The organism is Streptomyces albus subsp. albus (assembly GCF_000719865.1).
GTDB classification, from domain to species: domain Bacteria; phylum Actinomycetota; class Actinomycetes; order Streptomycetales; family Streptomycetaceae; genus Streptomyces; species Streptomyces albus_E.
The window spans coordinates 1-56437 of record NZ_JOID01000017.1 but is presented as its reverse complement, the minus strand read 5'-3'; the positions used below and the strand labels follow the sequence as shown (position 1 = coordinate 56437).

The window sequence follows — 56437 nt, the reverse complement described above, 5'->3', positions numbered from 1 at the left end:
GCTCTCCGAGCTGGACCCGGCCCGCGCCGCCCGCTACGCCGACGCGGCCGAGCGCGCCTTCCCCCTCGAACCGGGCGAACTCGACGCCGTGCGGCGCGAACTCGCCCCGTCGGCGGACGCCCTGGCCCGGGTGCCGGCCGCGCTGCGCGAGCCCTCGCCGGTCCGGCTGGACGGGGACGCGCCCGACTGGCCCGCCGTGCGCAAGTCGATGGCCGAGGCGATCCTGCTCAGCGCCACCCCCGAGCGCCGGGACCGGCTCTTCCCCGGCGACGTGCGCCAGTTCCACACCAACGGCCTCAACATCGCCTACGGAGCCGCGGGCGTCCTCTGGGCCCTGCACACCACGGGCGGCGGCCGCTGGTCCGAGTACGAGGACTGGCTCGCGGAGGCAGCCCGCCGGGACGACTCCCTGGGCCCCGGCTTCTACGACGGCGCGCACGGCATCGCCCACGTCCTCGACACCCTGGGGCGGACCGAGGACGCGCTGCGGCTGCTGGACCGGAGCCGGGAGGCGCCCGGCGCCGTCCGCGAGGTGAGCCTCTACCGGGGCCTGTCGGGCATCGGTCTCAACCTGCTGCACTTCGCCGCCCGCACGGGCACCGCCGCCCACCGCGACGGGGCCCTGGCCGTGGCCGCCCGGCTCGCCGGGGCCGTCGACGCCGGCACGGCCCCCGGCATCAGCGCCGGACCGGGCCGGGGCAGCCGGGCGGGGCTGCTGCACGGCTGGTCCGGGCCCGCCCTCTTCTTCCTCCGCCTCCACCAGGACACCGGCGACCCGGCCTGGCTCGGCCTCGCCGTGCGGGCCGTGCACCGGGACCTGGCACTGTGCCGCGCATCCGAGGACGGCTCCCTCCAGGTGGACGGCGGCTTCCGTCTGCTGCCGTACCTGGACGTCGGCAGCGCGGGCATCGCCCTGGTCGCGGCCGAGATCCTCGAACACCGCGCCGACGCGGAGCTGGAGGAGGCCCTGCCGGCCCTCGTCCGGGCGGCGGAGCCGGAGTTCACCATCGAGCCGCACCTCTTCAGCGGCCGCGCCGGGCTCCTCGCCACCCTCGCGGCGCTCCGCGCCCGGCGGGCGGGCGGCGGGAGCGGCGCGAGCGGCGACAGCGGCGCCGACGCGACCGGCCGCGCCGTGGAGCGCCATCTGGCCCGGCTCCACTGGCACGCCCTGTCCTACCGCGGGCAGATCGCCTTCCCCGGTGAGCAGCTGCGCCGGCTGTCGATGGACCTGGCCACCGGTAACGCCGGTGTGCTGCTCGCGCTCGGCGCGGCGCTGGACGGCCGCCCGGACTTCCTGCCCTTCCTGGCGGGACCGGCGGCGGCCGACGGCGCACCGCGCCCCACAGACCCCGGACGGACCTGAGCCGTCCGGTGCCCGTAACCCCCGAGCCGTGGAGAGGAGGAATCACCATGTCGATCGTTCTCGACCTGCAGGGCCTTGAGGTCCCCGCCGAGGAGGCTGCCGTTCCGGGCAGCACCATCAGCAACAACTGCTGAATCCGGCGGAGCTTCCGGCCGCCGCCCGGCCCCTGGTGACGGGTCGATGCCCCTGAACCGCCGGGCCCCGGGCCACCGCCGGCGCCCCCGTGTCCGCGCGCGAGTTTTCCGGAGAGGAGGAATCACCATGTCGATCGTTCTCGACCTGCAGGGCCTTGAGGTCCCCGCCGAGGAGGCTGCCCTTCCGGGCAGCACCATCAGCAACAACTGCTGAGGCTCCTTCAGGCCCGGCCGGCACCGGGGGTTCCCGGTCCCGGGGCGATGCCCCGGACCACCGCACCCCGGAGCCGGCCGGCGCCCGTGCGGCATCCGTGCCGCAGCCGCCCGTGCCGTGTTCCGAGGAGGAACCGTGCCGATCGTTCTCGATCTGCAGGGCCTTGAGGTCCCGGCCGAGGAGGCCGCCCTTGTGGGCAGCACCATCAGCGCCTACTGCTGAGGCTCCCGAGGCCGGCCGGCGCCGGGTCCCGGACCCGGTGCCGGGTCCGCATCACCGTCCAGTCCGTGTCATGTTCCGAGGAGGAACCGTGTCGATCGTTCTCGACCTGCAGGCCCTTGAGGTCCCGGCCGAAGAGGCCGCCCTGCCCAGCAGCACCATCAGCAACAGCTGCTGAACCACCGGCGTCCGCCGGTCCCGTTCCGGCTCCGGTCACCGGGTGCCCACACCCCCCCGGTGGCCGGAGGGCGCGCCCGCGGCGCGCCGGCCGGTGCGCCGGCTCCGCCGGGTGCGGGCCCGCTCCTCCGGGCCCGCACCCGGCGGTTCGCGCTCGTCCGGCCGGAACCACCGGCCCGTACACCGAGACAGGGCCCGCACACCGCAACAGGGAGGAAGGAGCCGGGATGAGCGGTCTGCTCCACGGCAAGAACCTGGTCGTCACCGGGGTCATCACCGAGAGTTCCATCGCCTGGGCCGTCGCCCGGCTGGCGCAGGAGCAGGGGGCCCGCGTCGTCCTGACCGCCTACGGCCGGCCCACCCTCGTCGCCCGGCTCGCCCGGCGGCTGCCGGACCCGCCGCCCGTGGTGGAGCTCGACGTCACCGACGAAGAGCAACTGGCCGGATTGGCAAATCAGTTGAGCGGCCACCTGGACCGTGTCGACGGCATCCTGCACTCCGTCGCCCACGCGCCCGCGAGCTGCCTCGACGGCGGCTTCCTGGACGCCCCGTGGCCCGATGTGGCCTCGGCCCTCCACACCTCCGCCTACTCCCTGAAGGCGCTGACCGTCGCCTGCCGGCCGCTGCTGGCCCCCGGCTCGTCCGTCGTCGGCCTCGACTTCGACGCCTCGCGGGTCTGGCCCGGCTACGACTGGATGGGCGTCGCCAAGGCCGGGCTGGAGTCCTGCGCCCGCTACCTCGCCCGCGATCTGGGCCCGGAGGGGGTGCGGGTGAACCTGGTCGCCGCGGGCCCGCTGAACACCCTGGCGGCGCGCGGCATCGGGGGCGACGGCGAGGGCTTCGCGAAGGAGTGGGGCCGGCGGGCGCCCCTGGGCTGGGACGCGGGGGACGCGGAGCCGGTGGCGCGGGCCTGTCTCGCGCTGCTGTCCGACTGGTTCCCGGCGACCACCGGGGAGATCGTCCATGTGGACGGCGGTACGCACATGCTGGGCGCCTGACCGTCCGACCGCCCGGCCATCGGCCGTTCCGGGCCCCCTCCGCCGGCCGCTCCGGCCCATGGCAGGGGGGCGCCCCGGCCCGGTGCCCCGGCGCGAGGTCCGCCCCGGAAAGTTCAACTGCCCATTCCCAGCCCGCCGTCCACGGGGATCACCGCGCCGGTGACGTAGCCCGCCGTCTCGTCCGCCAGCCAGGTCACGGCCGAGGCCACATCGGCCGGGGTGCCGATACGCGGCACCGGGTTGCGGGCGACGACCTCCTCCCGGTGGCGCTCCGGCAGTCCGCTGGTCATCTCGGTGTCGATGAAACCGGGGGCGACGGTGTTGACGGTGATCCCGCGGCGCCCCGTCTCGCGGGCGAGCGAACGCGCGAGACCGACCAGACCGGCCTTCGAGGCCGCGTAGTTGGCCTGGCCCGCGTTCCCGGAGAGGCCCACCTCCGAGCCGATGAAGACGATCCGGCCCCAGCGGGCCCGCAGCATCGCCGGCACGGCCCGGCGCGCGCAGCGGTAGGCACCGACCAGATTGGTGTCGATGACGCGGCCGAACCGCTCCTCCGTCATCAGGGCGAAGGGGGTGTCCCAGGTGATCCCGGCGTTGGCGACGAGGATGCCCACCGGCCCGAGGTCGCGCTCGACGGCCGTGAACGCCTCCTCCACCTCCCCGGGCGAGGTGACGTCGCAGCGGACCCCGTACAACCCCTCCGGGGCGCGGCCCCGGTGGGTGACCGCGACCCGGTGGCCGGCCGCGGCCAGGGACTCCGCTATCGCCAGGCCGATGCCCCGGTTGCCGCCGGTCACGAGGGCGGTACGCGGCTGACTCATGGCAATCCCATCTCCCGGACATCGGCACCTTCGTGACTCCACTATAACTAATATTGACTCAGGTTGACTTGGCTCGTTCACGCACACCCCTGGAGGAACACATGGCCGGACCGGAAGCCCGGGGGCCCCGCCTCGCCGGCGCGGAGGGCGTACTGGAGGGACCGGCGCTCGACCGGCGGATACTCGCCGCGGCACGGGCGCTGGAGGAGCACGGCGTCCGGCCCGGCGACCGGGTGCTGATCCAGGGCGACAACTCCCTCGCCTACGTGGTGGCGCTGCTCGCCCTGACCCACCTCGGCACGAGCGTGGTGCCGGTGGACCACGGGCAGTCCGCGGCCGGCACCCGCGCCGCCGCCGGACAGGCCCGCGCCCGGTGGCTGCTGTGCCGCGCCCTGCCCGCCGACCCGCCCCCCGGCACCCGCGCCCTGCGCTACCCGGGCCTCGGCGAGGGCCTGGAGCCCTTGCCCGGACGGCCGGACCCCGGCGCCTGGTTCGCCCGGCCGGACGCCGTCGTGCTGTGGTCCTCCGGCACCACCGGCCGGCCCAAGGGCATCGTCAAGTCCGGCGTCGCCGTGCGCGACAACACCGAACGCACCATCGCCGGCATGGGCTACCGCTCCGGCGACGTCCTCGCCCCGCTGCTGCCCTTCTCCCACCAGTACGGGCTCTCCGTGATCCTGCTGTGGTGGCTCACCGGCAGCACCCTGGTCGTCACCCCGTACCAGCGGCTGGACCGGGCCGTCGCCCTGGCCGCGGCGCACGGGGTGACCGCCGTGGACGCGGCCCCGTCCACCTACCACGCCCTGCTCGGCCTGCTGCGCCGCCGCCCCGCGGCCCGCTCCGGCCTGGACGGCGTACGGATCTGGGGGGTGGGTGGCGCCCCGCTGGACAAGCCGCTCGCCGAGTCCTTCCGCGCGGCCCTCGGGCGGCCGCTCCTCGACGGCTACGGCCTCTCCGAGCTCGGCAACGTCGCCCTGGCCACCCCGGGCCGCCCGGTCGGCTGCGGGCGTCCGCTGCCCGGCGTCCGGGTGCGCGTCACGGTGCCCGGCGGCCGCCTGGCCGCCCCCGGAGAGCCGGGCGAGATCGAGGTGCTCTCGCCCGGCCTGATGGCCGGATACCTCACCGCCGACGGCGAGTTGACCCCGGTGGACCGGACGGCCTGGTACCGCACCGGCGACCTGGGCCGCCTCGACGAGGACGGCCATCTGCACGTCACGGGCCGTCACCAGGCCGTGCACCGGCTCGGCCACACCCTCTTCCCGGAGAGCCTGGAACGGAAGGCGGAGAGCTGCGGCCGGCAGGTCAAGGTGGTCGCCGTACGCGACCCCCGGCGCGGACACGCCCTGCACTTCTTCGTCGCCGACCCGGAGGCCGGCGCCTCGCTGGACTGGCGCCGGCGGATGGCCCCGCACCTCGCCGAGTTCGAACAGCCCAACGCCGTCCACGTCGTGGAGCGGTTCCCGGTCAACCCCAACGGCAAGGTGGACACCGCCGCCCTGCGCGAGCTGATCGGCACCGGCTGAACGGCCGGTACACGCGGTGCGACCCCGGGTGCCCGAGCACCCGGGGCCGCGTCATGAGCCGCGTCACGGGGCCGCGTCGTGCGCCCGGTCCGTCAGGTACGGCGCAGGACCAGCGAGGCGTTGTTGCCGCCGAAGCCGAAGCTGTTGACGACCGCCGCCGCCATCCCCGGCACGGGCAGCGCGCTTTGGGGCAGGACCACCCGGCGCGTCTCCTCCGGCGCGGCCAGGCCCGGGGTCGGCGGCACCACCCCGGTGCGCAGCGCCATCGCGGCGGCGGCCACCGCGGGCACCCCCGAGATGTGCAGCAGATGCCCGACCGCCCCCTTGTGCGAGCTGACCGGCACGGCTTCCGCGCCCGTCCGGCCGCTGACCTCCTCGATCGCCCGCAGCTCCGCCGCGTCGCCCTGCGGGGTGCCGGTGGCGTGCGCGTGCACGTAGTCGGCCCGCTCCACCCCCGCGTCGTCCAGCGCGTCGCGCAGGCAGCCGGCGACCACGTCCGCGTCCGAGGCGACGGCCTTGCCCGCCGAGACCCGGCACGCGGCCCCGGCCACCACGGTGTCCGGCTCCAGGCCCCGGGCGCGGGCCGTGCTGCCGTGCTCCAGGACGATGGCACCGCCACCCTCGCCCAGGGAGATCCCCGCCCGCCCGGTGTCGAACGGCCGTGCCGCCGTCCGGTCGATGGCCCGGACGACGGCCATGCTGGCGTATTCGTAGCGGTTGAGCGCCGTCCCGCCCGCCACCACGACGGTCGTCGCCGCCCCGGACCGCAGCGCGTCCCGGCCCAGACTGATCGCGAAGACCGTCGAGGCGCAGGCCTGGGTGAGGTGGACGGAGTGCTCCCCGGCCAGCACCCCGGCCGGCGCGGGGCCCATGAACTCGGCCAGCTCCTCGCGGAGCCCGCCGTCCCCGCGCAGCGGCGACTGTCCGACCATAACCACCAGCGAGCGCGCGGGCAGCGCGTCCAGCCCCGCGGCCCGCAGGGCGTCCTCGGCGGCGGCCAGCGTGTACGCCTGCTTGCGCGCGGGCCCGTCGACCGGGAAGCCGGAGATCTCACCGACGGCCTCGCCGTGGTAGCAGTCCGCCGCGAAGCGCCGCGCGGGCGCCAGCGCGGACCGGCCCTCGACGAGCCCGCGCCAGAACGCGCCGGTGCCCCGGCCGAAGGCCGTGAGCAGCCCGATCCCGCTGATGACGATGTCGTCAGACATGGGCCCACTGCCTTTCGGTGGAGGACAGGGCGGTCAGCAGCGCCGAGGAGGTGGGGAGGGTGTCCGGGGGCAGGGCGGGCGGTGAGCCGGCGCCCCAGACGGCGGCGACCGCGAGGCAGCCGGGCGCCAGCGGATCGGCACCGGGCAGCACGGCCGGCTCGCAGATCACGGCCGCCGGATGGTCGGCCGTGGCGGCCAGCCGCAGCACGGACTGGGCCGGTACCCCCGCCAGCAGGTAGCAGTTGCCCCGGTGCCCGGCGGCCGTCAGATACGGCCGTACCAGCTCCGAGGTCTCCGGCCGCACGGAGTCCGAGGGGCGCAGCCGCCGCTCCCGGTCGTGGCAGCGCTCGACGAGCCGGCGCGCCGCGAAGACGCTGTAGTCGTCACAGAGCACATACAGCGGCGCGGTGGAGCGCAGCGGTTCCGGCAGTGCGGAGAAGGCCGCCTCCAGCACGGCCGACACCGCCTCGCCGGCGGTCCGCCGCAGCCCGGGCGCCCCGGCGAGCAGGGATTCCCCCGTCGCCCTCGACGCGGTGGCCAGCGCTTCCTGGTCAGTGGAAGCCAGCGCCACCAGTGCCGGTATGTCTCCCGTTCGATGTATCCGGGCCGCCATCAAGTCCCCCTTGCTCGCCCAAGATAGTCATACTGTTTCACGCCATCTTGAGTGCAGAGTCATGCGGTGTCAAAGGTTCCGGTCAGCGGCCGGGAAATCCACCGCGGACCGGTCCCCCGGGGCTGGCGGGGGCGGCGCCGGGGCGCGGGCCGGCGGGGGGAAGCCGTGAGCGCACGCGGGGGTTCGTGCGCTCACGGCCGTCAAGGGGCGGGGACGAGGCCGAGCCGGTGGGCGGCGATCGCGGCGGTCACCCGGTTGCGCGCGCCGAGCTTCCGGCGCAGCGCGCTCACATGGTCCTTGACCGTGCCGGTGCCGAGGTCGAGGCAGGCGGCGATCTCGGCGTTGGACAGCCCCGTGGCCACCAGCGCCAGCACCTCCCGCTCACGGCACGTCAGTTGTCCGGCCGCCGCCGGCAGGCCCGGCGCCGCGCCGGGAGCCGCCGCGCCCGATCCCAGGTACGCGTCGATGACGGCGCCGCGGACCGCCGGGGCCAGCACCGTGCCGCCCGCCGCCAGCACGCGCACCGCGTCGATGAGCGTGGCCGGGGCGATGTTGCGGAACAGCAGGCCCGCCGCGCCCTCCCGCAGCGCGTGGACCATCCGCTCGCCCGCGTCGGGCGGCGTGAGCAGGGCGACGGCCGGCGGATCGGGCAGGGCGCGCACCGCACGCAGCACGGCCGTTCCGTCACCCCCGGCCCCGCCCGTGCCCAGCAGCAGGACATCGGGCGCGGTACCGGCCACGGTGGCGGCCGCCCGCCGGCCGTCGTCCTCGCCCACCACCCGTATGCCGTCGGTGGACTGCAGGACCCGCCGCAGCGCCGTTCTGACCAAGGACTCGCCGTCGACCACCACGACGCGTATCACGTTCCGCCCTTCGTGACGCCCGGCCCGCCCGGGGCGCGGGGTGCGGGACCCGGGGGGCCCGGTCGTTCTCGGGGGCCGCGGCGGACCGCGGCGGGTCTCAGTGGTCCTTGACCGCGCGGGAGCCGGTGACGGACTGGTAGAGGCCGAGGAGCAGCAGCCCTCCGCCCACGAACATCAGCACCACACCCACCTTGGTGAGGGTGAACACCGGGATCTCCACGTCCCCGGTGAACAGCCACAGGGCCAGACCCACCACGAACGTGATGGCGCCCTCGATCAGGTTCTTCATGGATGAAGCCATCGTTGACCGCTCTCCTCCGGTTTGACTGTCTGTGACATCCGGCGTCTGTCTCCAGACTAGGAGCGGTGAAGGCGGGGATCGTCCGCCCGCCGGAGGAGTCCGGCTACATCGTTCGATGCAGCGGGCGGCCGGCCCGGCGACGGCCGGGGGTCCGGCTGCTCAGCGCTCCCCGCCCGGCACCCACAGCACGTCGCCGACCTCCTTGTTGGCCACCCGGGCCAGGATGAACAGCAGGTCGGACAGGCGGTTGAGGTAGGTCGCCGTCAGCGCGTTCATGATCTGCCCGTGCACCTCGAGCGCCGCCCACGTGGAGCGCTCGGCCCGCCGCACCACCGTGGTCGCCTGGTGCAGCAGCGCCGCCCCGGGCGTACCGCCGGGCAGGATGAAGCTGCGCAGCTTCTCCAGCTGCTCCAGGAAGCGGTCGCAGTCCGCCTCCAGTTTGTCGATGTAGCTCTGCTCCACCCGCAGCGGCGGGTACTTCGGGTTCTCGGCCACCGGGGTCGCGAGGTCCGCGCCCACGTCGAAGAGGTCGTTCTGGACCCGGACCAGGACCTTGACGACCTCCTCCGGCAGCGAGCCCAGGGCGATGGCCGTGCCGATCACGGCGTTGGCCTCATTGGTGTCGGCGTAGGCGGAGATCCGCAGATCGGTCTTCGCGGTGCGGCTCATGTCGCCGAGGGCGGTGGTGCCGTCGTCGCCGGTACGGGTGTAGATACGGGTGAGGTTGACCATGGCCCGAGCCTAGCCACGCCCTCCGGCGGCACCGGTGTGCCGGGCGGGTGCGGCCGGTCACACCCCGGCCGGTCCGGTCCGGGAGCGGAGGTGTGAAGTCCGTCATGTGAGACGTGATGCGCGTCTCTTGGTCTTTCGACGGGGACCCGGCGGCCGCTAGGGTCCGGCGTGGGAGATGTCGCGGCTCCCGCCGGCGACCGTGCCGGCACGGACCGGCACAGTGCGAGGAGGCGGGCAAGTGACAGGGAACTCCACCGTCACCACGGTCCTGCCGCTCGGCACGCCGGGCCGGGGACCGTCCGGCCGCCGGCCGGCCACCGCCGGAGCCCCGGGGGCGGGCGTCCCGCATCCCGCGGCCGCCGCACGGCGAGCGAGGTCACACCGCGGCGAGGGCGTACAGGGGCACCGGTACGGGAAACCGGTGCGGGAGACCCGTTCCGCCGCGCCCGCACCGCGGGACCGGCGCCGGTGACCCCGGCGGCGGAAACAGCCGGGCGCTACTACATCTCCCGCGGCGGAAGCGCACCTCCGGATCCCCCACTCGGGTGAATTCCGTATCGGTTCGCTTACAGATGGCAACTATGCTGCCTGAGAGGTAGTCAGTTCTGTAGATCTTGACCGGGCCATTCCCACCAGGCCACCGCAGCACTTTCCGGGAGCGCATATGCATATCAGGGGCGACCATGCCGAGCTGGTCGTCGGCGGCCGCCTCGATGTGCGCAGCGCCGCGGACGCCCGCGCGGCCCTGCATACGGCGGTGGACTCCGGCCACGGCGATCTGCTGCTCGACCTCAGCGAACTCACCTCCTGGGACGCCACCGGACTCGGCGTGATCATGGGAGTCCACCGGCGGGCCGGCCGCGCCGGACGGCGGCTCGTGCTGCGCCGGGTGCCGCCGCAGTTGCAGCGAGTTCTCGTCGCCACCCGGCTGCACCGCATCCTCGCCATCGAGGGCGGCCTCGCCGCCGAGGCCCTGCCCCGGGTCTGAACGCCCGCCCCGCCGGAGCGGCGCGGTCCGCCCACCGCCCCCGGCCCGCGCGGCCGCACCGCCGCCCCCTTCCTTCCGTTCCTTCCGCCGCCCCGCACCCGCGCGCCGGATTCCCGTTCCGTGAACGGATGTGCCGGACCGTGCCGTAAGTGGTGCCGTGCGCAGTGCCGTGACCAGTGCGACTGCCCGTTTACCTCACAAACGCATGACGTTCGCGTTCGCAGGCCCTTCCGCTGTTTCCCGGACCCTGTACGACCGTCTAAAGTGCGGGACGCGCGGCATCCCACACTCCGCGACGCCCCCCGGACCACGCCACGGCTGGGGGCACCTCCCGGCCGCCGCCGGGGGAGTGACCGGCCGGGAGAACATCGGCACGCGACGTATCTGGGGGCTTCACCATGGACCCGAACCACCGTGGGCCGGACGAGCACGGCCACGACGACCGTCCGGGCGCACGGCACGACGCCGGCGGCACGCCCGCACTCCCCGAGCTCCGGGGGCGGGACGCCGCGCTGCCCGTTCCGGCGAAGGGCGCCCGCTCCGAGCTGGTCGCCGGCACCCCCGCGCCCGCGCCCGTCCGCACCACCACCCTCGTCGCCGGCGAGTATCTGCTGACGGTCAACCCGCTCGACGGCAGCGAGGTCGAGGCCTGCCCGCCGGCCGAACGGCCCGCCGCCCCCGCCTTCCGCACCCCGGCGGAACGCGCCCGCCGCAGCCGCGTCACCCCGCCGCCCGTCCCCGCGGACCCGGCCGTGCCCGCCGTGTCCACCGCTCCGCTGCTGGAGCGCGCCGAGGAGCGGATACGGCTCCGCGGCCTGCTGTCCCGGGGCCGCTCCGTCCGCGTCACCGGCCCCTCCGGCTCCGGCCGCACCGCCCTGCTGGACGCCGTGGCCGAGGAGTGCACCGACCTCGCGCCGCACGGCGTCGTCCGGCTCTCCGGCCACGGCCGCACCACCTGTGACCTGCTGTACGACCTCTTCGGCGCGGTCTACGACGCCCCCGGGCACCGGCCCGGCCGCGAAGAACTGCTCGGTCACGTCCGCCGCATCGGCGCCGTCATCGTGCTGGACGACCTCGAGTTCGGCGGCTCCGCGCTCGGCGAGCTCCTCGACGCCACCCCCGAGTGCGCCTTCCTCTTCTCCGCCACTCCCGACGTGGCCGCCCCGCCCGCCGACACCCACGTGGAAGAGGTGCACCTCTCCGGCCTCAGCCGCGGCGCCTGCACCGAACTGCTCCGGCACGTCGTGGACCGCCCGCTGGCGGACGACGAGGAGGCCTGGGCCGGAGACCTCTGGTTCGAGTCCGAGGGCCTGCCGCTCCGCTTCATCCAGGCCGGCGCCCTGCTGAGGCAGCGGGACGCCCTGCGCGCCGACCCGGACGCCTTCGCCGGCCGGGACACCCCCGGCGGCGCCGCCCCGGCGGAGGGGCCGGGCGCCGGGGACGCCGGGGACCGGCCGGCCGCCGTGGACACCGTCAGCGGACCGGAGGGAACGGAGGCCGCGGCCGGGACCGCCGTACCGCTGCCCACCCTCGCCGAGGCCGCCGCGCCCGCCGCCCTGCTCGCCTCCCGGCTGAGCGAATCCGCCCGGGAGACGCTGCGGCTGGCCCTCGCCCTCGGCGGCGACTGCCCCCACCACGCCCATCTTCCGGCCCTCGCCGGCGACAGCCACGCCGACGCCGCGCTCGGCGAACTCCTCGCCTGCGGCCTCGTCACCCCCGTCGGCGGGCACTACCGCCTCGCGTCCGGCGTCGCCACCCAGCTGGAGGCCGCCGGTTACGGAGCGGGGGCCGCGGACCGCGCCCACCTCGCCGGGCGGCACTACGCCTGGTGGGCCGGTCACCCCTCCGTCGTCCCCGAGCGGGCCGCCGCCGAGGCCGAGGCCATGCTCGCGGTGATGGCCGTCCTCATCTCCGGCGAGGAGCCCGGCCACCCCAGCACCGCCGTCCTGCTGGCCCGCACGGCCGCGCCCGTGCTGGCCGCCGCGCTGAACTGGAGCGCGTGGGAACGCGCCCTGCGGCACGGGCAGGAGGCCGCCAGGATCTCCGGGGAGGTCGCCGAAGAGGCGTACTTCCACCACGAGTTGGGCGTTCTCGCGCTCTGCACCGGCAAGCTCGACCGGGCCCGCGCCGAGCTGGAGGCCTCCATCGCGCTGCGCGGCGTCCTCGCGGACCGGCGCGGCGCCGTGTCGGGCCGCCGCGCGCTCGCCCTCGTCGAGGACAAGACCGGTGGCTTCGACCACGCGGCGGGCGGCGCGGTACCGGGCGAGGGGGTCCCCGCCGCGCACGCCGAGGAGTCGGCCACCCCGCCGGGCGCCGTCACCACCGCCTTCGGCGCCCTCGCCGGCGGCCGGGCGGCGGACACCGGGGCCACGGCGGTGACGCCGGCACCGGCGGGCGCCGGGCCGGGCGCCGGGCCGGGCGCCGGGTCCGGCACCGGTGCGGGCGGCAGGTCCGGCACCCGGTCGGGCAGAGGCGGGAACACCCGCCGGGGAGCGGGCCGGTCACCGGCCCTGCTGCAGGGTGCCCGCCGCAACGTCGCGGCGGTCGGCGCCGGGGTCCTGCTCGCCGCGGTGCTCGGCACCGTGGTGACGCTCGGCGCCACCTCCGGCGGCGGGGAGGACCCGCCGGACCGGGTCATCTCCGAGCAGTCCGCCAACGAGGACGACGGCGGGGGCGGCCTGCCCGCCGAGGAGCCGGTGAAGGACTCCACCCGCAGCCCGAAGCCCGTGGAGAGCGGCCGGGCCGGAGAGCCGTCGGCCTCCGAGAGCCCGGACCCCAGCGCTTCCGGCGACGGCGAGTCGACGAAGAGCGGCAGCCCCAGCGCCTCCCGGTCGTCCGGCTCCGGCGGCTCCTCCGGCGGTTCCGGGGGTTCGGGTGGCTCGTCGGGCGGCTCGGGGGACACGACCCCGACCAAGAAGCCGTCCTCGACGCCGTCGACGGGAGAAAGCACCCCCGAGGAGCCGCCGGAGGAGAGCCCGGAGGAGACGCCGACGAGCCCGGACCCCACCGCCAGCGGCGGCACCACCAACACGGCCAGCGAGCCCGCGCCCGTCTCCCCGGTCGGCAGCGGCACCGTCTCGGCGCCGGAGTCGTCGTCGGAGTCGTCGGTCTCGGCCCCGGCCGACGGGACCGGCTCCGGCGAGGAACTCCCGGTCATCTGAGCCGGGTTGTCCGGCTAAGGGGGGCCGGGCCGGGCCGGTCCGGCATGTGCGGCTGGCGGGCCGGACCGGGTGTGTGGTCATGTGGACGGCCGGGCCGCGTGAGCGCGGTTGCGGGGTGGAGCTGGTGTGTTGTTGTGCCGCCGGGTCCGTGTGTGCGGCTGAACGGGCCGGACCGGGTGTGTGGTCATGTGGACGGCCGGGCCGCGTGAGCGCGGTTGCGGGGTGCGGCTGGTGTGTTGTTGTGCCGCCGGGTCCGTGTGTGCGGCTGAACGGGTCGGGTCCGGTATGCGCCGGCCGAGCGGGCCGGGTCCGGTATGCGCCGGCCGAGCGGGCCGGGTCCGGTATGCGCCGGCTGAGCGGGCCCGGGCCGGTATGCGCGGCCGAGCGGGCCCGGGCCGGTATGCGCGGCCGAGCGGGCCCGGGCCGGTGTTGTGGTTGAGCGGGCCGCCCGGCTGCCGGTCGCCTCACGGTGCCCCGCCCCGCGGAGCGGGGTGTCGCTCTTCGCGTGCGGTGCGGGCCGGAGGGGGCGCCGCCCTCCGTGCGCGGAGCGGAGCGGCGCGGGGGCCGCGGAGCGGCCCCTTCCCGATACCCGCGCGGAGCGCGGGACACCGGTGCGGGGGCCGCGGAGCGGCGGGGCCGGAGCGGAGCGGAGGGCTCAGAAGAGCCGGAGCTTGTCGTCCTCGATGCCGCGCAGCGCGTCGTAGTCCAGCACGGTGCAGCCGATGCCCCGGTCGGTGGCGAGCACCCGGGCCTGGGGCTTGATCTCCTGCGCCGCGAAGATGCCCCGTACCGGCGCCAGATGCGGATCGCGGTTGAGGAGCTCCAGGTACCGGGTGAGCTGTTCGACACCGTCTATCTCGCCGCGCCGCTTGATCTCCACCGCGACGGTCGCGCCCTCGGCGTCCCGGCAGAGGATGTCCACCGGGCCGATCGCAGTGGGGTATTCACGCCGAATCAGCGCATAGCCTTCGCCGAGTGTCTCGATCCTGTCGGCGAGGAGCTCCTGGAGATGCGCTTCCACGCCATCCTTGATCAGCCCCGGGTCAACTCCCAGCTCGTGGGAGGAGTCGTGGAGGATTTCCTCCATGGTGATGATGAGCTTTTCGCCCGCCTTGTTCACCACCGTCCACACGTCGTCGTCACCCTCCTTGAGGGTGCAGGGCGGAGACATCCAGTTGAGCGGTTTGTAGGCCCGGTCGTCGGCGTGGACGGACACACTGCCGTCCGCCTTGACCAGGATCAGCCGGGGTGCGGAGGGGAGACGGGCGGTGAGCCGGCCCGCGTAGTCCACGGAGCAGCGAGCGATGACGAGACGCATGGCCCGCACGCTACTCGACCGTCCCGCCTCCACGCGATTCGCCCTGGATGGGCGCCTTCGGCGGCTGGCTGGTTGTCACCATTCTCCTGGTGCGGCCACCGGGAGCGGCATACCGTGGATGCGGGAAGTCGCCGCCCGGGCACGCTCTGTGGCGGCTCCCCTTCGCCGTCCGAAGACCCCTCCGGGGGTGCGAGAGGAGAACCCCATGTCGCTGGACGTCTCACCGGCCCTGCTCGAACAGGCCGAGCGAGGCGAGGTCGATGAAGCGGAGTTCGTCGACTGCGTCCGGAAATCCCTGCCGTACGCATGGGAGATGATCAGCTCTCTGGTGGACCGGCTCCAGGTCGACGGCGGGGAGTTCGCCGACAACCAGGTGCCGCCACCGGACGAACAGGCGCGCGGCCAGCTCCTCCGAGCGCTGGCGAGCGATGCGATACGCGGGGCTCTGCAGCGGCACTTCGGGGTCCGGCTGGCGTTCCAGAACTGCCACCGGGTGGCCGTCTTCCCGCCGGCCGGAGCCTCCGACGAGAGGCTGACGCGCTTCACCTCCGTACGGGGCCAGATCCTGAACCAGTCGCCGCAGCTGCGCGACTGCTGAGACCTTCCGCCGCCCGGCGCCGCCCCGCACCCGGATTCCGCCGGGCGCGGGGCGGCGCCGTGTGCGTCGTGCGGTGCCGGACGGCGCCCCACGGCGCCCGGCTCACGGCTCAGCCGGACCGGCCGGCTCAGCCGAGCAGCGGCAATACCTCGCTGCCCAGCCGCCGGACGTTCTCCTCGGTGGCCGCGAGATCCCCGGACCCCTCCACCAGCAGGGCGAACCGGCTGATGCCGGTGCGCTCGGCGGTGGCCGCCAGCCGGTCCGCGCAGAGCCGGGGCGGGCCCACCGGGTGCAGCGCGCAGAGGAGTTCGGTGTACGCGCGCGGATCGCGCATCCGGCGCTCCCGGCCGTCCACCGTGACATGGGCCTCCAGCCCCTGGCGCAGCCAGCCCGGCATCGCCTTGAGCAGCGCCTCGGCGGCATGGTCGCGGGAGTCGCCGATCTGCGCCACCCCGGCCGAGACGTGACGGGCGGCCGCGATCTCCTCGGGACGGCGGCCCGCCTCCCGGGCGCAGTCGCGCCAGAAGGCGACCATGCCGGCCTTCTCCTCGTCACCGCAGTGCATGCCCAGGAGCATCGGCAGACCGCGCTCGGCGGCCAGCCGCACACTCGCCCGCGAGGTGCAGGCCACGACCACCGGGGGGCCTTCGTCCGGCTCCAGCAGCTCCCCGGGGCGCGGTACCACCGGCACCTCCCGGAAGCGGAACCGCTCTCCCCCGGCCGCCACCCGCGGCTCGCGCAGCCAGCGCAGCAGCAGGTCCAGCGACTCGGGGAAACCCCGTTCGTAGGCCGCGAGGCCCGCGCCGAACACCTCCAGGTCCACCCAGGGGCCGCCCCGCCCGACGCCGAGCGTGAACCGCCCGCCCGAGAGGAGATGGAGCAGCGCCGTCTGCTCGCCGAGCACCACCGGATGCGCGGTCGGCAGCACGCTGACCGCGGTGCCGACGCCGATCCGGCGGGTGCGGCCGAGCAGCAGCGCGGCGAGCGTCACCGCGGACGGGCACACCCCGTACGGCACGAAGTGGTGCTCGGCGAGCCACACCTGATCGAGCCCGGCCCGCTCCGCCTCCTCCGCGGTGCGCACGGCGCGGCGCAGCGCCTCGTCCGCTCCCTGGCCGGGGAACTGCGCGGCCAGTACGAAAACTCCTACCTGCATCGCCTTCTGCCTCCTCGCGGACGGCGTGCTGCCTCCCCTACCGGCAACAACGCCCGACACGTGCCAAGGGCACGGTCTCCCGTGAAGTTCTGCTGATTATCCGGGTATTGGGGATTCCGATGATTTCGGGCGATCGGAGGCGGTGATGCGGATTCCTGCGGATCCGCTGCCGGGGCGGGCGCGGCGCGTAGGCTGGGTGCGGCAGACCGTCCCCCTTCGGATACCCCGCGAGGTGCAGCCCGTGTCCCCCCGTCGTAACCGCCCCCGGGGCGGCGGCAGCAATCCCACACCGTTCGGCGGCGGGCGCCGCGAGGGAGAGGACGAGGTGCCGTTCGGCACCGGCTGGGGGAGAACGGAGAGCTGGCGCGGCGAGGAGTGGGTGGTGCGGCCGGTCGGCGCCTCCACGGCGGCCAAGCGGTACCGCTGTCCCGGCTGCGACCAGGAGATCCCGCCCGGGCAGCCGCATGTGGTGGCCTGGGCGCAACTGGGCCCGGTGGACGACCGGCGGCACTGGCACCGGGCGTGCTGGAACGCCCGGGACCGCCGCACCACGCGGGTGCAGCGGTCCCGTAACGCGCCCCGGTACTGACCCGCACCGGGGGAGGCGCGGCCGCGACGGGCCCGGCCCGTGCGGTCCGGCTCAGACGTCCCGCTTCTCCAGCGCCGCGTAGGCGCCGGCGAGGGCGACCGCTGTGACGACGGCCAGCAGCAGGAGCTGGCTCAGGCCGTCACCGGAGTCGTTGACCCCGTGCAGCGCGGCGAGGGAGTTGATGGCGTTGTACTCCAGGATCTTCTCCGCCGCGGGCCGCATGCTCTCGGAGAACATGAGGAACGCCGGGATGATCGCGGGCAGCAGCACCACGCCGAGCATGACCGTGATGGCCCCCGCCGAGTGCCGCAGCAGGGTGCCGACGGCGAGGGCGAGCAGGCCGAGCAGCGAGACGTAGAGCCCGGAGAGGACGGTCGCCCCGGCCCACTCCCCGCCGTCGGCCGAGGCCACTTCCGGCCCGCTGTGCAGCGCCGCGCCCATCAGCGCCGTCAGGGTGCAGACCGCCGTGGTGACCGTCCACGAGACCGCCAGGAAGACCAGCGCCTTGGCGGTCAGCACCCGGGAACGCCGGGGCGCGGCGGTCAGGGTGGTGCGGATCAGGCCGGTGCCGTACTCGGAGGTGATCACCAGCACGCCGAGCGTGACGACGCAGATCTGGCCGAGCATGAGCCCGAACAGACCGTTGCTGATGGGCGGTTGGAGGCCGTAGTCGCCGTCGTCCGTGAAGACGTTGATCAGGAAGCCGATCCCGAGGACGAGGAAGGCCAGGACGGCCAGGGTCCAGACGGTGGAGCGGACGGAGCGGATCTTGGTCCACTCGGCGGCGAGGGCGTGCCCGAGGTGGGCGTCGCGCACCGGGATCGGGGAGGCGTAGCCGCCGGGCGCGGACGGGGTCCCGTGGCCGGGGTGCCCCTGCGGCGGGTGGGCGCCGTACGGCTGCGGGGGCTGCGCGTGCGGCTGTGGCTGTGGCTGTGGCGGTACGGGTACGGGTGCGGGGGCCTGCCCGTACGGTCCCGGGGCGGCCGGGGGCGGGCCCGCCGCGGGCTGCCCGGCCGGCTGCTGGGCGGGCAGCACCTGCGCCGATGCGGCGGGTCCCTGCGCGGACTGCTGCCCGGGAGCCTGCTGCTCCCGGGCGCGCTGCGGCCCGGACGGCGACGGCGGTACCTGCGGGTCCCCGGTCTTGGCCGGCTGCTCCTCGGTCCGCGGCTCCGGGGCGAGGAGGAGGGTGTCGCGCTGTCCGGACGCCTGCTGCCCGGGTGCCTGCTGACCGGAAGCCGGCGGCTCCGGAGCCGGTTGCGCGCCAGGCGCCCGGGGGGTGCCCGTCGCTGCCGGCGGCTGCCCGGCCGGGGATCGCTCGGCGACGGACCCTTCGGCGACCGGCCCTTCGGTGACGGACCCTTCGGTAACGGACCGCTCGGCCGGGGGCTGTTCGGCGACTGCCTGCTCGGCAGGGGGCTGCTGTTCCGGTGCGCCGTTCGGCGGGGGCACGGGCCGCGGGTCCTCCGGCGGGGTGGCGTGGTTTCCGGACTGCGGCTGGGAGGGGGTCGTCATCGGGCTTCCTCGTGGTCACGCTTCATCAGGTCGGGGCCGGGGGCGGCGCCGCTCGGCGCGGCGGCCGGCTGCGGCGCGGCGTACGGGTTCGGCTGCGGCACGCCCGCCGGGTACGGCCCGGGTACGGCGGCCCCGGGCGGCGGGGCGTGGCCCGGCGCGGGGGCCGCGTAGCCCCCGTGCCCCTGCGGCGCGTAACCGCCTTGCGGCGCGTAACCGCCTTGCGGCGCGTAACCGCCCTGGGGCGCGTAACCGCCCTGCGGCGCGTAGCCCGGACCCGCCGGGACCGGCACGGCGGCCTGCAGGCCGGCCCGCGGGTCGAGCGCCGAGCGGTAGTCGACCGCCCCCTGCGTCATCTGCATATAGGCCTCCTCCAGCGAGGCCTGGTGCGGTGAGAGCTCCCAGAGCCGGACGTCCGCCTCGTGCGCCAGATCGCTGACGCGCGGCAGCGGCAGGCCCGACACGCGCAGCGCGCCGTCCTGTTCGGGCAGGACGTGACCGCCCGCCCCGCTCAGCGCGGCGATCAGCTTCTCCCGCTGCTCCGGGGCGTCCACGGGCGTCCGCACCCGGGCGAAGCCGGCCGAGTGGTGCGAGATGAAGTCCTTGACGCTCATGTCGGCGAGGAGCTGACCGCGGCCGATCACGATCAAGTGGTCGGCCGTCAGCGCCATCTCACTCATCAAGTGGCTGGAGACGAAGACCGTGCGGCCCTCGGACGCGAGGCCCTTCATCAGATTGCGCACCCAGAGGATGCCCTCCGGATCCAGGCCGTTGACCGGCTCGTCGAAGAGCAGCACCTGCGGATCGCCCAGCAGGGCCGCCGCGATACCGAGCCGCTGGCCCATGCCGAGCGAGAAGCCCTTGGACCGCCGCCGGGCCACGTCCTGCAGACCCACGACGCCCAGCACCTCGTCGACCCGGCGGGCCGGAATGCCGGACAGCTGGGCGAGGGAGAGCAGATGGTTCCGCGCGCTGCGCCCGCCGTGCACGGCGTTCGCGTCCAGGAGCGCCCCGACCTGGCGGGGAGCGTTGGGCAGTCTGCGGAACGGATGACCGCCGACCGTCACATGCCCGGCGGTCGGCGCGTCCAGGCCCAGGATCATGCGCATGGTCGTCGATTTCCCGGAGCCGTTGGGCCCCAGAAAGCCGGTGACGGCGCCCGGCCGTACCTGGAACGACAAGTTGTACACGGCCGTTTTGGCGCCGTAGCGCTTCGTCAGGCCGACTGCCTCGATCATGCTCCGCCCCTCGCCGGATGGGTCGGGGGCCGCGGATCCGGTGGTCCGATGGTCTGTCCGGGATGTGTGGTGCCCCCTGAGATCACACGAGACTACCGGCGAACCGGCCGCGCGCCACCGCCGAGCGCACACCGCCCCCGGCAACACGGCGGCGCCCCCCGCCACTTGGGATGGCGGGGGGCGCCGAAGCATGGCCGGAACCGCGCGGCGGACCGTGCGGCCGCCGGTACGGGCCGGGGTCAGCCGCGCTGCTGGGCCGGGACGCCGGCGGTCTCGTCGTCCGGGGTGCCGGCCGCGGCGACGGCCGCGCCGGTGAGCGTGGCCAGCATCTCGCGGACGTTGGTCAGCTGGGCGTTGATGCTGTCGCGGCGGTTGGTGAGCGCCGCCAGCTCGCGCTCGGACTCGCTGCGGATCCGGTCGGCCTTGGCGTTGGCGTCGGCCACGATGTCCTCGGCCTGGCGCTGCGCGGTCTCCACCGTCTGGCGGGCGCGGCGCTCGGCGTCGGTGCGCAGCTTCTCCGCCTCCAGGCGCAGCTGCTCGGCCCGGTGCTCGATCTCCGCGAGCCGCTTCTCGGCCTTGGCCTGGCGGGAGGCGAGGTCGCGCTCGGACTGCTCGCGGCGCTTGGCGAGGTTCGTCTCGAAGTCCGCGGCGGCCTGGGCGGCCTTGGCGCGGGTCTCCTCGAAGAGGGCGTCGGCCTCCTCGCGCTTCGCCTGGGCGTCCTTCTGCGCGTCGGCGCGGAGCGTGGCCGCCTCGCCCTTCGCGCGGTCGACGATCCGGGCGCCCTCGTCCTCGGCCTTCTGCTTGCGGTCGGTGGCGTAGCTCTCGGCGTCGTTGCGGACCTGCTGGGCGGCGGACTCGGCCAGCTCGCGGTGCTGGTCGGCGGCCCGGCGGGCCTCGTCCCGCAGATCCTTCGCCTCCTCCTCGGCGAGGCGGAGGATCTTCTCGACCCGGGCGCCGAGACCGGCGTACGACGGCTCGGAGTCGTTGACCTGGGCCTGGGCGTTCTGCGTTTCGAGGTGCAGTTCCTCGATCCGCTTCTCCAGGGCGGAGATGCGCGACAGTGCGCTGTCGCGGTCGGCGACGAGCTTGGTGATGCGGTCGTCCACCTGGCCGCGGTCGTATCCACGCCGCACGAGCTCGAAGCCGAAGGGGGAGGAAGTGTCGCTCATGGGGTTCCTGTCGAAAGAGACTGAAAGAGACCGGTGAGGTGATAGACCGAATCCTAGGCGCCCGTACGGCGTGTCATCGAGTCATTGACGGTTTGGTGTGGAGAATGACCCCTCTTTTGAGTGGCTAGCTGTCGGACCCCTTGCCACCCGAACGGGAAGCCCCCGCCGCCGCAGCCGTTTTGACCCCGTTCGCACCCCCGGCCGCACCGGGCGTCTCGAAGGATTCCAGGGCCTCCAGCACGTCCTGGACCCTTGAGATCTCGGCGTTGATGTCCTCGCGCCGGCGGACCAGCACATCCAGCTCGCGCTGTCCCTCGTCGACCGTCCGCTTCGCCTCGGCCGCCGCCTTCGCGCGCATCGTCTCGGCCTCGCGTTCGACCTCCGCCTTCTTCTGCTCCGCCTCCTTGAGAAGAGCCTCGGCCTTCTTCACCGCCGCGATCCGGACCTTGCTGGCCTCGCTCGCCGCCTCCGAGAGCAGCTTCTCCGCCTTCTTCTCGGCCTCCGCGACCTGCTCGGACGCCGCCGTGACCAGCTTGTCGACCCGCTCTCCGGCCGACTTCACGGCCTCCGCCGCCTCCCGGCGCGCCCGCTCGTGCAGCTCCTCCACCTCGGACTCGACCCGGGCCCGCAGCTCCTCGGCCCGCTCGCGGATCGCGGTGGCGTCCCGCCGTGCCTCGCCCAGCATGGTGTCGGAGTCGGTACGGGCCCGCTCCACCACGCCGTTGCCCTCGTTCGTCGCCTCGGCGACGATCCGCTCGGCCTCCCGGCGGGCGGCACCGACCATGGTGTCCGCCTGCTCCTCGGCCGCGGTCGCCGCGCGCAGCGCCTCCTCCCGGGCCCTGGCCACCAGCTGGTCCGCCTGCTCGGCCGCGTCCGCCCGGCGCTGGGCCGCGGCTTTCCGCGCCTCGTCCAGCTCCCGCTCGGCCTCCGCCCGCGTCTCGCGGCTCAGCCGCTCGGCCGCCGCCTCCGCGTCGGCCTTGGTGCGGGCCGCCTCGGCGCGGGTGCGCGCCGCGTGCTGCTGGGCCGAGGTGACGGCCTCGGCGGCCTCCCGGCGCAGCCGGTCCGCCTCCTCGGTGGCCTCCGCGAGCAGCCGGTCCGCCTGCACCGCGGCGTCCGAGCGCCGCTTGTTGGCCTCCTCGCGGGAGGTGGCCCGCAGCCGCTCGGCCTCCTCGATCGCCTCCGAGACCGTGCGGTCGGCCATCGCCTTGGCGGCTTCCGTCTCCTCGCGCGCCTCCTGCCGGAGCCGGGTGGCGTCCTCGGAGGCCCGCTCCCGCTCGGCGTAGGCGTCCGCGCGGACCCGGTCCGCCTCGCCCTGCGCCTCCTCGCGGGTGCGCTGCGCCGCGTGCTCGGCGGCCGACCGCAGCCCGGCGATCTCCTGCTCGGCCTGCTCGTGCAGCCCGGCCACCGAGTCCCGTACCTGCTGGGCGGTCTGCTCGGCGGCGCCCACCAGTTCGGCGGCCCGCCGCTCGGCCTCCTCCAGCAGACGCGCGGCCTCCGACTGCGCCTCCTCCACCCGCTTGCGGGCGGAGGCCAGCAGCTCCTCGGACTGCTCCCGGGCGCGGCGGCGCTCCTGGTCCGCCTCCTCGCGGGCGTCCCCGAGGAGGGTCTCCGCCTCCCGGCGCCGCCGGGAGGCCTCCTCCTGGGCGGCGTTCAGCGCCTCCGCGGCCTCGGCGCCCGTGCGCTCGGCGGCGGCCGCCGCCTCGTCGCGGATGCGGTCGGCCGTCTCCTGGGCCTGCGCGCGCAGCTCCTCGGCCTCGGCCATGGCGTCGGTCCGCAGCCGCACGGCCACCGCCTCGCCCTCGGCGCGCGCCGCGGACGCGTCCGACGCCGCCTCCGAGCGCAGCCGCTCGGCGTCCCGCTCGGCCTGCTGCTGCAGGGTGCGCAGCCGCTCGGCGGCCTCGGTGCGCAGCCGGTCGGTCTCCTCGACGGCCTCCCGGCGCAGCCGTTCGGCCTCCGTACGGGCCTCGCGCAGCGCCTCCTCGGCGGCGGTGACCCGCTCCTCGGCCTCGGTGTGCAGCCGGGTCAGCTCCTCGGCCGCCTCGGCGCGCCGGTCGCGGGCGGCCTGCTCGGCCTCCTCGCGGAGCTGGGTGGCCTCCTCGACGGCCTGGTCGGCCGTCTTGCGGGCCTGTGCGAGGGCCTCCGTGCGCAGTTCCTCCGCCTCGCCGCGGGCGCGCTCCAGGGCGTCCTCCGCCTGCCGGCGCAGGGTGGTGGCGCGCTCGATGGCCTCGGTGCGGATGCGCTCGCTGTCGGAGCTGGCACCGTTCCGCAGCTCCTCGGCGTCCGCCTTGGACTTGGCCAGCAGCTCCTCGGCCTGCTTCGCGGCCTCCTCGATCTGCTGGACGGCCTCGCGGCGGGCCTCACCCCGCAGCCGCTCGGCCTCCGCGACGGCGTCGGCCCGCAGCTGCTCGGCCTCGCCGCGCAACCGCCGTGCCTCCTCCTGGAGTTCGACGGTCTTGGCGCGGTACTCCTTGGTGTCGTCCTTGGCCGCGCCCTTGACCTGCTCGGCGGCGTCGGCGGCCTCACTGCTCAGCCGGGAGGCCTCGGCCTCGGCCTCGCGGCGGATGCGCTCGGCCTCCTCGGCCGCGGCGCGGGTGGTCGCCTTGGCGTCCTCCTCGGCCTTGGTCAGCAGCTCCTCGGCGCTGCGGGCGGCCTTCGCCAGCTGCGCGGCGGAGTCCTCGGCGACCTTGGAACGGGCGGCCTCCTCGGCCTCCGCGCGCATCCGGTCGGCCTCGGCCCGGGCGTCTGCCCGCAGCTGCTCGGCCTCCGCCTTGATCGTCTCGGCTTCCTTGGTGGCCTCGTTGACGAGCCGGGCGATCTCCGCCTTGGCGGTGCGCATCCGCTGCTCGTTGGCGGACTCGGCGCTGCTGAGCTTCTTGCCGGCCTCCGCCTCCGCCTGTTCGCGCAGCCGCTCGGCCTCGGCGCGCGCCGTGCGCAGCGCCTCCTCGGCCTCCTTCATGCGCTGCTCTGCCGTCCGGGTCAGTTCCGCGGACTGGCGGCGGGCCTGCTCGGACTCGCCGACCGTGGACGTACGGAGCTGCTCGGCGTGGTCGGTGGCCTCCTGCGCCTGGTTGGACGCGGCGGTCAGCAGGCGTTCGGCGTCGGTGCGGGCCCGGCGCAGGATCTGCTCGGCCTCGGCGCGGGCCGACTCGGCCTGGCTGCCGAGCCGCTCCCGGGCCTGCTCGGTGAGGCGGTGCGCCTCGGCGCGGGCGGCGGCGAGGGACTGCTCGGCCTCGGCGCGGGACTCCTCCAGCAGCCGCCGGGCCTGGGACTCGGTGCGGGCGCGGAGCTGCTCGGCCCAGGCGACGTTCTCGTTGACGTGCGCCTCGACGGTCTGCCGCCGCTCCGCCAGCTCCTCGTCGAGCCGGCGGCGGCGCTCGACCGCCTCGCTGTGCAGCTCGGCCTCCAGCCGGGCCTGCCGCTCGGCGACCTCCTGCAGCAGCCGCTGGGTCTGGGCGCGGGCCTCGCGCAGCTCCCGTTCGGCGTCGGTGCGGAGCTGGTCGGCCTGGATCTGGGCGTTGCGGAGCAGCTGCTCGGCCTGGTAGCCGAGGTCGCCGTGGTCGTAGGCGGGCCGGGACATGATGGTGCGGCGCGCCTCGTGCAGCTTGGCGCGCAACACCTCGACCTGGTAGCCGAGGTCGTCGGCGTGCTGGACGGCCTTCTCCCGCTCGGTCTTCAGCCGCTCCATCTCGGCTTCGAACTTCGAGAGGTGGTCGTCAGCCTCGTAGCGGTCGTAGCCCCGCACTGCGCGGTCCATCCGTCCCCTGGTCGCGTCGACACCGGCGCTGCCCTGCCCGTTCAGGCGCCGGCCCGTTCTTCGATCGGCACTGCCCTTCCGAGGAAGGTACGTTCCGGAACAAGGATGCCTTCAATCGGAGAAGGGTTCCTTGAACTGAACAGTGCCTTCCGGGGAATGGTGTCAGATCATCGGCGGGGAAGGGGGCACAGCCGTGGAACCTGCGCAGGCCTCACAACCCCGGCCGAACGGCCACTCTACCGGCCGGGGCGATGTGAGGTCAGTGGCTGTGGGCGTCCTCGCTTCCCTCCGCGCCCTTGGCGGTGACGAGTTCGGTCAGCACGCCGCCGCAGTCCTTGGGGTGGAGGAAGGTGATCCGCGAGCCCATGGAGCCGGTGCGGGGCTCGTCGTAGAGAACGCGGACCCCCTTGTCCCGGATGGCGGCGGCGTCGCCGTCGACGTCGGCCGTGCCGAAGGCGATGTGGTGCACGCCCTCGCCGTTCTTGGCCAGCCACTTCGCGACGGTGGAGTCCTCGCGGGTGGGCTCCAGGAGCTGCAGGTAGGAGGCGCCGCCGTCCGAGGTCTCGTTGATCTTGAGCATGGCCTCCCGCACGCCCTGTTCCTCGTTGACCTCCGAGTGGAAGACCTCGAAGCCGTAGGTGGCACGGTAGAACTCCACCGTCTTGTCGAGGTCGAAGCAGGCGATTCCGATGTGGTCGATACGCGTCAGCATGAGACCAGTGCACCCCTCTCACATGCGACTACGCAACGTGCGCGCGATCACACCCGCCGACCGGTGACCCGGGGGCATACCGCTCAGTACATTGACGGAAACCCTCGTTAACCCTTCCGGGGCCCTGCCGCATCCCCCCCGGAAGGCTTGATCCCGTCCGAAGGGACCGCACCATGACTGCCACGACCGGTACCACTTCTGTGATCGTCGCAGGGGCCCGTACGCCCATGGGGCGTCTGCTCGGCTCCCTGCGCAGCTTCTCCGGCGCCGACCTCGGCGGGGTGGCCATCAAGGCCGCCCTGGACCGGGCCGGCATCGGCGGCGACCAGGTGCAGTACGTGATCATGGGCCAGGTGCTCCAGGCGGGCGCCGGGCAGATCCCCGCCCGGCAGGCGGCCGTGAAGGCCGGCATCCCGATGAACGTGCCCGCGCTGACCATCAACAAGGTCTGCCTCTCGGGCCTGGACGCCATCGCGCTGGCCGACCAGCTCATCCGCGCCGGTGAGTTCGACGTGATCGTCGCCGGCGGCCAGGAGTCCATGACCAACGCCCCGCACCTGCTGCCGAAGTCCCGCGAGGGCTACAAGTACGGCGCGGTGCAGGTCATCGACGCCATGGCGCACGACGGGCTGACCGACTCCTTCGAGAACGTCGCCATGGGCGAGTCCACCGAGAAGCACAACACCCGGCTGGGCATCGGCCGCGCCGAGCAGGACGAGATCGCGGCGGCCTCCCACCAGCGCGCCGCGGCCGCCCAGAAGAACGGCCTGTTCGAGGCCGAGATCACCCCGGTCGAGATCCCGCAGCGCAAGGGCGACCCGGTGGTCTTCTCGCAGGACGAGGGCATCCGCGCCGAGACCACGGTCGAGTCGCTGGGCAAGCTCCGGCCCGCCTTCGCCAAGGACGGCACCATCACCGCCGGCACCTCCTCGCAGATCTCCGACGGCGCGGCCGCCGTGGTCGTCATGAGCAAGGCCAAGGCCGAGGAGCTGGGCCTGGAGTGGATCGCCGAGATCGGCGCCCACGGCAACGTGGCCGGCCCCGACAACTCGCTGCAGTCCCAGCCCGCCAACGCGATCAAGCACGCGCTGGACAAGGACGGCCTGACGGTCGGCGATCTGGACCTGATCGAGATCAACGAGGCGTTCGCCGCGGTCGCCGTGCAGTCCATGAAGGACCTCGGCGTGACCTCGGAGAAGGTCAACGTCAACGGCGGCGCCATCGCCCTCGGCCACCCGATCGGCATGTCCGGCGCCCGCGTCGTGCTCCACCTGGCGCTGGAGCTCAAGCGGCGCGGCGGCGGCACCGGCGCGGCGGCCCTGTGCGGCGGCGGCGGCCAGGGCGACGCCCTGATCGTCCGCGTCCCGGGCAAGTGACCCGCGGCCCCCGGACCATCCCGCGGGGCCCGAAGAGATCGAGAGAGACGGAGCACTGACCGATGGCCGACGTCCCCACCCTGGTCGAGCAGGCGCGGGAGGGCCGCCCGCGTGCCGTGGCCCGGCTGATCTCACTGGTGGAGGGGGCGTCGCCGCAGCTCCGTGAGGTCATGGCCGCCCTCGCGCCGCTGACCGGCAACGCGTACGTGGTCGGGCTGACGGGATCGCCCGGGGTGGGCAAGTCCACGTCCACCTCGGCGCTCGTCACCGCGTACCGCAAGGCCGGGAAGCGGGTCGGGGTGCTCGCGGTCGACCCCTCCTCGCCGTTCTCCGGCGGCGCGCTGCTGGGCGACCGGGTGCGGATGGGCGACCACGCCTCCGACCCCGGCGTCTACATCCGCTCGATGGCCACCCGCGGCCATCTCGGCGGACTGGCCTGGGCCGCCCCGCAGGCGATCCGCGTGCTCGACGCGGCCGGCTGCGACGTGGTCCTGGTGGAGACCGTCGGCGTCGGCCAGTCCGAGGTGGAGATCGCCTCGCAGGCCGACACCAGCGTGGTGCTGCTGGCCCCCGGCATGGGGGACGGCATCCAGGCGGCCAAGGCCGGAATCCTGGAGATTGGCGACGTCTACGTGGTGAACAAGGCCGACCGGGACGGGGCCGACGCCACCGCCCGGGAGCTCAACCACATGCTCGGCCTGGGCGAGTCCCGGTCGCCGGGGGACTGGCGCCCGCCGATCGTCAAGACCGTCGCGGCGCGGGGCGAGGGGGTAGACGAGCTCGTCGAGGCCCTGGAGAAGCACCGGGCCTGGATGGAGGAGCGCGGCACCCTCACCGAGCGGCGCCGGGCGCGCGCGGCCCACGAGGTGGAGACCATCGCGGTGACCACCCTGCGGGAGCGGATCGGCGACCTCCGCGGCGACCGGCGGCTCGACGCGCTGGCCGAGCGGATCGTGGACGGGACGCTGGACCCGTACACGGCCGCGGACGAACTGGTCGCCGGGGTCACCGAGAGCTGACGGGCTCCGGGCCCGGGCCCGGGGCATCACGAACGGCGGCGCCGGTCCGTGCGGGACCGGCGCCGCCGTCGTCCTGAGGCCGGTGCGGAGCGGTCGCGGCCCGGACGGAGGGCCCGGGCGGCGGCCGGCGGCCGGTTAGCCGGCGCGCTGTTCGCGCAGGTGCTCCGCGACCGGGGTCAGGGTCTCGCGGAGCGCGGCGAGATCCGCGGGCGGCATCAGATCGATGAAGTGCCGCCGTACGGAGGCGACATGGTGCGGTGCCACCTCCCGCATGACCTGCGCCCCGTGGTCGGTCAGCACGGCGTAGAGCCCCCGCCGGTCGGATTCGCAGTTCTCCCGCCGGACGAGCCCCGCGTTCTCCATGCGGGTGATCTGGTGCGAGAGTCTGCTCTTCGACTGGAGGGTCGCGGCGGCGAGATCACTCATTCGCATCCGCGACTCATCGGATTCGGAGAGGTTCACCAGGATCTCGTAGTCGTTGATGGTCAGGCCGAACGGCTGCAGATCCTTCTCCAGTTGGTGCATCAGCAGTTTGCTGACGTCCAGGTGGGTGCGCCAGGCACGCTGTTCCTCATCGCTGAGCCAGCGGGTGGCCGTCTCGGTCTCCATATGAATATTCTACCTATAAAGTTGAAAAGCGGACCAATGGTGGACTGCTTCGCACCGCCCCCAAATGTTCCCTCGTGCAAAACTGCCGGTGCGGGCAGGCGTTCGAAACGTTACACTCCGGAGACTGCCGTTTACAGTCCGAAGCGGCGCTGGAGCCCTCCCAGACCGCCCGGAAGTGGGGGAAGTCCGGGCGCAGAACCGGGGCCCTGTCCGCCGGGGTGACCGCCGCCGGGCACGCCCGGCTCGCCCGGCACGGCGCCGGTGGCGATCTCGTCCATCAACTGCTCCGTGGACTGCAGCAGCACCTGCCCCGCGCCCGTGAACTCGAACTGGTGCTCCTCCCCGGAGGCCCCGCCGAGCCCCGTCAGGGCCCGCACGCCGCCCAGCACCCCGCGCAGATACCCGTGGTCGTAGTGGTGGCAGGGGGACGGGCAGTCCGCCCAGCCGACGAGGGCCTGCGGGTCGACCCGGACCGGCGGCTCCACGAAGACCACCGGGCCGTTCGAGGCGGCCACGAACTTCCCCGTCCCGATCAGGGTGAGAAAGCCCGGGATGATCGACTGCTTGAGCGACAGCCCCGGTTCGAAGGCCAGCAGGTTGCCCGACCGGACGGTGAGGTTGCCGTCCTCCAGGTCGTAGGAGTTGACGTCGAAGGCCCGGTCGGCGAGGAGCATCTTGCCCCGGCCCTCGGCCACCACCCAGTCCGCCGCGTGCAGCGGGGAGTGGAAGCTGCCGGCGACCAGCCGGTCGAGGCGGCCGTGGCCGACGCCGTCGAAGCTGATCTCGCCGTAGTAGGCGATCATCTTGCCCTTCTGCAGGAACCACTGGCCGTTCAGGTCCACGCAGAAGGTGTACGCGTTGACGTTGTCGTCGGCCGGCAGGGTCTGCGGGTCGAAGACGGCCGGACCGGTCACAGCTTCTCCTCCGATGCCTGGACGAACACCGCGCCGGTGCCCGACAGTTCGAGCTGGAAGGCCTCTCCCGAGCCGCGGCCGACCATGTCGCGCCAGCCCAGCGCCGTGGAGAGCTTGTTGCGCACGTCCCCGTGGTGGGCGACGTATGCCTGCGGGTCGACGTGCACCGGACGATCCGGCGTGACCGGCAGTTCGATGACGCCGCCGTGGGCCATCACGGCCACCGAACCGTGCCCGCTCAGGGTGGTGGTGAACAGGCCCTGGCCGGTGACCTGGCCGCGCACCATGCCCATCACCCCGCCCTGCGAGCCCAGGAACACCGGCTTCTGCTGGAGCGTGCCGTCGAAGGCCAGCAGCCGGTCCGCCTCCACGTGCAGGGTGTCACCGGACAGCTCGATCACCTGGATGTGGTGACCGCCGTGCCCGAACATCACGGTGCCGTCGCCCTCGACCGTCATCAGCGGCGCCGCCTCGCCCGCCACCCGGCGGCCGATCATCGACATCACCCCACCCTGGCCGCCCGCCATGCTCGGGGTGAAGCTCACCTCCCCCGTGTAGGCGAGCATGGCGCCGCGCTGGCTGAACAGCCGCTGACCGGGCGTGATCCGCGCCTCGACCATCTTCGAGTTGATCTCCCGGAACGGCATCAGAGCTGCCCCCCGACCGTGTTGCGCTCGCTGGGCTGCACATAGACCAGCCCCTCGCCCTCGAAGCGGATCTGGAACGACTCCCCGGAGCCCTCGCCCATGACGGTGCGGAAGTTCACCCCGGACTGGAACTCCTGCCGCAGCTTGCCCGTGTGGGCCACGTACGCTCCCGGGTCCACCCGCAGCGGGTACGCCGGCGACACCCGCAGCACCACGGCCGGCCCGTCGGACATGATGGCCGCCTGGCCCGTGCCCTCGACGACCGTGGTGAACAGGCCGTTGCCCTGGGCGGCCCCGCGCAGCCCGGTGAAGGTCGTGCCGGTGCGGAGCCCCGCGTCGGCCGCTAGCAGATTGCTCGCCTCCACATGGAGCTTGTCGCCGTGCAGCGGGACGAGCGTGATCTCGGTGGCCCGGTCGGCGAACCAGCAGGTCCCCTGCCCCCGCACCTCCATCAGCTCCATCTGCTCACCCGTGAGCCGGCGGGTGACCATGCCGCGCAGGCCCTCGCCGCCCCCGCTCAGCTTCTTGAAGTCCATACGGCCGTCGTAGGCCACCATCGCGCCGTTCTTCGCCTTGACGGCCTCTCCGCCCAGGTCGACGGCGAGCACTTTGCTGCCTTGCAGTCGGAATTGCGCCACAGCCCCGACCGTATCCGTCCCGGGGGAGTACCGACAGGGGATCTCCCGTACGAGGCCGGGCGGACCGCGCGTCGCGAAGGTCACACCGGCCCACCCGGGCGGCCGTCCGCCGGGAACGGCTGTCAGAATGGACGCGTTTGTGCAAGCGTTCACAAGCAGCTCGCCCGCAGGGGCGCCCCCAGCCCTCCGGCTCCACGACCCCGCCCCCCGTTCCGTCGAAAGAGGTTCCCGCCCGTGGACATCAAGACCGCTTCCGCCGTCCGCCGACTCCGCCTGGTCTCCGCCGTGGAGGCGGTCTCCTATGTGCTGCTGCTGGTCTGCTCGGTGCTCAAGCGCACCACCGACTTCAACGCGGTGCCGGTGATGGGCGCGATCCACGGCGTGCTGGTCGTCCTCTTCCTGCTCTTCCTGGCCGACGCCTGGAACCGCACCAAGTGGCCGGTGAAGCAGCCGCTGGTCTACTTCGTGCTCTCGCTGATCCCGGTCGGCGGCTTCTGGGCCGAGCGGATGCTGCGCCGCGAGGAGGAGGCCGGGGTCATCGCCGCCCGGGCCCGCCGCGAGGGCGTCGTCAGCGCCTGACCGGTCGGAGCGTCACCCGGGCCCGGGGCCGTGACCCGGGTCCGGGGCCGTCACCCGGGTCCGGGGGGACGCCGGCCGCTCCGGACGGCGTACGCCGCCGCCGACGGGTACGCCGCCCTCGGTCAGCCGGCCGCCAGCGCGATCCCGAGCGGCGTGCGCTCGTACAGCACCTGGTGGCCGTAGCGGTGCGAGGTCAGCAGGCCCGCGTCGCGCAGCGCCGAGAGATGCGCCGAGACGGAGGACGGGGCCAGGCCCAGCCGGCGGGCGAGGCCCGTGGTGCTGGCCGGCTCCTCCAGCGCGGTGAGGACGGCCGCGCGGCCCCGGCCGAGCAGCCGGGACAGCACCTCCGGCGGCTGGTCGCCGGAGGACTGCCACAGTCCGCCGAGGCCCCGTGCCGGGTAGACCAGCGCACGGTCCCACGGCATCTCGCGGCCCGCGACCGGGCCCGGCCGGCAGAAGACGCTCGGGACCAGCAGCAGCCCGCCGCCGTCCGCTCCGTCCCGCGCCCGGCCGCCGTCCGCGCCCTCTCGTACCCCGCGCCCGTCGGCACCGTCCGGCGCCCCGTCACCGTCCGCTCCGTGCGGCGGTCCGGCCGCTGCCGCGTCCTCCGGCCTTCCGGTGCCATCGGCTCCGTCCGGAGCGGACGGTGACGGGGCGGCGCTCCGCTCCGTGCCGTCCCCCGGCGGTTCGGCGTGCGCGATCGTCAGCGTGCCGTCCGCCCAGGACACGTCCGGGTGCAGTTCGGCGAAGAGCGCCTCCGGCCCGCCGCCGGCCAGCCGCCGCGCGTGGAAGGCGGCGTCGGCCTCCAGCAGGGCGTGCAGTGGCGGCCAGTCCGGCTCGATCAGCGCCCGCCAGGCCAGCTCCAGCAGGTCCGCCAGCTCCTTGACGGCCCGGCCCGGGTCCTCCAGCATCCGGCGTCCGCGCAGGCTGCCGGCCGCGCCCGGGGTTCCGGCCAGCGCCCGCTCCAGCTCCACCCGGGCCACCGCCGGGTCGGTCGCCCGGACCCGGGCCAGTTCGTCCTCGATCCGGGTGCCGGTGCCGTCGGGGCGCGGGGCGAGGAAGCGCGGGCCGCGGCCGTGGACCGGCGTCAGCAGTGACAGCGGCGCCAGGTTCAGCCCCGAGGCCGCCACCTGGATCCTGCGCAGCCACGGCAGCCGGGTGCCGGGCGGGCCGGGGCGGTCCAGGGCGCGCACGGCGCTCCGCGTCTCCCAGAGCGGGGAGACCGCGAACCGGCAGCGCGCCGCGTCGTCGGGCCCGCATCGCAGATGGAACGGCATGGGGTGGTCCGCCCTCTCCGCCAGGTTTTCGTCTCCGTCCGAAAGCATGTCGGAGATGATCTACCCCGAGGGCTGGGGCACATGCCTGGCCGGTCCTCCCGTGCCGTCCGGTTGACCGGTATGCGGAACGGGGCTGACCACCATATGACCGGCCGGTAGGGTCGAGGCGTGCCGAAGCCGCTCAGTCTGTCGTTCGACCCGATCGCCCGAGCCGACGAACTCTGGAAGCAGCGATGGGGATCCGTGCCGTCCATGGTCGCCATCACCTCGATCATGCGGGCCCAGCAGATCCTGCTCGGGCAGGTGGACGCGGTCGTCAAGCCGTACGGCCTCACCTTCGCCCGGTACGAGGCCCTGGTGCTGCTCACCTTCAGCAAGGCCGGGGAGCTCCCGATGTCCAAGATCGGCGAGCGGTTGATGGTCCACCCCACCTCCGTCACCAACACCGTCGACCGGCTGGTCCGCTCCGGGCTCGTCGCCAAGCGGCCGAACCCCAACGACGGGCGCGGCACCCTGGCGACCATCACCGACAAGGGGCGCGAGGTCGTCGAGTCCGCCACCCGCGACCTGATGGCGATGGACTTCGGGCTGGGGGTGTACGACGCGGAGGAGTGCGCCGAGATCTTCGCGCTGCTGCGCCCCCTGCGCGTCGCGGCCGGCGACTTCGACGAAAAAGGCTGAGGCCGGGCCGGGTCCGGGCCCGGCCCCGGGGCAGCGGGGGGCTCGCGGCGTGCTCCGGTTACGCTCGACGGCATGAAGAAGAGCGTGCTGACCCGGTACCGGGTCATGGCCTACGTCACCGCCGTGATGCTGCTGGTGCTCAGCACCTGCATGGTGTTCAAGTACGGCTTCGGCCGCGGTGAGGACCTCACCTTCGTGGTGTCCCAGACGCACGGCCTGCTGTACATCATCTATCTGATCTTCGCCTTCGACCTGGGCTCCAAGGCCAAGTGGAGCTTCGGCAAGCTGCTCTGGGTGCTGCTCTCCGGCACCATCCCGCTCGCCGCCTTCTTCGTGGAGCGCAAGATCACCCGTGAGGTGGAACCGCTCGTGGCGGACGGCGGTCCGGTGGTCGCGAAGGCCTGAGCGGCCCGGCACCGCGGGGCCCCGGTCACCCGTGCCCCGCGGACTGCCATCGACAGATAGTAGGACGTCCAAGTAAATTGGCCTCCATGGACTCCGACGCCCTCGAAGAAGGCCGCCGCCGCTGGCAGGCCCGTTACGACGCGGCCCGCAAGCGGGACGCAGACTTCACCACGCTCTCGGGCGACCCGGTCGACCCCGTGTACGGCCCGCCCCCGGGCAGCACCGTGCCCGGCTTCGAGCGGATCGGCTGGCCCGGGGAGTACCCCTTCACCCGCGGTCTGTACCCGACCGGCTACCGGGGCCGCACCTGGACCATCCGCCAGTTCGCCGGCTTCGGCAACGCCGAGCAGACCAACGAGCGCTACAAGATGATCCTGGAGGCCGGCGGCGGCGGCCTCTCCGTCGCCTTCGACATGCCGACCCTCATGGGCCGCGACTCCGACGAGCCCAAGTCGCTCGGCGAGGTCGGCCACTGCGGCGTCGCCATCGACTCCGCCGCCGACATGGAGGTCCTCTTCCGGGACATCCCGCTCGGCGACGTCACCACCTCCATGACGATCAGCGGGCCCGCCGTCCCCGTCTTCTGTATGTACCTCGTCGCCGCCGAGCGGCAGGGCGTCGACCCCGGCGTCCTCAACGGCACGCTGCAGACGGACATCTTCAAGGAGTACATCGCGCAGAAGGAGTGGCTCTTCCAGCCCGAGCCGCATCTGCGCCTCATCGGCGACCTCATGGAGCACTGCGCGCGGAACATCCCCGCGTACAAGCCGCTCTCCGTCTCCGGCTACCACATCCGCGAGGCCGGCTCCACGGCGGCGCAGGAGCTCGCCTACACCCTCGCCGACGGCTTCGGCTACGTCGAACTGGGCCTCTCCCGCGGCCTGGACGTGGACGACTTCGCGCCCGGCCTCTCCTTCTTCTTCGACGCGCACCTCGACTTCTTCGAGGAGATCGCCAAGTTCCGCGCCGCACGCCGCATCTGGGCCCGCTGGATGCGCGACGTCTACGGGGCGAAGACGGAGAAGGCGCAGTGGCTGCGCTTCCACACCCAGACCGCCGGGGTCTCGCTCACCGCCCAGCAGCCGTACAACAACGTGGTGCGGACCGCGGTCGAGGCGCTCGCCGCCGTCCTCGGCGGCACCAACTCCCTGCACACCAACGCCCTGGACGAGACCCTGGCGCTCCCCTCGGAGCAGGCCGCCGAGATCGCGCTGCGCACCCAGCAGGTGCTGATGGAGGAGACCGGCGTCGCCAACGTCGCCGACCCGCTCGGCGGCTCCTGGTACGTCGAGGCGCTGACCGACCGGATCGAGGCCGACGCCGAGAAGATCTTCGAGCAGATCCGGGAGCGGGGCCGGCGCGCGGTGCCGAACGGCGAGCACCCGATCGGGCCGATCACCTCCGGCATCCTGCGCGGCATCGAGGACGGCTGGTTCACCGGCGAGATCGCCGAAGCGGCCTTCGCGTACCAGCGGGCCCTGGAGAAGGGTGACAAGAAGGTCGTCGGCGTCAACTGCCACACCGGCTCCGTCACCGGAGACCTGGAGATCCTGCGGGTCAGCCACGAGGTCGAGCGGGAGCAGGTCCGGGTGCTCGCGGAGCGGAAGGCCGCCCGTGACGACGGCGCGGTCCGGGCCGCCCTGGACGCCATGCTCGCGGCGGCCCGGGACGGCGGCAACATGATCGAGCCCATGCTGGAGGCCGTACGGGCCGAGGCCACGCTCGGCGAGATCTGCGGCGTGCTGCGCGAGGAGTGGGGCGTCTACACGGAGCCGGCCGGCTTCTGACGCCCGGCGCGGGGGTTTTTCCGGAGGGCCGGGGGCGCGAACCCCCGGCCCTCCGGCTGTCCGTTGAAGCCGTCAGCCCCGCTCGTCCGTCCCGGCTGTCCGTCCGGCCGCCCCGCCACCGGCCGCCCGCCCCGGCCCGCCGCCGGCCCCGGTGCCCCCGTCCGGGCCCCGCCTACGGGAGCCCCGTCTCCGGTCGTCCGGGCCCCGGTGGGGCGGCCGGCGGCGGGGTGGCCCCGGCCGTCAGCCCGTCGAGCAGCAGGGCCGTGAGGTCGCGCACCCAGCCGGGGTCCACGGGCTCGCTGCTCACCAGCGTCCGGTGCACCACCGCGCCGGCGATCACGTCGAAGATCAGGTCCACCGAGCGCCGCGCCGCCGCGGCGCCCTCCGGGCCGGGCGCGTCCGCGGGCAGTTCGCCGCGCCGCTGCGCCCGTTCCCGGCCGAGCAGGACGAGCCGTTTCTGCCGGTCCACGATCGCCGACCGGATCCGCTCCCGCAGGGCCGGGTCGTGCGTCGACTCGGCGACCACGGCCATCAGCGAGGCCTTGGCCTCCGGCCGCTCCAGCAGCCGGGCGAAGCGCAGCACCACGCCCTCCACGTCGGCGCGCAGGCTGCCCCGGTCGGGAAGCTCCAGTTCGTCCAGGAGTTCGGCGACGGCGTCCAGCACGAGGTCGTTCTTGCCGGACCAGCGGCGGTAGAGCGTGGTCTTGGCCACGCCGGCGCGCGCCGCGACGTCCCCCAGCGACAGCCTCGACCAGCCGAGTTCCACCAGCGCGGCCCGGGTCGCGGCCAGGATCGCGCGGTCCGCGCCGGCGTCGCGGGGGCGGCCGGTACGGGGGGTGCGACGGGCGGGGGCGGGCATGGACACGACCTTAACGCCGGTCCCCGTTCCCACCCGGCCGCAATTACGCTACGGTTGGTATCGAAAGTGTGAGAGACCCGAGCACGACCACCACGCGACAACCACGCGACACGCACAACCCGACCCCGCGCGGCCCCGACCGACGCCGCGCGGAACCGCTGACGAAGGATCCGGCACCGGGTGGGGACCCGGCGCCACAGCGGCCCTCCCCGCACACCGCGGCGGCCGGGCCGGCCGTACTCCGCGATCCGGCGGCCGTACGGACGGCCCGAACGGCGAGCGTCCACCCGGCGCTTTTCCGATCGGCGCCCGGAGAGGGGAGGATGTACCCATGCAGCCACGGAACATGTCCATGAGTGGAGTGGTCGACCTCGCCGCCGTGAAGGCCGCCGGGGAGGCCAGGCAGAAGGCGGAGCAGGCGCGCGCCGAGGCGGCCCGCGAGGGCCGGCCGGCTGCCGCGCCTCCGGCCGCCGTGATCGATGTCAATGAGGCGGATTTCGAGCGGGAGGTGCTCCAGCGGTCGGCCCAGGTGCCGGTCGTCATCGACTTCTGGGCCGAGTGGTGCGAGCCCTGCAAGCAGCTCAGCCCGGTGCTGGAGCGGATGGCGGCGGAGTACGACGGCCGCTTCATCCTGGCCAAGGTCGACGTCGAGGCCAATCAGATGCTCTTCCAGCAGTTCGGCGTCCAGGGCATCCCGGCCGTCTTCGCCGTCGTCGGCGGGCAGGCGCTGCCGCTGTTCCAGGGCGCGGCCCCCGAGGCGCAGATCCGGCAGGTGCTGGACCAGCTGATCCAGGTGGCCGAGGAGCGCTTCGGCATCGTCGGCGGGCCCCTCGGGGCGGAGGGGGAGCCCGGGCAGGCGGCTCCCGAACCGCCCGCGGGCCCGTACGACTCGGCGCTCGCGGCGGCTCACGAGGCGCTGGACGCGGGCGACCTGGGCGGCGCCATCCAGGCCTACCGGAACGTCCTCGGCGATGACCCGGCCAACCCGGAGGCCAAGCTGGGCCTGGCCCAGGCGGAGTTGCTCCAGCGGGTGCAGGGGGCGGACCCGCAGGCGGTGCGGAAGACGGCGGCCGACAACCCGGCGGACGTGGACGCCCAGATCGCCGCCGCGGATCTGGATCTGGTCGGCGGACACGTCGAGGACGCCTTCGGACGGCTGGTCGAGACGGTACGGCGCACCGTCGGTGACGAGCGGGAGCGGGCGAGGGTGCGGCTCCTGGAGCTCTTCGAGGTCATCGGCGCGGACGACCCGCGCGTGACCAAGGCCCGGACCGCGCTGGCGCGCGTGCTGTTCTAGGCCCTCCGGGCCGCGCCGCGCCGCGTGCGGACACCGGCCCCGGGGCGGAGCGCCGGGGCCGGGGCGCAGGCGGGACGGTGACAGCGGTACGGCCGGCCCGGACGGCGGCCACTCGCGGGGAAAGGACCCGCGGGTGGCCGCCGTCCGCCGTCTCCGCGGTGCCTCCCGGGGGCCCGCGGGATCTCCCGCCGGATCCCTCCGCGGATGCCCGGCCGGTATGGCGCGCACAGGGGGCCGCCGCGGCCGGGCCCGCGTTGCCGGATGTCCGGATCTCCACACCCCGAACGCCGTACTTTGCCAAAACTTGGCAATCACGCCCGCTGTTACTGCCAGTAAGAGACTGGCGGATCTTCGTCCGTTTCTGTCCGGGTATTCCGGATGTGCCGCAGCGAATCGCGACGACCGACAGTGCCGAATTCGGGCGCTCCGGACCGTCTTCTGTCATCGGTTCATTACTGGCAAGTAACGAACCCCTTGTGTGACAGACGGATATGCACCACGATCGGCCACGCTCGGTCCCGTCCCGCAGTGCCGCATCCAGCCGGCGCCACGGAGCGGGTCCCCACCGGGCAGGCCGGCGTGGGTGATGCCGGCCTTGGACAGGGGGGTACCTGCCGCGGAGCAGGTCCTGTCCAGGAGGTTGCGCGAGAGCGTGGCCAGTGGTTGTCGCTCGGGGGTGATCGCCGCGTTTCGGACACGTATCCGTCTCCGAGTACGGCGTTCCCCTTCCCGAGGACGTAGCACTTCTCCCATCCCAGGCCAGGGCTCCCCCGGCCGGAGATGTACGTCCGAGAAGGAGGAAAGTCATGGAGTCCCAGGTGCGTGGCGGGACCAGATGGAAGCGGTTCGCCGTCGTGATGGTCCCCAGCGTGGCGGCCACCGCCGCGGTGGGTATCGCAATGGCGCAGGGTGCGCTGGCGGCGTCCTTCAGCGTTTCCGGGCAGTCTTTCAAGGTGACGGCCGACCACCTCGAGGGTGACGGCTTTGTCCAGTACGGCGCGGTCGACACGGGCAAGACCCTGGAGGGCAAGGACACCGCTCACCCGGTGGCCGTCTCCGCGTTCGACCACGCCAAGATCACCAACATGTGCCAGTCGGTGGTCACGCCGGGCATCCCGGGCCTCGGCTCGGTGTCGCTCAAGCTGACGGCCGGCAACAAGGGCACGGCGGTCGAGGCCGACAAGCTGTACATCGACGTCGCCGACCTGAACGCCAACGCGACGTTCAAGAACATCAACATCGGTGTCGCCGCCGGAGCCAGCACCAAGGGCCCCGGCATGAAGGGCGGCAAGGAGCAGTCGAACCCCTACGGGTTCGCCCAGGAGGCCGACAAGGCCATCCTGACCGACGTGAAGCAGACGGCCTGGGCGACCAGCGCCGGAACCTTCAAGCTGAGCGGCCTCTCGATGAAGCTGCACAGGGGCGTCCAGGAGTGCTACTAAGCACTCGCCCGGGCGGGCGGGGGCTTCGTCCCCCGTCCGCCCGTCTCCTCACTTTTTGCGTAATGCCCGTACCAGGGAGCTGTTTTCCATGAGCGCCGAGTCACCGGGTCCGAGCGGCCGATTCCACTACTGGAGGCTTCGTTTCCGCGTCTGGCGTGGCAACCGGCCTTTCTGGGCGGGCCTGCTGACACTGCTGGGCGGACTGCCGATCGCCTACTTCCCGTACGCGAATCTGACCGTCGGACAGCTGACGATCCGCATGGCGACCACGGCGGGCGCGGGCTCGCTGGTCATCGGGGTGCTCCTGGTCGTCCTGGGCCTGACGATGTGGTACCAGTCCGTCGCCAAGACCTTCGCCGGCGTCGCGGCGATCATGCTCGCACTGGTCTCGCTGGTGGTCTCCAACTTCGGAGGCTTCCTCCTCGGTTTCCTGCCGGCCCTCATCGGTGGTGGCCTGGCCATCGCCTGGGCGCCCGGCAAGAAGCCCGTGGAGGAACCCGCACCCCGGAGGGTGCCGGACAGCGAGGGCGGTGCCTCCGCGCCGGAACCGGCCGCGGCCGGCGTCTGGGCGGACGAAGAATCCGAGAAGGGGAGGCACAGTGCGGGCTGACGAGGCTCGGCTCGACGGCGAGAGCCGCCGTCGTGCAGGAGAAGGGCCGCGCCACGCGGCCCCGAGAAAGTCGATGCTCACCCGTTTGCACATGCCCGCGGGCCGGGCGATAGCCCTGGCGGCCATGCCGACCGCCGTGCTCGTGGGCATGGGGCTCACCAGCCCGCTGGCCCAGGCCGACCCGCAGCCCAAGTTCAAGCCGGGCAAGTGCGTGTCCCTGCCCGACGAGCAGGACGAGGACGGCAAGGCCGCCGAGGACGAGAAGACGGACGACCAGGCCGCGGACGAGAAGGGCGGGGCCGGCGAGCCGGGTACGTCCGAGCCGTCCCCCGAGCCGTCGTCCGGCAGCGCCCCGGAGCCGGAGCCCTCCCCGAGCGCGGAGGAGTCCTCCGGGACGTCCGGGTCCACCGGGACGTCGCCGGAGCCGGAGCCCTCGCCGTCGGAGTCCGAGACGAGGAACCCGCTCGACCCGCTGGGCATCGGCGAGAAGATCAACGACTTCTTCACCGGCGGCGGCGGCGACGAGGAGGAGGAGACGGCGGAGCCCTCGGCCACCGCCTCGCCGAGCGCCACCGCGGAGGAGGACTCCGAGAAGGCCGACGAGCCCGCGGACTCGGTGCGCGACACCGCCGGCGAGGTCGCGGACGCCGCCGGATCGGCCGCCAAGACGGCCGAGGAGAAGGCCGAAGAGGCCAAGGAGGCCGCGGAGAAGGCGGCCGAGGACGCCAAGGACGCGACGGCCACCCCGTCCCCCTCGGCGACCGCGGAGGACGGCCTGCAGCCGTTCCCCTGCCCCGAGTACGACGCCCAGGCCCTGGCCGACGCGGAGATCGACCCGACCCCGGCCCTGCTGCCCGACGAGCCGTGGATCCTGAAGAGCAGCAAGCTCTCCCTGCATGGCCTCGACTACAAGGGCATCGTCAAGGTCAGGACCTGGAGCGGCAAGGTCAAGGAAGTCCTGAAGTTCACCGCCAGCGGCGTGGACATCCGGGACCTCCACCAGATGGTCCAGGCCCCCGGCGGCAGCACCACCCATGTGAAGGCCGCGAAGGGCAGCAACTCCACGATCCGCGGCGGCACGGTGACGATGTACACGGAGGAGCTCAAGGGCAACCTCCTGGGCATCATCCCCATCACTTTCAGCCCCAAGAGCCCGCCGCCGCTGAACCTCCCCGAGGTCTTCTTCACCGGGGTGACGGTCACCCAGGCCGGCCAGTTCGGCGGCGATCTGACGGTCCCCGGCATGAACATGTACGACGGAGGCTGAGACGGAACGCCACACCGCACCCCGGGCACGGTTACCCCGCTCCCGGAGCCGCGGGACGACAGGTGGGCCGCCCCGGACGGGGCGGCCCACTCTGCGTGGTGGTGCGGGCCTCAGCCCTGGGCGCCCAGGTGGTGGACCCGGACCATGTTGGTGGTGCCGGGCACGCCGGGCGGGGAGCCCGCCGTAATGATCATGGTGTCGCCCTCGCTGTAGCGGTGCAGCTTCAGCAGCTCCGCGTCGACGAGCTCCACCATCGCGTCGGTGTTGTCGACGTGCGGGACGACGTAGGTCTCCACGCCCCAGCTCAGCGCGAGCTGGCAGCGGGTCGCCGGGTCGGTGGTGAAGGCCAGGATCGGCTGGCTCGCCCGGTAGCGGGACAGCCGGCGGGCGGTGTCACCGGACTTGGTGAAGGCGACCAGCGACTTGGCGCCGAGGAAGTCGGCGATCTCGCAGGCCGCGCGGGCCACCGAACCCCCCTGGGTGCGCGGCTTCTTGCCCGGCACCAGCGGCTGGAGGCCGCGGGTGAGCCACTCCTGCTCGGCCTCCTCGACGATGCGGGACATCGTCTTGACCGTCTCGATCGGGTACTTGCCGACGGAGGACTCCGCCGACAGCATCACCGCGTCCGCGCCGTCCAGGATCGCGTTGGCCACGTCGGAGGCCTCGGCCCGGGTCGGCCGCGAGGAGTTGATCATCGACTCCATCATCTGGGTCGCCACGATCACCGGCTTGGCGTTGCGGCGGCACATCTCCACCAGCCGCTTCTGCACCATGGGGACCTTCTCCAGCGGATACTCGACGGCCAGGTCGCCGCGGGCGACCATGACGCCGTCGAAGGCCATCACGACCTCCTCCATGTTGGCGACGGCCTGCGGCTTCTCCACCTTGGCGATGACGGGGACCCGGCGCCCGACCTCGTCCATCACCCGGTGGACGTCGCGCACGTCCGAGGCGTCCCGGACGAAGGACAGCGCGACCATGTCGCAGCCGAGCCGCAGCGCGAAGCGGAGGTCCTCGACGTCCTTCTCCGACAGGGCCGGCACGTTCACCGCCACACCCGGGAGGTTGATGCCCTTGTGGTCGGAGACGACGCCGCCCTCGATGACGATGGTGCGGACCCGCGGCCCGTCGACCTCCGTCACCTGGAGCGCGACCGCGCCGTCGTTGATGAGGATGGACTCGCCCTTGGTGACATCCGCCGGCAGGCCCTTGTAGGTGGTGCCGCAGATGGACTTGTCGCCCGGGACGTCCTCGGTGGTGATGGTGAACTCGTCCCCGCGGACCAGCTCGACCGGGCCCTCGGCGAAGGTCTCCAGCCGGATCTTCGGCCCCTGGAGGTCGGCGAGCACGCCGACCGCCCGGCCGGTCTCCTCCGACGCCTTGCGGACGCGGTGATACCGCTCCTCGTGCTCCGGGTGGGTCCCGTGGCTCATGTTGAACCGGGCCACGTTCATGCCGGCCTCGATCAGCGACTTCAACTGCTCGTAGGAGTCGACGGCTGGGCCCAGGGTGCAGACGATTTTGGAACGGCGCATGGGGGCCATCCTATCGGGTTTGTTTCGGAGCGGAATATTCCTGCCTGATCCTGTTCGGTCCCGGCCGGAGCCCGGACCGGGGGCGGCCGGAGCACACCGGTGCGCGGCTCAGTCGTGTACCGCGCGGACCAGCGCGTATGCCTGCGTCGCGATCTCCAGTTCCTCGTCGGTGGGGATGACGGCGACGGCGGTCCGGCTGCCGCCGGCCGAGATCAGCCGGGCGGAGGACGAGCGCAGGGCGTTGCGCACCGGGTCCAGTGCGATGCCCAGAGCCTCCAGCCCGCGCATGGCCGCTTCCCGTACGGCAGCCGAATTCTCCCCGACGCCCGCCGTGAAGGCGATGACGTCCACCCGGCCCAGCACGGCGGTGTACGCGCCGACGTACTTCCGCAGCCGGTGGATGTAGATCTCGAACGCCAGCCGGGCCGCCGGGTCGCCCTCGGCCATCCTGCGGCCGATCTCCCGCATGTCGTTGTCCCCGCACAGGCCGAGCAGCCCGCTCCGCTTGTTGAGCAGAGTGTCCAGCTCGTCGGTGGACATCCCCGCCACCCGCGACAGATGGAAGATCACGGCCGGGTCCAGATCGCCCGAGCGGGTGCCCATGACGAGCCCCTCCAGCGGGGTCAGGCCCATCGACGTCTCCACGCACACCCCGCCCGCGACGGCGGACGCGCTGGCGCCGTTGCCCAGGTGCAGCACGATGACGTTGACCTCGGCGGGGTCCTTGCCCAGCAGCGCGGCGGCGGCGCGCGACACATGGGCGTGCGAGGTGCCGTGGAAGCCGTAGCGGCGCACCCCGTGGGCGTCGGCGGTGGCCGTGTCGATCGCGTAGCGGGCCACGTGCTCGGGCATCGTCGAGTGGAACGCGGTGTCGAAGACGGCGACCTGCGGCAGATCCGGCCGCAGCTCCCGGGCCACTCTGATGCCCTCCGTGTTCGCCGGGTTGTGGAGCGGGGCGAGGGGGATCAGCTCCTCGATCTCCGCCACCACCTCGTCGGTGATCAGCGTCGGTTCGGTGAACCGGGTGCCGCCGTGCACCACGCGGTGGCCGATGGCGGCGAGATCGGGGGAGCCCAGGCCCAGGCCGCGCTCGTCCAGTTCCGCCGCGACCTGCCGCAGGGCGGCCGCGTGGTCGGCGACCGGGCCCTCTCCGATCCGCTCCACCAGCCCGGAGGCGAGCCGCGCGGCACCGGCGCCGTCCCGGCCGGCCATGTCCAGGAGCTGGTACTTGACCGAGGAGGAACCGGAGTTGATGACGAGGACGCGGGTGCCCGCCGGGCGGTCCGCGTCCGGGGAGGTGTCGGGGGAGGTGGCGGTGGCGGGGGCGCCGCTGCGGGCCGGGCCCGCGGGATCCGTGCTCATTCGGGCCGCGCCTTCCCGGTCCGCGGGGCTTCGGGGCCCCGCGGGTTCTCGGTCCGGTGGGCGTTCTCCGCCTGCTCGGTGATCTCCGCCGATCCGTCCGCCGCCGACGGGGCCGGGGCCGGGGCGGCCCTCAGGGCCTGGCGCGACCGCCCCGCCTCCAGGGCCGGGGCACCCTCCGGCACCGGCACCGGCCCCGCCGGCGGCACCGGCGGCTCGGGCTGCCCGGGGCGCCGGTCCTGCCCAGGAGCGCTCCCCTCCTGCGCCTGGGCCTGGATGGCGGTGATCGCCACCGTGGTGACGATGTCCGGAACCAGCGCGCCGCGCGACAGGTCGTTCACCGGCTTGCGCAGCCCCTGCAGGACCGGTCCGACGGCGACGGCGCCCGCCGAGCGCTGGACCGCCTTGTAGGTGTTGTTGCCGGTGTTGAGGTCGGGGAAGATCAGCACCGTGGCCCGTCCCGCGACCTCCGACTCCGGCAGCTTCGCGGCGGCCACGGTGGCGTCCACGGCGGCGTCGTACTGGATCGGCCCCTCGACCAGCAGGTCGGGCCGCAGCTTCCGCACCAGTTCGGTGGCCCTGCGCACCTTGTCGACGTCGGCGCCGTGGCCCGAGGTGCCGGTGGAGTACGAGAGCATCGCGATCCGCGGTTCCACGCCGAACTTGGCCGCCGTACCGGCCGACTGGATGGCGATGTCGGCGAGCTGCTCGGCGTCCGGGTCCGGGTTGACCGCGCAGTCGCCGTAGACGAGCACCCGGTCGGACAGGCACATGAAGAAGACCGAGCTGACGATGTGCGCGCCCGGCGCCGTCTTAATGATCTCGAAGCCGGGGCGCAGGGTCGCGGCGGTGGAGTGCGCGGCCCCGGAGACCATGCCGTCGGCCAGCCCCTCCTGGACCATCAGGGTGCCGAAGTACGAGACGTCGGAGACCACGTCGTACGCCAGCTCGTAGTCGACGCCCTTGTGCGCGCGCAGCTTCGCATACAGCTCCGCGAAGCGCTCCCGCAACGGCGAGGTGCGCGGGTCGATGAGCTGGGCGTCCGCCAGGTCCACGGTGAGCTCGGAGGCGCGACGGCGGATCGTCTCCGGATCGCCCAGCAGCGTCAGGTCGCAGATGTCGCGGCGCAGCAGCACGTCCGCGGCGCGCAGCACCCGCTCCTCGGTGCCCTCGGGGAGGACGACGCGGCGGCGGTGCGCGCGGGAGCGTTCGATCAGTTCGTGCTCGAACATCATGGGGGTGACGCGGCTGGAGCGGGCCAGCGAGATCCGGGAGGTCAGGTCCGCCGTGTCGACGTGCCGGTCGAAGAGGCCGAGGGCGGTCTCCGTCTTCCGCGGCGACCAGGCGTTCAACTTGCCCTCCAGCGCGAAGAGTTCCCCGGCCGTGGGGAAGCTCTTGCCCGGGACGGAGATCACGGGCGTGCCGGGCGCGAGGCGTTCGGCGAGCGCCATGATGTCCGGTCCCGGCCGCTCGTCGAGGGTGAGCAGCACCCCCGCGATGGGCGGCGAGCCGGCCGCGTGGGCGGCGAGGGCGCCGATGATCAGATCCGCCCGGTCCCCGGGGGTCACCACGAGGGCGCCCTCGGTCAGCGCGGCGAGGAAGGTCGGCATCATGGCGCCGCCGAAGACGAAGTCCCGGGCGTCCCGGGCCAGTCCGGCCGCGTCGCCGAGCAGCACCTCCGCGCCCAGGGACTGCACGATCTGCTGCACGGTCGGCGCGGAGAGCGAGCTGTCCTCCGGCAGGACGTAGCAGGGGACGGGCAGCTTGGCGGCCAGCCCGGCCGCGATCTCCTGCCACTCGGCGGGGTCCACCCGGTTGGCGATCATCGCGACGACGTCGCAGCCGAGGGAGTCGAAGGCGGCGTACGCGTTGTGCACCTCGGCCCGTACGGACTCGGCCGGCTGCTTCTGCCCGCCGACGACCGCGATCAGCGCGGCGCCGAACTCGTTGGCGAGCCGGGCGTTGAGGTTGAGCTCCGCGGGGACGCCGGTCTCGGCGTAGTCGGTGCCCAGGACGAGTACGAACTCGTAGTCCCGCGCCATGGCGTGGAACTGGTCCACCAGACGCGACACCAGTTCGTCGGTGCCGCGCTCCGCCTGGAGGGCGGCGGCCGCCTCGTAGCTCATCCCGTAGACCGTTCCGGCGTCCTGGACCAGCCGGTAGCGGGCGCGGAGCAGTTCGAAGAGCCGGTCCGGTCCGTCGTGCACCAGCGGGCGGAAGACGCCCACGCGGTCGACATGGCGGGTCAGGAGCTCCATCACCCCCAGCTCGACGACCTGGCGGCCGTCGCCCCGGTCGATTCCGGTGACGTACACGCTGCGCGTCACGCGTGCTCTCCGTTCCTCGCTCGTCCCGGCCGGTCCCGCCGGGCTCACGCCTCGTTCTCGCTCGCGGCTGCCCGTACCGCTGGTGCCCCATGCGTGCGGGCCGCCGCCCCCGTGCGTGCCGAGACCGGGCACGGGGAAGCCTCACCGGCCCGGGGGGTGAATAATCCCCGCGTGGCGAGTGCTCGTCTTGACACTATCCGTACCGGTCGGTAGGGCGCTCGTCCGGACGGCTGGAAGCGCCGCCGGTACGCCAGGCGTGGAACAATCGGATTGACACATCCGTATCTCCCCCCACGTCCGGCCCGGAAATCCACCACAGGAGACACAGCACCATGCGCATCGGAGTCCTCACCGCAGGCGGCGACTGCCCCGGACTGAACGCTGTGATCCGGTCCGTCGTGCACCGCGCCGTGGTCGGCCACGGCGACGAGGTCATCGGCTTCGAGGACGGGTTCAAGGGACTGCTGGAGCGGCGCTACCGCAAGCTCGACCTGGACGCGGTCAGCGGCATTCTCTCCCGCGGCGGCACCATCCTCGGCTCCGCCCGGCTGGAGCGCGGCCGGCTCGACGAGGCCTGCGACCACGCCGAGGAACTCTGCGGTGAACTGGGCCTGGACGCGCTCATCCCGATCGGCGGCGAGGGCACCCTCACCGCGGCCCGGATGCTCTCCGACGCGGGCATGCCGGTCGTGGGCGTGCCCAAGACCATCGACAACGACATCTCCGCCACCGACCGCACCTTCGGCTTCGACACGGCCGTCGGCGTGGCCACCGAGGCACTGGACCGGCTGAAGACCACCGCCGAGTCGCATCAGCGGATCATGGTCGTCGAGGTGATGGGCCGTCACGCCGGCTGGATCGCCCTGGAGTCGGGCATGGCGGGCGGCGCCCACGGCATCTGCCTGCCGGAACGGCCGTTCCAGCTCGACAACCTCTGCGAGATGATCGAGGAACGCTTCGCCCGCGGCAAGAAGTTCGCCGTCGTCTGCGTCGCCGAGGGCGCCCACCCGGCGGAGGGCACCATGCCGTACGAGAAGGGCAAGATCGACCAGTACGGGCACGAGCGTTTCGCCGGGATCGGCAACCGCCTCGCCGCCGAACTGGAGCGCCGGATCGGCAAGGAGGCCCGCCCCGTCATCCTGGGCCACGTCCAGCGCGGCGGCACCCCGACCGCGTTCGACCGCGTCCTCGCCACCCGCTTCGGCTGGCACGCCGTGGAGGCCGCGCACCGGCGGGAGTTCGGCATGATGACCGCGCTGCGCGGCAACGACATCCGCCTGGTGTCGCTGGCGGAGGCCGTCTCGGAGCTGAAGACGGTCCCGGAGGACCGCATGCGCGAGGCGGAGTCGGTCTACTAGGTCTGCCCCGCGCGGGCAGTGTGTACGGGCCGGCCGGAACGAGTGCAGCGCGGGCCCGCTGCCTGGCGCGGTGAAGGCTGGACACTCCCGACGGAACGGGCCGCTACCGGAGATCAACTCCCCAGGATCGCTTCCCGGGCCGCGCGTGCCCAGATGGCCTGTTGGGCTGCGGTGAAGCCCATGCGGTTCCAGTGAAAGAGGATGTGCCGGGTCAGAAGGGAGCGCAGGCCGAGCTGCAGGTTGCCGGCGTGTGCGGCCTCCGCGAGGGCTCGGCCGCCGCGCTGCATGCCGCTGATCCACCCCGTCAGAGGGGTCAGAGGACCGTCGACGATTGCGGGACGGGCGTCGGCCGTGAGCAGTCGCTGTAGCGGGGCCGCCATGCTGCCGACCTGCTCGGGGGACACGTCTGCGGGGAGCGGTCGTCCGGCTTCGACCCGGCCCCACACGTCTCCCTGTTCGCCCCACTCCAGTCCGGCAGCACGCAGGAAGAGGGTGGTGACGAGGAGGGAGGCCTCCTTGTCCCCGGGGAGGCCCTCGATGCCGTCGGCGGTGTGTTGCTGGTAGTCGAGTACGCCGACGCTGTCGGCGTGGAAGAGGCTGTGCGTCAGCCTGATCCCTTCCGGCCCGCCGAAGGCAATGCTCTCCGGCTCGTACAGGGCGAGTCGCCATCGCCTGATCACGCCGAGGGCCAGGGTGTTGTCGAGGGCTTCGGTGATACGCGTGACGGCGTCCTCGGTCCGCCCATCCGGTCCCGGGTGGATACGCAGACGCCAGCACGGGTGCTTCCGCACGAACCACCACTCCCCGATGGGTCCGGTGGACAGGGCCGACAGGAGATGCGCGCGGAAAGAGTGTTCCGCGGTGGGGTAGTCGGCGAACTCGATGTTCACCTGGTGCCAGCCTGAGGGCTGGGGGTCGAGTGCGGCCCGGCCGGCGGCACGGTAGCGCTCGACCGCGTCGGCCAACCGGGCCGGGGATGTCCGCGTCCGGGAAGCCGCCTGCTCGATCGGTGAGCCGGTGAGGACGGACAGGACGGCGTCCTCCAGGGAATCGGTGTCCTTGTGGTCCATGTCGCTGTTTTCTCCTCAGCACAGGAGCAGGCAGGCGTCCCAGTCGGTGGCGGGTCCGGAGCCGGGTTCGGCGCTCTGGAAGGCCAGCGTGGATCCCGCCGTTCCTTGGAGGAAGCCGGGGTCTTCCGATGGGTTGAGGGTGAGGAAGCGTTCGCGGAGTCCGGGGAGCCGGTCGGTGAAGGCGGTGGGGGTTTCCGCGTCCTCGGCGACACGTTGGACGGTGCGCAGGAGTCCGCCGGCTCCGTGGCACAGGCCGCGGTCGGTGAGCTGGTCGAGCTGTCCGGAATCGGTCAGGCAGTGCAGCAGGGCACGTTCGGCCATCCTCTTGCGGTTCTCGTCCGCGAGGGCGATCGCGGCGAGCTGCTGGGCGCGGGCGAGTCCGGGCGTGCCGTAGCACCAGGACGGGGCAGCCGGGCGCATGGGCGCCGGGCCCGTCCGGGAGATCCAGCGTGGCCAGCGGCTTCCGCGGTGGTCGCTGTGGCGGATGCGGTCGAGCCAGTGGCAGATGCGGTTCATGGCGGTGTCGTGGCCGTCGACGGTGACGCCGCGGCGCTTGGCCAGGGCGAGAAGTGCGAGCGGGCCCGTGATGCCGTGGGCGAGACCGGCGTTGGCGTGCCCGCCCGGTGCTGCCGTCTTCTGGCTGGAGGGGGTGTGTCCGACCCACCAGCCGGGCAGCGGCTGCTTCCTGGGTCCGGCCACGGGTTCGGTGAGCCGCACGAGGTAGTGCAGGACGGTCTTGAGTTCGTCGCCTGCCGGTCGGCGGCGCAGCAGGAGGGCGCCGAGTCCGGTCAGGCCGCGTAGCAGGTCGTACTCGGCGAAGGTGGCGTACCGGCCTTGGTCGATGCGCGTGTGTGCGGCGGCCAGGCGGCGGCGGGTGTGCGCGGCCACGATGTCGTCGAGGGTGTGCAGGGCTCCCGTGTACCGGTCGCTGTCGGCCGCGGTCAGGTGCAGTACGTAGGCCATGGCGGGGGCGCCGAGGAACAGGCTCGCCTCATTCCCGTCGATCGACAGGCGGACGTCGGCGAGCCGTTGGTGTACGGCCTTCCACGGGATGAGACCGCGCCGGGCCCGTTCGACATGGAGAAGGGTGATGCCGAGGGAGCCGCGCGCAAGGGATTGCCGGGTGGCCAGATCGGTGTCGGCGACGGGCGGGGCGGTGGTCACCGTGGGGCTCCTTCGGTGCGGGCGGTCCAGGAGAGTGCGGCGGCGCGCGCGAGGCGGCGGCAGGTGGCTTCGCCGTCGGGGTTGATGCCTGCGGTGCGGTTGTGGTGCATGTGCAGCAGGGATGGCAGAACAGCGACCGGTTCGGGGCCGTGCGCGCTGAGGGCTTGGCGGTAGGCGGCCAGGGCACCTCGGCGCAAGGCCCACGTCCTGGCGACGTGGTCGCCGTCGGGCAGGGCTCGCAAGGCGGCGTAGCCGTGACCCGGGGTGGTGAAGCGGACGGCTGCGGCGAGTACGTCGCGGGCGGCAGCCTGGCCCTCGTTCCTCAGGAGGTTCGTTGTCAGCCATGCCCGGCCCTTGGCCGATGAGCCGAGGAAGGCGTCGGCGATGTCCACGAAGCCGGCGGCGGTGACGGCCGGCCGAAGGTCGTCGGGAATGGGCAGGGCCAGCTGCGCGACGGCGGCGGCGGAGTCGGTGGCGAAGACTCCTTCGGCGGCTCGCAGGATGAGCCCGGTGCCGTAGCGTCCGGTCTCCGGCTCGTCGGTGTCCCACTGCACGCGCTGGAGCAGGCCCTCGGCGCGGAGTTCTGCCGCCCATGCGGCGACGCGCTGCGCGGCGTCACCGAAGGCGCGCGGGTTCGGCAGGCGGATCCGCAGGCGCAGGTGACGGTCGGGATCGGCGTAGCGGGTGAACCACCAGTCCGGTCCCTCAGTGCCCCAGTCTCTCAGCAGCCTCGGCAGGTGGGTGGTCAGCACCTCCGGCGCGTGGTCGGCGTTGCCGTACAGCTTCAGGTACGCCCAGGCGCAGGCGCCCGGCAGCCGGCCGGAGTCGCGGCCGACCACGGTCGCGGTCCGGCGGACGGGCGTGGGGGTGGGCTGCTGGTCGGCGGCGAAGGGGATGGTGATCTCGTGCGCGCGTCCCAGCCAGCCGAACGCGCCCTTTGGGGGCGCCTCGTGCAGCGCCACGGTCTCGTTCCGGTCCAGTTCGGCGCGGAGGAGTTGGACGTGGGCCGGTACGTCGAGGTCCAGGCGCAGCCGCTGGTCGTCGCTGCCGATGTAGACGGTACGCGGGACGCCGTAGCGGATGCGCCAGTCGGTGAAGCGGAAGACCCAGTTGCCGCCGTCGCGGAGGTCTCGGGTGCGCAGCCGCCAGCAGGCGGCGGACAGGATGGTGCGGCCGACGCGCACTTCGGGCAGGAAGGGCAGCTGTGCCGCCGCGCCCCAGGCGAAGGGAAGGAGGACCGCGGTGTGCGCGCGGTGCAGTTCACACACGAAGCGGACCAGCGGGTGGGTGGCGTGGCTGAGCTCCACCGCGTTCATCACGGACGGTTCGACCGGTCGGCCGGTGGACAGCGACACCAGGTACAGGCGCTGGGCGTCGGCGACGACGCCGAGGTCGGCCACGTCAAGGGTGGCGTGCGGGTTGTGCTCCCCCACGGAGAGCACGTCCGGCACGACGGCCGGGGCTCGTGCGACGTTGTGTGTCGGCAGCCGCAGCGGTGGGCTGGAGACCTGGGCGCGGGCCGCGCCGGTGGTGAGCGTCGGCAGGGAGGCGTACGCGGCGATCATCCGCGCTTTGTCGGGCCGTTCCAGCATGGTGAGGAAGCGGCCGGTGGTGGTGCCGGCGGCCAGGGACAGCCCGGCCGTGGTGAGGGTGAACCGGCCGCGTTCCAGGTCTGTGAGGGTGGGCGACAGCACGGTGAAGCACAGTTCGGCGTGCGCGGGGACCTGGTCGGGTTCGCCGAGGGACAGTGCCTGGATGTCCTGCTCGCCGATGACGATCTCGCGCTGGTCGTTGAGGGCTGCGTGCTGGGCGAGCGCGAGGAGATGCTCGTCGCGGCGGCTGGTGCCCAGGATCGGACGTTTGAGGACCGTGCCGCGGTAGCCGACGGGGAATCCGAGGCCGGTGTCCGGGTCCGTGAGGTCCCGTAAGGGGACGGTGGCGCCCATGCTGTAGCGCTCCAGGAAACGGGCCCGGTAGTCGTTCCAGGCCGGGGAGCCGTTCGGGTAAGGCGTGATCCGGGACATGACATCCAGGGCGTGACCGGCCTCGCGGGTCACGATCTCCGGGAGGACGATGTCGCAGTCGGGTCGGAGGTTGACGACCAGGCCGCGGTCCGTGGTGTCGACCAGGGCGTTCATCCGCGCGGTGGCCTGTGCTCGCACGACGCGTTGCCCGCCTGGTGGGCCGCTGTCGTGGCGGGTGAGGAGTGTGTGGATCTGCCGCAGCTTCCCGGCCGTGTCAGGGGCGGCTTCAGTGGTTTCGAGCTGGTCGATCAGGTGGCCGAGTGCGTCGTCGCAGGTCATGGGGGCATGCAGGCAGCTCAGGAGCACGCGATGGGCGACGAGGTCGCGGAGCATGTCCGCGATGACCGTGGGCGGGGTACTGGGGTAGTCGCCGCACAGCTTGGCCGCGAGGTCACCGACCGTGATGGGAGTCCGGGCCAGGGTCAGCACGGCTTCGACAACCGGGGTGCGCCGCAGCCGCGTGTCGGTGGGGCCGGCGGTGCCCGGCTGGTGCTGAACGGTCAACCGGGCGCCGCGCACGGTGCAGGTGGAGTTGGCGATGACGTGCAGGTGCCGCAGCACGTCCGGGTCGCGTTCGAGGGTGGTGATGACATCACTCAGCCACACCGCGTCGGCGCGTGCGAAGGCGCGGTGGGCTGTGCCCCAGCGCACTCGTGCCGTGCGGCCGATGTGCAGAGGGGCCGGCCCGGCGAACAGCCCGAAGGGGGTGGCGCGGTGCTGCATCCGCAGCAGGTAACGGAGCAGGGAGATGGTGGTGCGTCGGACCAGGCGCGGGCGTCGGCGCTGTTCGCTGAGTACCTGGCGGATGGAATCGGCGAAGCGGGGTGTGGCGACCTCGATCGCGGCGGCTACGCTGTCCTCCGCCCAGACCTGAGCGACCCACTCCCGCCACCGGTGCACGTCGGCGGCGGTGTCGCCGCGCAGGTCCGGACAGGGAGGCGGTGTAGCCGTCGGCAGGAAGACGGATGCCCTGATCATGCCCGCATCAACAGCGTGATACATCGCTGTGTCTCCTTCTCGTGACGATCGCGCGAGGGTCCGGGCCGGCAGGAGGCTCGGCCCGGACTCCCGCGGCATGTCAGCCGCCGATGCAGGTGCTGTTGGAGCAGGCGGACTGGCAGGTGGATCCGCAGTTGTCGCTGGTGTCGTTCAGCAGCGAACCGAGGACAGGGGCGGAAGCCACGGTCTCGATGCGGAGATCGAAGTCCGAGTCTCCAACGGCCCCGAAATCCGTAGCGGCCTTCAGGGCGATTCCGGTGTTCTGCGGTGCCATCACGTTCTCCTCACTACAAGAGCTGGGTGGGTGCCATACGTCCTGGTCGAGAGGCGTGCGCGTCACGGCCAGGAGATCGTGACCCGCGTGTGCGGCCGGTTGATGACGCGGCCCGCGGGGAGCTGGTCGTCCGGCGTTCCGGCCGGGTGGACCTCGATGTGCGCGCGGTGTCCGCGGTGGCTGCGGTCCCAGGTCCGGATCTCCTCGACCAAGCGCTCGGCGACAGCCTTGCCCCGCGGCCCGTGGCCGACCGCACCCAGTTCGAACCGGTCCGGGCGGTCGGTGCGGCGCACGGTCCGGTAGGCGAAGCTGTCGCCCTCCACGAGGGTCGGCACGCCGAGCGGCGATGCGGAGGCGACCAGACCGCGCTGCCGGGCGGCGGGCTTCGCCGCCATCAGGGGCAGGTTGTCCAGGGCGGTCATCAGCCAGAGGTCCAAGTGCTCGTTGGACTCCTCGCCTGCGAGCGTCACTCCGGACCACGCCTCGGCGCGCGGTGCGTGCAGCGCGGCACGCAGGGCCTGGGGATCGGGCTCCGGGTGGCCGTCCAGGCGCAGGGCGACCTCCTCGCCCTGGGTGTCGTGAAGGACGGCCAGGCGTACCCGGTTCTCGCCGGCACCCTGCATCGGGACGAAGCCGCACAGCTCCAACCCGTCGCTGACCAAGTGCTCACCGTCGCGGACGAGGGCCACCGTGCGGGTCATGCCACGCATCCGCAGCGGCACCACGAGCCGTCCGCCCTGCTGGAGTTGATGGACCCACGCGGGCGGGACATCCGCGGCCTGAACAGTGACGACGATACGGTCGTACGGTGCGTGGCCGGGTGCGCCGAGCTCGCCGTCGCCGGTGACCACAGTGACGTTGCGGTGGCCGGTCGCCGTGAGGAAGTCCTCCGCCCGCCGGATGACATCCCGGTCGATGTCCATCGTGACGACGTGGCCCCGCTCACCCACCAACTCGGCGAGGTAGGCCGCGTTCACCCCGCCCGAGCCGATCTCCAGGACGCGCATCCCCGGCTCGATGCCGGCCTGCTCGATCTGCAGGGCCTGGATGCGCGGAGCCGACACCGAGCTGATGTCCACCCCCTCCGCGTCGGTCTTCGTCACCGCCGCGTACTCGGCGTCGTACGCCTTGGCCATGGTAAGCCCGGGAGTGGCCAGGTGCCGGGGGACCGAGCGGAACGCAGCCAGCACACGAGGGCTGCGGGCAGCACCCAACTCGATCAGCCGCCGCACCATGGCGTCACGCAGTTGCCGCTCGGACGCAGGGTTGTCGTCGCGGTTCCCGGTTGTCGTGCCGAAGGCGTCATCCACGAGCGTTCTCCTTGTCGGCGATGTGCGCCGAAGGGTCGGGGGGCAGTGCGATACAGAGGTGACTGATGACGGGTGCCGTTGTGGTGTCGACGCCCTCGCGGGTTACGCCCCAGGGCGGCGCCGATGCTGTCCATGATCAGCACCGTGTCGATCGGCAGGCTGCCAACGGCCGGGATTCGTCCGCCACACCGGCCACCGCACATCTCCCCTCGGTACCGCAGCGCGGGGCGGCCACCTCCGTTGTCCGGGTTCGCGAACGAACGTAGAGCGAGCTCCACCCAAGCCCCAAGAAGATTGCGCGAGTTTGCAGCAAGTCGATTGACGGCCCCTGATGTGTCCCCGACCATCGTCGCGTCGAGCAAACCCGCGCAAGACTGCAGACGGGAGAACGACCATGAAGCTACGGTTCCTCGGGAAGAACTCCACGACCGGCGACTGTCCGACCCTGTACGCCACGGACCGCGACACCTACCTCGTCCAGGGCTGGAGGATTTACGCGAACGACCTGCTGATGCGACTCGATGTCCCCGAGGGGCAGACGGCGGTGGAGGTGCCCACGGAGCTGTTCGAGCACCTCACGGAGGACGGCCTGCCGACCGGGGAGATCAGGCGCGTCGAGGACCCGGTCATGATCCTGACCCCGGGCGGTACGTTCGTTGTCCAGGGCCGCGAGGTGACCGACCCCGAGGCCCTCGCCCAGATGGAGATTCCCGACTACGAGACCGTCGTCGAGGTCCCCAAGACCGCCATCACCGCCCTACTGGAGGAACCGCGTGGAGCTGATCTCCAGCGCCGAGCGCAACCAGCTCTTTGAGAGCTTCGCGCAGGACGCATTCCACCTGGAGCTGAGGGACGACTATTCCGTCCCCGGGGAGGAGAGCCCGTTCGCAAGCTGGCTGCGCGGTGAGGCCGTCGACCACTCCTACATGGAACCGTGGACCCAGCTCATGCGGCGCCTCACCGGAGAAGGAAAGACAGTCCGACGCGTCCGTGTGGTCACCGAGCCGCACAGCCCCTACATCCAGTGGGAGCACGCCACCACCACCCTCAACGAGGACGCGGGCGAGGAGATCCGCTGGCTGCCCCGGCACCGCCTCCCCGACGACATCACCTTCCCCCTGGGCGGCAACGACTGGTGGCTGTACGACGACCGCCTCCTGGCGGTGGGCCACTTCGACTCCGACGGCAGAGTGCTCGGTTCGGAGATCGTCGAAGACCCGGACACCGTGGCCGAGTGCGTGCGCCTGCGGGATCTCCTGTGGGCCGCCGCCGTCCCGCACCCCGAGTACAAGCCCTGACCTTTCCGTGAGCACGCAAGTAGAAGAGATACTGCAAGCGCTGGGTGCCCGGCTGCGCGGCTTCCGCAAGGACGCCGGATTCGTCAGCGGCCGGGCCTTCGCCCGTGCCGCCGCGTGGCAGGAATCGAAGGTCTCCCGCATCGAGAACGGCAAGCAGCGCCCCAGCGAGGACGACGTCCGCGTCTGGTGCGAGATCACCGGTCAGGACGACCAACTCGGCGACCTGATCGCCACCGTCCGCCATGTCGATGAACTGTGGCTCGACATGCGGCGGCTCCTCCGGGCCGGCGCGGAGCAGCGACAGCGGCAAGCCCTTCCGGTTTACGGCAAGACCAAGGTGTTCCGCATATGGCACCCCACAGTCGTCTGGGGAACCCTGCAGACATCGGAATACGCCTCCGCAGTTTTCGAACAGGTCGTCAGCTACTACGAGATCCCCAACGATGCCGAAGAGGCCGTGGCGAAGCGGCTTGAGCGGCAGCAGTACCTGTACCGGGGCGACCGGATTTTCAACGTCCTGCTCGGCGAACAGGCCCTGTACACCAACTTCGGGGGCCCGGACGTGATGAAGGGGCAGCTCGACCGGCTCCTGGCCGTGATGAGGCTTCCCCGGCTCAGCCTCGGCATCGTGCCCCGCTCCGCGCCGGCCTCCATATGGCCGGGGAACTCGTTCTCGATGTTCGATGCCCGGCTCGTCCTCGTCGAGACCTACTCCGCGGAACTCTCCGTCACGCAACCCCGAGAGATCGAGCTGTACACCAAGGCGTTCGCCCTCTTGAAGCAGTCAGCGGTCTACGGCACCGCGGCCCGGGACCTCATCCTCACAGCCGTCCACCACTTCGATCAGATGCCGAGCGACTAGGTCGTTTCTGATGGCTCTTGGACGGTGTCTCGGAGCCAGATGACGATCGCGGTGACGGTCAGAGTGCCATTGAAGATGTAGTCGCGTTTGTCATA

The 56437-nt window shown here is 73.1% G+C and carries 52 protein-coding genes (1 of these 52 cut by a window edge); 25 read left to right on the top strand and 27 right to left on the bottom strand.

Going from position 1 to position 56437, the window contains the following annotated elements; all coding sequences use genetic code 11:
• The 6 genes from lanKC to fabI all read left to right on the top strand — a co-directional run.
• A protein-coding gene (lanKC, locus tag IF83_RS0119200) for a class III lanthionine synthetase LanKC (protein WP_051722943.1) crosses the window boundary here: on the top strand, positions 1–1363 show its 3' portion. Its footprint begins 1313 nt before the window's first position; 1363 of the gene's 2676 nt are visible here — the last part of the coding sequence; its start codon lies beyond the left edge, outside the window; its stop codon occupies positions 1361–1363.
• An 8-nt stretch (positions 1364–1371) separates the two neighbouring features.
• Complete coding sequence (locus IF83_RS34340) at positions 1372–1497, top strand: class III lanthipeptide (protein ID WP_208605912.1); 126 nt, start codon at positions 1372–1374, stop codon at positions 1495–1497.
• Between the two features lie 46 nt (positions 1498–1543).
• A complete protein-coding gene (locus IF83_RS35575; protein ID WP_208605911.1) occupies positions 1544–1711 on the top strand; it encodes a class III lanthipeptide in 168 nt (55 codons plus the stop codon).
• Between the two features lie 117 nt (positions 1712–1828).
• A complete protein-coding gene (locus IF83_RS34330; RefSeq protein WP_208605910.1) occupies positions 1829–1933 on the top strand; it encodes a class III lanthipeptide in 105 nt (34 codons plus the stop codon).
• Positions 1934–2003: 70 nt separating this feature from the next.
• Complete coding sequence (locus tag IF83_RS34325) at positions 2004–2108, top strand: class III lanthipeptide (RefSeq protein ID WP_192883569.1); 105 nt, start codon at positions 2004–2006, stop codon at positions 2106–2108.
• Between the two features lie 226 nt (positions 2109–2334).
• Complete coding sequence (gene fabI, locus IF83_RS0119175) at positions 2335–3105, top strand: enoyl-ACP reductase FabI (protein ID WP_030545737.1); 771 nt, start codon at positions 2335–2337, stop codon at positions 3103–3105.
• A gap of 113 nt (positions 3106–3218) precedes the next feature.
• Here the strand turns inward: fabI and fabG are convergent, their stop codons facing one another.
• A complete protein-coding gene (fabG, locus tag IF83_RS0119170; protein ID WP_030545735.1) occupies positions 3219–3926 on the bottom strand; it encodes a 3-oxoacyl-ACP reductase FabG in 708 nt (235 codons plus the stop codon).
• Between the two features lie 101 nt (positions 3927–4027).
• Between fabG and IF83_RS0119165 the strand changes: the two genes are divergently transcribed.
• Complete coding sequence (locus IF83_RS0119165) at positions 4028–5449, top strand: class I adenylate-forming enzyme family protein (RefSeq protein WP_107046818.1); 1422 nt, start codon at positions 4028–4030, stop codon at positions 5447–5449.
• Positions 5450–5541: 92 nt separating this feature from the next.
• On the opposite strand, the gene IF83_RS0119160 is transcribed toward IF83_RS0119165, so the two are convergent.
• From IF83_RS0119160 to IF83_RS0119140, 5 genes are all read right to left on the bottom strand, one after another.
• Positions 5542–6654, bottom strand: a complete 1113-nt coding sequence (locus IF83_RS0119160; protein ID WP_030545731.1) for a beta-ketoacyl synthase N-terminal-like domain-containing protein — start codon at positions 6652–6654, stop codon at positions 5542–5544.
• Entirely contained in the window at positions 6647–7225 is a 579-nt protein-coding gene (locus tag IF83_RS31275) for a hypothetical protein (protein ID WP_051722942.1), read from the bottom strand. The genes IF83_RS0119160 and IF83_RS31275 overlap by 8 nt, the downstream gene beginning before the upstream one ends.
• 242 nt (positions 7226–7467) lie before the next feature.
• Positions 7468–8130 carry a LuxR C-terminal-related transcriptional regulator gene (locus IF83_RS0119150; RefSeq protein ID WP_030545728.1) on the bottom strand — a complete coding sequence of 221 codons (663 nt, stop codon included), beginning with the start codon at positions 8128–8130 and terminating at the stop codon, positions 7468–7470.
• A gap of 97 nt (positions 8131–8227) precedes the next feature.
• A complete protein-coding gene (locus tag IF83_RS0119145) occupies positions 8228–8431 on the bottom strand; it encodes a DUF5708 family protein (protein ID WP_030545727.1) in 204 nt (67 codons plus the stop codon).
• Between the two features lie 159 nt (positions 8432–8590).
• Positions 8591–9163, bottom strand: a complete 573-nt coding sequence (locus IF83_RS0119140) for a cob(I)yrinic acid a,c-diamide adenosyltransferase (RefSeq protein ID WP_030545726.1) — start codon at positions 9161–9163, stop codon at positions 8591–8593.
• A 664-nt stretch (positions 9164–9827) separates the two neighbouring features.
• On the opposite strand from IF83_RS0119140, the gene IF83_RS0119130 reads away from it, so the two are divergent.
• The gene (locus IF83_RS0119130; protein ID WP_030545722.1) at positions 9828–10151 is read left to right on the top strand and encodes an STAS domain-containing protein; all 324 of its coding nucleotides are present in this window, start codon (positions 9828–9830) and stop codon (positions 10149–10151) included.
• A gap of 398 nt (positions 10152–10549) precedes the next feature.
• A complete protein-coding gene (locus tag IF83_RS0119125) occupies positions 10550–13312 on the top strand; it encodes an ATP-binding protein (protein ID WP_030545720.1) in 2763 nt (920 codons plus the stop codon).
• Positions 13313–13967: 655 nt separating this feature from the next.
• On the opposite strand, the gene nucS is transcribed toward IF83_RS0119125, so the two are convergent.
• Entirely contained in the window at positions 13968–14630 is a 663-nt protein-coding gene (nucS, locus tag IF83_RS0119120; protein ID WP_030545719.1) for an endonuclease NucS, read from the bottom strand.
• A gap of 205 nt (positions 14631–14835) precedes the next feature.
• Here nucS and IF83_RS0119115 point away from each other — a divergent pair, with 205 nt between their 5' ends.
• A complete protein-coding gene (locus IF83_RS0119115; RefSeq protein ID WP_030545717.1) occupies positions 14836–15228 on the top strand; it encodes an SCO5389 family protein in 393 nt (130 codons plus the stop codon).
• Positions 15229–15355: 127 nt separating this feature from the next.
• Here the strand turns inward: IF83_RS0119115 and IF83_RS0119110 are convergent, their stop codons facing one another.
• Positions 15356–16384, bottom strand: a complete 1029-nt coding sequence (locus tag IF83_RS0119110; protein WP_030545715.1) for an LLM class flavin-dependent oxidoreductase — start codon at positions 16382–16384, stop codon at positions 15356–15358.
• A gap of 241 nt (positions 16385–16625) precedes the next feature.
• Here IF83_RS0119110 and IF83_RS0119105 point away from each other — a divergent pair, with 241 nt between their 5' ends.
• A complete protein-coding gene (locus tag IF83_RS0119105) occupies positions 16626–16973 on the top strand; it encodes an ATP/GTP-binding protein (protein ID WP_030545713.1) in 348 nt (115 codons plus the stop codon).
• 51 nt (positions 16974–17024) lie between these two features.
• Here IF83_RS0119105 and IF83_RS30430 read toward each other — a convergent pair whose 3' ends face one another.
• From IF83_RS30430 to mce, 5 genes are all read right to left on the bottom strand, one after another.
• Complete coding sequence (locus IF83_RS30430) at positions 17025–18485, bottom strand: ABC transporter permease subunit (RefSeq protein WP_078843620.1); 1461 nt, start codon at positions 18483–18485, stop codon at positions 17025–17027.
• On the bottom strand, positions 18482–19720 hold the full coding sequence (locus IF83_RS0119095; RefSeq protein ID WP_030545711.1) for an ABC transporter ATP-binding protein: 1239 nt from the start codon (positions 19718–19720) through the stop codon (positions 18482–18484). Before IF83_RS0119095 ends, IF83_RS30430 begins: the two co-directional genes overlap by 4 nt.
• Before the next feature lie 239 nt (positions 19721–19959).
• Positions 19960–20889: a coiled-coil domain-containing protein gene (locus IF83_RS0119090; RefSeq protein ID WP_030545710.1), complete on the bottom strand. Its 930-nt coding sequence runs from the start codon at positions 20887–20889 to the stop codon at positions 19960–19962.
• Positions 20890–21013: 124 nt separating this feature from the next.
• A complete protein-coding gene (scy, locus tag IF83_RS0119085; protein ID WP_030545709.1) occupies positions 21014–24631 on the bottom strand; it encodes a polarized growth protein Scy in 3618 nt (1205 codons plus the stop codon).
• A gap of 271 nt (positions 24632–24902) precedes the next feature.
• On the bottom strand, positions 24903–25355 hold the full coding sequence (gene mce / locus IF83_RS0119080) for a methylmalonyl-CoA epimerase (RefSeq protein WP_030545708.1): 453 nt from the start codon (positions 25353–25355) through the stop codon (positions 24903–24905).
• A gap of 173 nt (positions 25356–25528) precedes the next feature.
• Between mce and IF83_RS0119075 the strand changes: the two genes are divergently transcribed.
• Positions 25529–26731, top strand: coding sequence for an acetyl-CoA C-acetyltransferase (locus IF83_RS0119075; RefSeq protein ID WP_030545707.1), 1203 nt, complete (start codon positions 25529–25531; stop codon positions 26729–26731).
• Positions 26732–26793: 62 nt separating this feature from the next.
• Positions 26794–27750, top strand: a complete 957-nt coding sequence (meaB, locus tag IF83_RS0119070; protein WP_030545706.1) for a methylmalonyl Co-A mutase-associated GTPase MeaB — start codon at positions 26794–26796, stop codon at positions 27748–27750.
• Between the two features lie 135 nt (positions 27751–27885).
• Here meaB and IF83_RS0119065 read toward each other — a convergent pair whose 3' ends face one another.
• The 4 genes from IF83_RS0119065 to IF83_RS0119050 form a co-directional block, all read right to left on the bottom strand.
• Entirely contained in the window at positions 27886–28359 is a 474-nt protein-coding gene (locus tag IF83_RS0119065) for a MarR family winged helix-turn-helix transcriptional regulator (protein ID WP_030545705.1), read from the bottom strand.
• Between the two features lie 131 nt (positions 28360–28490).
• Positions 28491–29273: an AIM24 family protein gene (locus IF83_RS0119060; protein WP_030545704.1), complete on the bottom strand. Its 783-nt coding sequence runs from the start codon at positions 29271–29273 to the stop codon at positions 28491–28493.
• Entirely contained in the window at positions 29270–29920 is a 651-nt protein-coding gene (locus IF83_RS0119055) for an AIM24 family protein (RefSeq protein WP_030545703.1), read from the bottom strand. The genes IF83_RS0119060 and IF83_RS0119055 overlap by 4 nt, the downstream gene beginning before the upstream one ends.
• Positions 29920–30558 carry an AIM24 family protein gene (locus tag IF83_RS0119050; protein ID WP_030545702.1) on the bottom strand — a complete coding sequence of 213 codons (639 nt, stop codon included), beginning with the start codon at positions 30556–30558 and terminating at the stop codon, positions 29920–29922. The genes IF83_RS0119055 and IF83_RS0119050 overlap by 1 nt, the downstream gene beginning before the upstream one ends.
• Positions 30559–30792: 234 nt before the next feature.
• Between IF83_RS0119050 and IF83_RS0119045 the strand changes: the two genes are divergently transcribed.
• Positions 30793–31137, top strand: a complete 345-nt coding sequence (locus IF83_RS0119045; RefSeq protein WP_030545701.1) for a DUF3817 domain-containing protein — start codon at positions 30793–30795, stop codon at positions 31135–31137.
• Between the two features lie 122 nt (positions 31138–31259).
• Here IF83_RS0119045 and IF83_RS33795 read toward each other — a convergent pair whose 3' ends face one another.
• Positions 31260–32462, bottom strand: coding sequence for an ArsR/SmtB family transcription factor (locus tag IF83_RS33795; RefSeq protein ID WP_244177128.1), 1203 nt, complete (start codon positions 32460–32462; stop codon positions 31260–31262).
• A 120-nt stretch (positions 32463–32582) separates the two neighbouring features.
• Between IF83_RS33795 and IF83_RS0119035 the strand changes: the two genes are divergently transcribed.
• From IF83_RS0119035 to IF83_RS0119025, 3 genes are all read left to right on the top strand, one after another.
• On the top strand, positions 32583–33095 hold the full coding sequence (locus tag IF83_RS0119035; protein ID WP_030545699.1) for a MarR family winged helix-turn-helix transcriptional regulator: 513 nt from the start codon (positions 32583–32585) through the stop codon (positions 33093–33095).
• Positions 33096–33167: 72 nt separating this feature from the next.
• Positions 33168–33500, top strand: a complete 333-nt coding sequence (locus IF83_RS0119030; protein WP_030545698.1) for a DUF3817 domain-containing protein — start codon at positions 33168–33170, stop codon at positions 33498–33500.
• Positions 33501–33586: 86 nt separating this feature from the next.
• Positions 33587–35287, top strand: coding sequence for an acyl-CoA mutase large subunit family protein (locus IF83_RS0119025; RefSeq protein ID WP_030545697.1), 1701 nt, complete (start codon positions 33587–33589; stop codon positions 35285–35287).
• Positions 35288–35459: 172 nt separating this feature from the next.
• Here the strand turns inward: IF83_RS0119025 and IF83_RS0119020 are convergent, their stop codons facing one another.
• A complete protein-coding gene (locus IF83_RS0119020; RefSeq protein ID WP_037680525.1) occupies positions 35460–36146 on the bottom strand; it encodes a TetR/AcrR family transcriptional regulator in 687 nt (228 codons plus the stop codon).
• Positions 36147–36477: 331 nt separating this feature from the next.
• Here IF83_RS0119020 and IF83_RS0119015 point away from each other — a divergent pair, with 331 nt between their 5' ends.
• The 4 genes from IF83_RS0119015 to IF83_RS0119000 all read left to right on the top strand — a co-directional run bounded on the left by IF83_RS0119015 (position 36478) and on the right by IF83_RS0119000 (position 40762).
• Complete coding sequence (locus IF83_RS0119015; RefSeq protein WP_030545695.1) at positions 36478–37443, top strand: tetratricopeptide repeat protein; 966 nt, start codon at positions 36478–36480, stop codon at positions 37441–37443.
• A gap of 806 nt (positions 37444–38249) precedes the next feature.
• Complete coding sequence (locus tag IF83_RS0119010; protein WP_030545693.1) at positions 38250–38885, top strand: DUF6230 family protein; 636 nt, start codon at positions 38250–38252, stop codon at positions 38883–38885.
• 88 nt (positions 38886–38973) lie between these two features.
• Entirely contained in the window at positions 38974–39495 is a 522-nt protein-coding gene (locus tag IF83_RS0119005) for a DUF6114 domain-containing protein (protein WP_030545691.1), read from the top strand.
• A 73-nt stretch (positions 39496–39568) separates the two neighbouring features.
• Positions 39569–40762 (top strand): hydrogenase expression protein HypF, encoded by a 1194-nt coding sequence (locus IF83_RS0119000; protein WP_244177127.1) that lies wholly within the window; start codon positions 39569–39571, stop codon positions 40760–40762.
• A 110-nt stretch (positions 40763–40872) separates the two neighbouring features.
• Here IF83_RS0119000 and pyk read toward each other — a convergent pair whose 3' ends face one another.
• The 3 genes from pyk to pta all read right to left on the bottom strand — a co-directional run bounded on the left by pyk (position 40873) and on the right by pta (position 45983).
• Positions 40873–42297 (bottom strand): pyruvate kinase, encoded by a 1425-nt coding sequence (gene pyk, locus IF83_RS0118995; RefSeq protein WP_030545687.1) that lies wholly within the window; start codon positions 42295–42297, stop codon positions 40873–40875.
• Between the two features lie 108 nt (positions 42298–42405).
• On the bottom strand, positions 42406–43659 hold the full coding sequence (locus IF83_RS0118990; protein ID WP_078843619.1) for an acetate kinase: 1254 nt from the start codon (positions 43657–43659) through the stop codon (positions 42406–42408).
• Positions 43656–45983, bottom strand: a complete 2328-nt coding sequence (pta, locus tag IF83_RS0118985; protein WP_167343605.1) for a phosphate acetyltransferase — start codon at positions 45981–45983, stop codon at positions 43656–43658. Before pta ends, IF83_RS0118990 begins: the two co-directional genes overlap by 4 nt.
• Before the next feature lie 332 nt (positions 45984–46315).
• On the opposite strand from pta, the gene IF83_RS0118980 reads away from it, so the two are divergent.
• Positions 46316–47341, top strand: coding sequence for an ATP-dependent 6-phosphofructokinase (locus IF83_RS0118980; RefSeq protein ID WP_030545681.1), 1026 nt, complete (start codon positions 46316–46318; stop codon positions 47339–47341).
• A gap of 113 nt (positions 47342–47454) precedes the next feature.
• Here the strand turns inward: IF83_RS0118980 and IF83_RS32285 are convergent, their stop codons facing one another.
• From IF83_RS32285 to fxlM, 5 genes are all read right to left on the bottom strand, one after another.
• Positions 47455–48411, bottom strand: coding sequence for a thiopeptide-type bacteriocin biosynthesis protein (locus tag IF83_RS32285; protein ID WP_030545679.1), 957 nt, complete (start codon positions 48409–48411; stop codon positions 47455–47457).
• A gap of 15 nt (positions 48412–48426) precedes the next feature.
• Positions 48427–49575, bottom strand: coding sequence for a lanthionine synthetase C family protein (locus IF83_RS0118970; protein ID WP_030545677.1), 1149 nt, complete (start codon positions 49573–49575; stop codon positions 48427–48429).
• Positions 49572–52601: a lantibiotic dehydratase gene (locus IF83_RS0118965; RefSeq protein WP_030545676.1), complete on the bottom strand. Its 3030-nt coding sequence runs from the start codon at positions 52599–52601 to the stop codon at positions 49572–49574. The genes IF83_RS0118970 and IF83_RS0118965 overlap by 4 nt, the downstream gene beginning before the upstream one ends.
• A gap of 76 nt (positions 52602–52677) precedes the next feature.
• On the bottom strand, positions 52678–52872 hold the full coding sequence (locus IF83_RS0118960; RefSeq protein ID WP_030545674.1) for an FxLD family lanthipeptide: 195 nt from the start codon (positions 52870–52872) through the stop codon (positions 52678–52680).
• Between the two features lie 62 nt (positions 52873–52934).
• Positions 52935–54182 carry a methyltransferase, FxLD system gene (gene fxlM / locus IF83_RS0118955; RefSeq protein ID WP_030545672.1) on the bottom strand — a complete coding sequence of 416 codons (1248 nt, stop codon included), beginning with the start codon at positions 54180–54182 and terminating at the stop codon, positions 52935–52937.
• Between the two features lie 394 nt (positions 54183–54576).
• Here fxlM and IF83_RS0118950 point away from each other — a divergent pair, with 394 nt between their 5' ends.
• The 3 genes from IF83_RS0118950 to IF83_RS0118940 are packed head-to-tail and all read left to right on the top strand — an operon-like array spanning position 54577 to position 56342.
• On the top strand, positions 54577–54996 hold the full coding sequence (locus tag IF83_RS0118950) for a hypothetical protein (RefSeq protein ID WP_030545670.1): 420 nt from the start codon (positions 54577–54579) through the stop codon (positions 54994–54996).
• Positions 54956–55480, top strand: coding sequence for a DUF6879 family protein (locus tag IF83_RS0118945; RefSeq protein ID WP_030545668.1), 525 nt, complete (start codon positions 54956–54958; stop codon positions 55478–55480). The genes IF83_RS0118950 and IF83_RS0118945 overlap by 41 nt, the downstream gene beginning before the upstream one ends.
• A gap of 7 nt (positions 55481–55487) precedes the next feature.
• Positions 55488–56342 (top strand): helix-turn-helix domain-containing protein, encoded by an 855-nt coding sequence (locus IF83_RS0118940; RefSeq protein WP_030545666.1) that lies wholly within the window; start codon positions 55488–55490, stop codon positions 56340–56342.
• Positions 56343–56437 lie beyond the last annotated feature (95 nt).

Excerpts from the sequence above, each read along its gene's own strand:
- IF83_RS35575 (WP_208605911.1), top strand. The coding sequence starts at position 1,544 with ATGCCCCTGAACCGCCGGGCCCCGGGCCACCGCCGGCGCCCCCGTGTC.
- IF83_RS34325 (WP_192883569.1), top strand. The coding sequence starts at position 2,004 with ATGTTCCGAGGAGGAACCGTGTCGATCGTTCTCGACCTGCAGGCCCTT.
- fabI (WP_030545737.1), top strand. The coding sequence starts at position 2,335 with ATGAGCGGTCTGCTCCACGGCAAGAACCTGGTCGTCACCGGGGTCATC.
- fabG (WP_030545735.1), bottom strand. The coding sequence starts at position 3,926 with ATGAGTCAGCCGCGTACCGCCCTCGTGACCGGCGGCAACCGGGGCATC.
- IF83_RS0119165 (WP_107046818.1), top strand. The coding sequence starts at position 4,028 with ATGGCCGGACCGGAAGCCCGGGGGCCCCGCCTCGCCGGCGCGGAGGGC.
- IF83_RS0119160 (WP_030545731.1), bottom strand. The coding sequence starts at position 6,654 with ATGTCTGACGACATCGTCATCAGCGGGATCGGGCTGCTCACGGCCTTC.
- IF83_RS0119145 (WP_030545727.1), bottom strand. The coding sequence starts at position 8,431 with ATGGCTTCATCCATGAAGAACCTGATCGAGGGCGCCATCACGTTCGTG.
- IF83_RS0119140 (WP_030545726.1), bottom strand. The coding sequence starts at position 9,163 with ATGGTCAACCTCACCCGTATCTACACCCGTACCGGCGACGACGGCACC.
- IF83_RS0119130 (WP_030545722.1), top strand. The coding sequence starts at position 9,828 with ATGCATATCAGGGGCGACCATGCCGAGCTGGTCGTCGGCGGCCGCCTC.
- IF83_RS0119125 (WP_030545720.1), top strand. The coding sequence starts at position 10,550 with ATGGACCCGAACCACCGTGGGCCGGACGAGCACGGCCACGACGACCGT.
- nucS (WP_030545719.1), bottom strand. The coding sequence starts at position 14,630 with ATGCGTCTCGTCATCGCTCGCTGCTCCGTGGACTACGCGGGCCGGCTC.
- IF83_RS0119115 (WP_030545717.1), top strand. The coding sequence starts at position 14,836 with ATGTCGCTGGACGTCTCACCGGCCCTGCTCGAACAGGCCGAGCGAGGC.
- IF83_RS0119110 (WP_030545715.1), bottom strand. The coding sequence starts at position 16,384 with ATGCAGGTAGGAGTTTTCGTACTGGCCGCGCAGTTCCCCGGCCAGGGA.
- IF83_RS30430 (WP_078843620.1), bottom strand. The coding sequence starts at position 18,485 with ATGACGACCCCCTCCCAGCCGCAGTCCGGAAACCACGCCACCCCGCCG.
- IF83_RS0119095 (WP_030545711.1), bottom strand. The coding sequence starts at position 19,720 with ATGATCGAGGCAGTCGGCCTGACGAAGCGCTACGGCGCCAAAACGGCC.
- IF83_RS0119090 (WP_030545710.1), bottom strand. The coding sequence starts at position 20,889 with ATGAGCGACACTTCCTCCCCCTTCGGCTTCGAGCTCGTGCGGCGTGGA.
- mce (WP_030545708.1), bottom strand. The coding sequence starts at position 25,355 with ATGCTGACGCGTATCGACCACATCGGAATCGCCTGCTTCGACCTCGAC.
- IF83_RS0119075 (WP_030545707.1), top strand. The coding sequence starts at position 25,529 with ATGACTGCCACGACCGGTACCACTTCTGTGATCGTCGCAGGGGCCCGT.
- meaB (WP_030545706.1), top strand. The coding sequence starts at position 26,794 with ATGGCCGACGTCCCCACCCTGGTCGAGCAGGCGCGGGAGGGCCGCCCG.
- IF83_RS0119065 (WP_030545705.1), bottom strand. The coding sequence starts at position 28,359 with ATGGAGACCGAGACGGCCACCCGCTGGCTCAGCGATGAGGAACAGCGT.
- IF83_RS0119055 (WP_030545703.1), bottom strand. The coding sequence starts at position 29,920 with ATGCCGTTCCGGGAGATCAACTCGAAGATGGTCGAGGCGCGGATCACG.
- IF83_RS33795 (WP_244177128.1), bottom strand. The coding sequence starts at position 32,462 with ATGCTTTCGGACGGAGACGAAAACCTGGCGGAGAGGGCGGACCACCCC.
- IF83_RS0119030 (WP_030545698.1), top strand. The coding sequence starts at position 33,168 with ATGAAGAAGAGCGTGCTGACCCGGTACCGGGTCATGGCCTACGTCACC.
- IF83_RS0119025 (WP_030545697.1), top strand. The coding sequence starts at position 33,587 with ATGGACTCCGACGCCCTCGAAGAAGGCCGCCGCCGCTGGCAGGCCCGT.
- IF83_RS0119020 (WP_037680525.1), bottom strand. The coding sequence starts at position 36,146 with ATGCCCGCCCCCGCCCGTCGCACCCCCCGTACCGGCCGCCCCCGCGAC.
- IF83_RS0119015 (WP_030545695.1), top strand. The coding sequence starts at position 36,478 with ATGCAGCCACGGAACATGTCCATGAGTGGAGTGGTCGACCTCGCCGCC.
- IF83_RS0119010 (WP_030545693.1), top strand. The coding sequence starts at position 38,250 with ATGGAGTCCCAGGTGCGTGGCGGGACCAGATGGAAGCGGTTCGCCGTC.
- IF83_RS0119005 (WP_030545691.1), top strand. The coding sequence starts at position 38,974 with ATGAGCGCCGAGTCACCGGGTCCGAGCGGCCGATTCCACTACTGGAGG.
- IF83_RS0119000 (WP_244177127.1), top strand. The coding sequence starts at position 39,569 with ATGCTCACCCGTTTGCACATGCCCGCGGGCCGGGCGATAGCCCTGGCG.
- pyk (WP_030545687.1), bottom strand. The coding sequence starts at position 42,297 with ATGCGCCGTTCCAAAATCGTCTGCACCCTGGGCCCAGCCGTCGACTCC.
- IF83_RS0118990 (WP_078843619.1), bottom strand. The coding sequence starts at position 43,659 with ATGAGCACGGATCCCGCGGGCCCGGCCCGCAGCGGCGCCCCCGCCACC.
- IF83_RS0118980 (WP_030545681.1), top strand. The coding sequence starts at position 46,316 with ATGCGCATCGGAGTCCTCACCGCAGGCGGCGACTGCCCCGGACTGAAC.
- IF83_RS32285 (WP_030545679.1), bottom strand. The coding sequence starts at position 48,411 with ATGGACCACAAGGACACCGATTCCCTGGAGGACGCCGTCCTGTCCGTC.
- IF83_RS0118965 (WP_030545676.1), bottom strand. The coding sequence starts at position 52,601 with ATGTATCACGCTGTTGATGCGGGCATGATCAGGGCATCCGTCTTCCTG.
- IF83_RS0118960 (WP_030545674.1), bottom strand. The coding sequence starts at position 52,872 with ATGGCACCGCAGAACACCGGAATCGCCCTGAAGGCCGCTACGGATTTC.
- IF83_RS0118950 (WP_030545670.1), top strand. The coding sequence starts at position 54,577 with ATGAAGCTACGGTTCCTCGGGAAGAACTCCACGACCGGCGACTGTCCG.